This is a genomic window from Streptomyces sp. SID13726 (assembly GCF_010548375.1).
GTDB lineage: Bacteria > Actinomycetota > Actinomycetes > Streptomycetales > Streptomycetaceae > Streptomyces.
The window spans coordinates 1-57,671 of record NZ_JAAGLY010000018.1; the positions used below are offsets into that span (position 1 = coordinate 1).

A 57,671-nucleotide genomic window follows, 5' to 3' on the forward strand; every position below is an offset into this window, starting at 1 on the left:
CTGTGTGTTGGGTGGGTTGGCCCTGACGGGCCAACAGGAACAGAGGATGCGGGGCCTGGCGGCCCCGCTGTCTTGTGTCTGAAGGTGTCATGCCTGGCGGCATGACAGTGGGGTTCGGGGTGGGTTGGGGTTCCCTGCCCTGGCGGGCAGGGGTTGGGGGGTGGGTTGGGGTTCCCTGCCCTGGCGGGCAGGGGTTGGGTGGGTGTCGGCGCCTGCGGCGCCGTGATGTCGTAAGGGTTTGTTAGACAGTTATCCGGTTGCCCTCCCCCCTTGGTATGCCGGGGGCCTCGGCCCTGACGGGCCGGCAGAACCGTGTGAGGCGGGGCCTGGTGGCCCTGCGGCATGCCTGACGGCATGTTCTTGTGGTGCCCCGCTGTCGCGGGGCTCATCTTCGTTGGTTTTCGGGTGCGTTGTCAGACCCGGCGTGTATGTTCCCGGAGTTGTTGGCCCGTCTGGAATGGCCCCGAATACCACTGGTGGGGCGTAGAGGGGTGATGAGTTGTGCCTGTTAGTCAACATGTTGCTGCTCGGAGGATCATTACCGCTGCTCTGCGGGCTGGTGCGGCGTGGATCAACCGGGTTGAGGAGCCTCGTGCGTGGCGGGAGCTGTCGCGTATGCATGGGGTGCTTTTGTCGAGTCTGCCGGTGGGGGCCGGTCCTTCGACGCCTGCCGAGATGATCGACTTGCTGCCGGTGTGCCTGCGGGAGTGGGTGCCTTTGGCCTGGGACGAACTGCCTTCGGTGATGGGGGATTTGGTTGTCCTGACGGACAACGGTGAGCTGACGGAGGAGGCCTTCGAGGCGGGGATGAATTATCTGGAGGCCCTGTACGGGGACGACGGGTACTTCGATCTCGGTGGGACGTGGCTTCCGGCGTGGGTTCGGCAGACGGCTGAGCAGACGGAGCGGGCTGCTTTTCGGCATATCCGCTCCGGCGGGCAGGCCGGCTATGTGGCGGCGCGGACGATGCTGACCGAGGTGCCGTACGGCACGGAGCGGGCGTTGGTCGAGGAGTACTCGCGGCGCGGTGCGGCGCGGATGGACGTGTATCGGCCTGTTCCCTCGGACCGGGTGTGGGTGGGGGCGTCGTCGTGGTTGTGGCCGTGTCCGCAGTGCCGGTATCCGATGGTGCTGCGGGGTGGGCAGTTGCGGTGTGAGTATCCGCCGCATCAGAGCCGGTTCGGTCTGGTCGCGGGCAGCGGCAAGCGGGGTGGGCCGCCCGAATTGACGGGTGGGCGGGGGCGGTTGGTGACGGCTGCGGAGCCAGCGGAGGGCGTGTTGTGCCTGGACTGGGGGGTGTGGCGGTACATCACCTGTCCCGGGCTGAGTGAGGTAGGCCTGATGCAGTGGCTGGAGAAGCAGGAGGGGGTGCGGGTCGAGCGCTGGGAGAACCTGGATGAGTGGGATATCGGCGTCTACCTGGCGGACGGGCGTTCCTGGCGGGTGGACGTCAAGGACCACCAGGACGCGCAGACGATCATCGATCGGCCGCCTGCCGGGGAGACGGTGGTCGTCCCCAACTACCGGCGCAGCCAGGTGAATCAGCTGCAGTCCGGGCTCGACGCGCTGCGGACTGCTGACGGGCAGCGCTACAGCGTGTTCACGGTCAGCCGTTTCAAGGCGGCCGTGACGAAGCGGCTGAAGGGGGTGGGGGCATGACGTCGCCGAAGAACGCGAGGTACTCCGTCAGCGTGCCGCTGACGGTGCGGGCGGCGGTCCTGCTGGCCGCGCGGGTGTTCCCCAACCGGGCGCCGCAGGAGCAGGCGGCGTGGCGGCGTGTGGTGGATCTTGCTGATGCGCACTTCCTGGCCACGGGGCAGATGCATCTGTGGGACGGCTGGCCTGCGCTGGCTCTGCCCGATCAGGTGCGGATCACGCGGATGCTGCGGCAACGGCCGGCGGTGCTGGCCTCCCACACGGTGTTTGTCACGGAGACAGCGGCGGTCCTGGAGGGCGGTGAGGCGGTCGAGTTCGCCCCGGGCGACGGGGCGGAGCAGGTGCTGATCCTGCCCGCGGGCGACGCGGGAGCCCTCATCGATGCCTTGCTGGACGAGCTCGAGGACAACGCGGCCAAGGGGCAGTCTCAGCCCAAGCCTGCGCCGCCCGGCTCCTACGTCAGCGACCTGCGGATTCGGGATCCGCTCAGCCCGTCGGGCCGGGTGGTGGACGTCTTCTACGACCTCGACTACCAAGGGGCCCCTGCTCCCAGCGTGGTGCAGGAGCTGGGCGAGGCCGCGGTCGCGGACAAGGTGGAGATCCCCTTCGCCGACCTGGACGAGATCGCGGGCCGGCTCGATGCGCTGCGCGGGCAGGACTACCGGCGCAAGGCGGTCGCGGACATCAGGGAGCACGCCCGCGGCCGCGACGGCACCGGCGTGGGCGAGTGCCTGCGCGTGGAGGCCGGGCCGCTGCGGGTCTTCCACGCCCCCACCGGCATGGGCAAGAACGTCCTGAGTGAACTCGTCGCGGTGTGGTGCGCCCAGCAGGGCCGGGTGATCTCGCTGGTCGTTCCGCAGAGCGCGCAGGTCCTGGCCACGGTGTACCGGCTGGAGCAGGACCTGGCCGCCCTGGACATTTCCGCACAGGTCACGCCGGTCGTCTCCCCCGCCTCCATGATGGAGCTGGCCGAGCAGACAGCCGGCAACCCTCAGGACGACGCGGACTTCAGGACCTGGGTGTACCGGGAGATGTCCTACAGCTGCCCCCTGACCGGGCACGCCACCACCTCCTCCGAAGCGGTGGATGCCTGGACTCCGGGCCAGGAGCCGTGCGACCAGCTCAAGCCCAACGGGGCCAAAGCGGACAAGGTTTTGGCCTGCCCGTGGCGCGGCGGCTGCGGGAAGTTCCGCCACCACCGGGCCGCGGCGACGGCGGACATCCTCGTCACCAACCATGCGAACTTCCTCACCGGGCACATCCACGCGCCGGTAGCGGGCCGGCCCGCCCCGGGACGGCGCATGACCACCGAGCAGCTCCTGCTGCACCGCAGCCATCTGGTGATCATCGACGAGGCCGATGCACTGCAGGCGCAGGCCTTCGACCGGGCGGCCCGACAGGTACTGCTGGCCCAGGACGGTGCGGAGCACACCCCGGTACGCGATCTCGACAGCCAGTTCCGGCGCCACTGCCACCGGCTGCCGATGAGCCTCGAACAGCACCTGCGGCCGCTGATCAGCCACCTGATGTGGCTGGCCGAGTCCTACGTGTCCCACCTTGTCGGCGGTGTCATCCAGCCCGACCGGGAACGGCGCAACATGGTCGTCCCGCGGCGCTGGGACGCCATGTTCGCCTCCCGGATCTTCCACCTGGAGGCGGGTGAACGGCCCACCGCTCAGCAGATGCAGGCGGTCAACCAGCTCTACAAGCGGGAGGGGCCGCTGGAGTTCGCCGATGAGATCGAGGGGCTGGCCGAGCTGCGGGAGTTGCTGTCCTCGGTCACGGACCTGGCGGGCGGGCAGGACCGGCTCACCCACGCCACCTTGCAGCGCATCGCGGAAGCCTTCGCGGGGATCACCGGTGAGAGCGGCGACAAGCGGGTTTCCTCGCTGGCGCTGCTGGCGGCCCGGCGGGCGTATCTGGAGGAGATGGCCAGCATCCTGCACCGCATCGTCGGGGTCGCGGCGCCGCTGCAGGGGGCGGGGATCTCCGCCGGCAACAGCCTGGTGGACGCGCTGGCCTCGCACGTGCCGTGGCGGGCCGCTCCCTACGGCCCCTTGGGGCGTGCGCTGTTCGCGTTCTCCGAGACGTTCGACCCGGCCGACCGGCACCAGACGGCGCTGCGGCTGAAGTCCTATGTCGGGGATCCGCACACCCACCTGGCCTACCTGGGCGAGGTGACCGCGCTCGCCCATACCGGCACCCGCCGGGCGGTGATCGGGATGTCCGCAACGGCGTTCATGCCGTACGCGCCGCGTCATCACCTCCTGCCGGAGCCGGCCTGGTACGTGCCGGACGACGTCAACGGAAGCCTCACCGTCGAGCTGCAGGCCGGCCAGGACGACGGGGCGGGCATCGTGGTGTCCGGCACCGAGGGAGCGGGCCGGCACCGCGCCTACACGGCCATGGGGCGCAGCGTCGGCAAGGACCTTCCCGCGCAGCTCGACACGGTGGCCGCCGATCCGGCCACCGCACACCGCGCGTATGCGCTGCTCGCGCCGACCGCCTACAACGCCGGCCCGGCGCTCGCCCGCGGCATGATCGACGCAGGGGTCGCGGCATCCGAGATCTGCGTGGCAGTGCGGCCGCAGGAGATGGCCTCGCTGGAGCGGATGCCGCCCGGCTGGGTGCCCATCCCCAGCAACCGGCTCGAGCAGTTCCCCCACGCCGTGGGCCACGGCCGGTGCCGGTACCTGATCGCCCCCATGGCCCGGGTCGAGCGCGGCCTGAACATCGTCGACCGTGACGGGCGGTCCCTGCTGCATGTGGCGTGCCTGGTCAACCGGCCCGTGCCGGTGATGGAAGACCCCCCGGTGCTGCTGTCCCTGGTCAACTCCCTCGCCTACCGCCGGCGGCGGTACGGCCCGAATCCCGCCGGGGAGCTGGAGCGGCTGCGGATCGCGGCGGGCCAGATCTTCGACGACATCCGCAGCGGCCAGGGCTACTTCAAGACCTTGGGCAAGGACGTCAAACTCGCCGTCGTCGCGGAGATCCTGACCCGGCTGATCCAGCTGGGCGGCCGCACCCGCCGCGGCGGCGACCCGGGGCGGCTGCGGCTGCTGGACGCCGCCTTCACCCACACCGCCGCCGACTCCACCCTGCCCGCCCTCCTTGGGCAGCTGCGCGGGAAATGGCAGGACGAGGACCACATGCCGCTGATCGACGCCGTCTACCGCACCACGATGACCGACGCCCTGCTGGGGCTGGCGGAGCACTCCCCCACCGGATACGCGAACGAGATCGAGGATGAGGAGTTGGGCGAATGGTGAGTGACGACCGCAGCCGCCTGTTCACCCTGTCCTTCCCGCTGGACGACCGGCTGCTGGGCACCGTGCACGTCTATCCGCAGGACGAGGCGTTCGCGTCGGCCTGGCGGCGGCTGCCGAAGCCGCGGGGCAAGGACGCCGTGCAGCCGATCGCGTCCCTGCAGACGGCGGCGCGCGCCGTGACCGGGGAGCGGCTGGTGTTCACCAACCCTGACCGGCCTGCCAGGACCGGGCGGTGGGCCGGGCGGAGCGTGATCGTCACGCCCGGACCGCTGGACGAGGCCGTGGTGCGCACCCTGATGCGGGAGTGGGAGACGCGGCTGGAGGGGCATGACGGCCGTGACACCCTCGCCGCCCTGCTGCAGTTGTCCGACGACGGGCCCCAGCCGCTCAGTTCGCTGCTGCACCGCGACACCAAGGAGCGGATCACCGGTCCCCGCTGGGCGTTTCGGGTGGCCGGGTGGCGGCTGGCGAGCATGCTGGCCGCCCAGCCTCTCCCGCTCAACGAGACCCTGCCCGCGCTGCGGTTCCACCTCGACAGTGAGGGCGACCTGCTGGCGTGGCAGGCCCCGCTGGTCCACGAGCGGACGTGGATCGACGAGGAGAGCGGCAAGCGCCGGCGCATCGCCGGCTACGCCATGGAACGCATCCACATCGAGGTCGAGCCCGCCCCGGGCGGGAAGAGTCTCGTGGCGCATCTGTCGGCGCGGATCTCGCGCGTCGCCACCCACTACAAGGGCATCCGCAACGTCCTGCTGCGCCATCCCGTCAACCCGGACATCATCCTCAAGGCCCCGATCACCACCCGGTGGGAGAAGGGCCCGGACGGATTCATGCAGCCCAAGGACGTCTCCTACCGCGGGGCAACGGCACAGATCGTCGAGGCCTGCGGCGTCGGCCGGCTGCCCCAGCCGCCCCTGACGGGGCTGGACGAACTCGGGGAGGTGCGCGGGGTGCACCGCACGGGCAAGCACCCGATCGACAAGGGCGCCGGAGCAATGTTCCACGCCCGGCTCGAGGAACACGCCGCACACGTCCTCGGCCAGGAGCCCGTCGTCTACACCGGGACCCCCATCAAGATCACCAAGCCGGGCGGGAGCCTGCCGCCCTACGTGCCGGCTGGCAAGATGGCCGACGCCATGGCCGCCGCCCGCCTCGATACGGTGCGCACCGTCGTGCTGTATGAGTCGGCCGAGTGGCGCACGCGGGTGATGGGGCAGCTGGCCCGCGACTACGCGCGGCCCGAACTCGCCGAACTGCCCGACGAGCAGCCTGTGGTCCTGGCCCCCGGGTACGAGCTCGTGACGGTGCGGCTGCCGGAACTGGTGCGCCACGGCAGCCACGACCGTGGCCTGATCCTGAACACTCTGCCCTGGTTCAAGCCCGGTGCCGGGCGGTCGCTGGTCACCGCCCTGTGCGAGACGCGCTACTTGACCGAGCAGGAGAAGGAGACGGGGGTGACGGACGCCAAGCACGCCCTCAAAGGGCTTTTCGCCGAGCGCGGCATCCCCTCGCAGTTCATCACCATGGACTCCGATCCGGGCGATCCCTACCGGCTGAACACGCCCGAGAAGGTCGCGCGGTCCAAGGCCCGCAACGCGGGCCTGCCGGAGCCGGACGTCGCCTACAAGGACGACCACGCGGTGCAGATCGGCCTCGGCAGCCTGCACTCCGACTCCGGGATCATCGACAACCGGCTGGCCGCCACCGCCTTCCACCGCAACGCGCGGGATACCGCCCTTGACCGGGAGGCCGTCGCGGTGGGGCTGTGGACCCGCTCCCACCGCTTCACCGAGCGTCCAGGCCGCCCCCGTAAACCGGCCGTGCTGGCCATCACGCTGGTCGCCATGCGGATCCCGCTCGGCGAGGACGCCTACTGGCCCACCCTCATGTACAGCGACCGGGGCTGGCTCCCCCTGGCCCAGGCCCGGGCCCTGCACCATGCCGGGGCCATCGGCAAAAGAGGGCATCACCTGCGGGATGACCACGAGGGCCCGGACAACGTGCGCACCTATGTGGACGGGGCGCTGGCCGCGCTCAGGAACCAGTTTCCGATCATCGTGTTCGCCGAGGAGCGGGAGCGGATCTGGCCTGGGCTGTGCAACGACCGGCTCGGGGACGGCCATGTGCCCGGGCAGAGCCTCATCGCCCAAGGGTGGGATGTGGCGGTCGTGCGGGTCGGCAACGGGCAAGGCACGCCCCAGCCGTCCCGGCGCACCGGCGGCGTGGGCAAGCTGCCGGCCAACCCGCTACAGCCCGTCATGCCGGAGAAAATCCTCTACCGTCACGACCACGGGGACGTGGTGTCCTGGCTGTTTTCCGGACAGTCCCGCCAGCACGCCGGCGGCCAGCGCACCGGCACCCAGTACACACGCCGCACCCTGCCAGGCGGGCAACTCGCCCAGATGAGCGCCCCGTTCCACGCCATGACCCGCACCGAATACGTCATCGCCCATCCCGGCGGCTGGCGCGAGGAGCAGCTGGCAGGCCTTGCCGCACGGACCTCAGAGCAGGCCGCCATGTGGGACGGACGGACCAACCTGCCCGCACCCTTGCACCTCGCCAAGAGCGCTGATGAAAAACATCCCGGCTTCGTCGACCAGGAAGGGCTGAGCGAATAGATGCGGTGCCGGCGGGCGCGGTGGCTTCCAGAATCGGTGCCAGCGCAGCTGATGAGCCGTTGGCTGCTTCCGTGCCCCACCGGCCCTTGGCGGGACGGGCATTGTGCCGCTCCCGTCACGAGCCCAGCAGTCCGCCCAACTGGCGGTGTGTAGCTGGTTACTTGGAGTACGTCCGTTTCCAGCGTGCTCGGTGGCGGGCTTCTCCCTGTCCGTGTCCGTTGACTTCGGCCAGGGACCGCAACGGTGTCCCGTTGTTCCATAGCCCGAAGAAGTCACGGTGCAGGGTGAGGATGTGGTGCTTGACCGCGAACGCCTCGGCCTGGGGGCTGAAGCGTGTGGTGGCGACGAAGATGGCCACGTCCGCAGCGAAATGCACCTTGGCGCCCAGCAGATCGCGCACTTCGCGACTGGCGATCGTCCGGTGGGGTGCGTACCGCTTGCACTGGACCACCATGGTTCGGCCATCAGGCAGCTGGCCGAGCACGTCGGCTCCGTTGTCCCCGGCTCCGCCCACTCGGCGTACCTGCGTGCAGCCGTCACGGCGGCATAACTCGGCGACCACTTCCTCGAACTCGGTGCCGGACATCACGTCGATGGCAGCCAGCGTCCGCTGTCCTGCTGCGATTTCCTCCTGTCGTTTCCAGGCGGTATCCCTGCTTCGCAGCAGCCGGTCGGTGCGCCAGAGCCGCCACACCATCCAGCCGATTCCCGCAGTGGCAAGCAGGGCGCCGAGGTACAGCAACAGCATCGGCCGCAGCAGACCCAGCAGGACCAGCGCGGCAAGCGCTCCTGCTGCTGCTTTGTTCCGGACGGTGCGTCGTCTGCGCATCGCCCTACCCTTGCGTTTGGCCGCCATTTCTGCCCCCTCTTGCACCGGCCGGGATGGATTCCTCCCTGTTGTGCAGTGTGGGCGTGCCGCGCGGCTCCGCCAGGGCGCAGTCAGGCCATTGGCTTGAACCTCTCGGCCCTGCCCGGCTCCAGCCGTCAGCCCGTTTTCGATAAGATCGCCCTCGCCTGCTCACAGGCCGAGTTCAGCCAGGGCGGCTTGGCGCTGCGGGGTGAGGCTGGAACGGCGTCGTCGCAGGTTGCTCAGCCACTGTCCCAGGCGCACCTGTTGTCCTTCCACTTCCTCGATATGCCGCTGGGGGACATCGAGATGGCCTTCCCGCTCGCGGAACGTCCGGGCGGCGGCCAGCCCGCGCTGGAAGGCGCGCTCACGCGCCGGCAGGTGGTTCTCCATCGCCGGTTCGGCGGGCGCATCGGGCAGTTCGAGAAGTCCCAACTCCTTGAGCAGGCCTCTTTGTTCAGGCTGCAGGCGGTTCAAGCGCGCGCGCTGGGCTTCGAGCCAGGCCTGTGCCTGGGAGGCTGTGTCGTTGTCTGTCAGGCTCTGGCGAGCTGCGTGGTAGGACCGCTGCCAGGTGATCGGCCAGGGCGGGTTCCACCACCGGTCCAGGGCGGTGAGGGCGGTGGCGCGCTGGTCGGAGAGGGTCTCGGCGCGCTTGCGCTGGGTGGCCAGCCAGCGGCCGAGGGGGAAACCGTCGTGGACCTCGTCGACGGGGACGGCGAGGTGGTGGTGGCGGGCGGCGTAGGCGGCGGCGTGGGCCAGTGCACGGTCGAACGCCTGCTGGCGGGGGTCCCAGATGATGCCGAGGCGTTCGAGGGCCTGCACGCGTACGGCGTCGAGCGTGCTCTTGGTGTGCAGATGGCGTTGCCAGGTCAGCCAGCGTCCCAGGGGGTAGCCGGTGGGGTCTTCATAGGTCTGCGGGACGTCGAGGTGGTGGTGGGTGTGGCGGAAGCGGCGGGCTGCGGCGAGGCCGCGGCGCCATTCGGCGCTCTTGGGTGCCAGGACGCGTAGGGAGAGGGCGAGGGCGATTTCGTCGGCCTGGGTGGGGTGGTCGAAACGCAGCCAGGCTTCGGGGTCTTCGGGGGTGGTGGTGGGGCGGTGGGTGCGCGGGTCGGACAGGCGGGCGTCGAGGCGGTCGTCGTGGGCGCGCAGGGCCTGGATGGTGCGCCACAGCGGGGTGTAGGCGTCGGCGCCGAGGAGGTCGTCGGGGTCTTCGTCGGGGGTGAGGTAGACGGGGACGACGAGGGTGGCCTTTTTGCCGGCGCCGGGGTGCTGGCGCAGGGCGCGGCCGACGGCCTGGACGGTGTCGACGGGGCTGTTCTTGGGGTCGACGAAGACCACCGCGTCGATGTCGGGCACGTCGATGCCCTCCCCCAGCACGCGTGCGTTGGACAGAACAGCTGGCGTGTCGGGGGTGGTGTGGGAGGTGAATTCGAGCAGGAGGCGGCGGCGGGTCTGCGGGGTGTGGCTGCCGCTGACCCAGTCCGCCCACAGGTTCTGGGGGCGCAGGTGTTCGGGGAGGGCGGCGGCCGTCTCCGGCAGGGTGGTGGCGAAGGCGCGGGCATCGGCGACACGGTGGTGGAAGGTCAGGATGCGGCGCAGTTTGTGGTCGTGGATGGCGCGCAGGGCGGCGGCCTGGCGGCCGGCCAGGTGCAGGCCGTCGACACCCGCGCCGGCTCCGGTGGCGAGCCAGTCGCGCAGGTCTCCGTCGGTGACGACGGGGACGAGGATCTGGTAGTCGGCGAGCAGGCCGAGATCGATGGCGTCGGAGAGGTTGAGGTGGTAGGCGACGGGGCCGAAGAGGGTTTCGTCATCCATGGAGGCCGCTGCCTGCGCTCCGTCGCCCTCTGGGGCGTCGTCGGGATCCCAGATGCGGGGGGTGGCGGTCAGGTAGAGGCGGCGGGCGGCGGGCATCTGGTCGTCGTGGTGGACGGCGGCCCAGGCCTTGCCCAGGCGGCCCGCGGTGCGGTGGGCTTCGTCGACGACCACCAGGTCCCAGGTGGGCAGGCGGTGGTCGCGGTGGGCGGCGATGACGGCGGGCAGGGAGGCGTAGGTGGCGTAGACGGTGACCGGGTCGGGGCTGGACTGCCCGACCAGGGCGGCCAGTTCGGCGGGGTCGGTAGTGAGGGGGATGTCGCTGCCGAAGGGCTCGTGGTCGAGGGCCTGGCGTTGGGAGCACACGGCGACGGCGGTGCCCTTGCGGCCGGCCAGGCGCCAGGACCGGATCGTCTGGGACAGCAGGTCCAGGGTCGGCAGCAGCACCAGGATGCGTCCACGCGGGGCGATGCGGGCGGCGGTGCGGGCCGCGATCAGTGTCTTTCCGGTGCCGCAGGCCGCGATCACGCTCGCGCGGGGGTGCTGGGTGAGGGTGCGGACGGCTGCGCCGACGGCTTCCTTCTGATGGGGCCGCAGGACAAGGGGTGGGGTGGGCATGGTCTCCCGCCGTCGGTCAGGCGCGGATGCGGTGGCCGGTGAGGTGGTTGAGGACGTGCTGGTGGGCTTCCCAGCCGTCGGGGAATTTGGCGTCGACGCCGAGGTGGACGGGTTCGTTGGTGGGGTGGTCGTCCAGGAGGTGGTCGATGCCGGCGCGGGCGACGACGATGCAGGCATGCCGGTGGCGTGAGGTCAGTACGCACAGGCGGCCGGCTTCGAGGTGGAAACTTGAGGTGTCGCGGCGTCCGGACAGCGGGTGCAGCACGATGGTGACGGCGTACTCGCGTCCCTGGAGACGGTTGGCGGTGTCGACGTCGATCCCGTCCAGGCGGGGGTCGGCGCGCAGGAGTTGCTGGAGGTATCCGGCCTGGTCGCGGTGGGCGGTGCCGATGGCGATGTGCCTAGGTTCAAGACGCAGTCCGGCGGGGTGGTCTTCGCAGTAGGCGGTGGCCTCGCGGGCCAGCAGGCGCTGCGCGATGCCGATCGCTGCGTGGGCTGCCTGGGAGTCGATGCGGCCGGTGTGGCGGGCGGGCAGTTCGTGCAGGGCCCAGCCGGTGCGGGCGGCGAGCTCCACGGTCTGGTCGACGGCGCCGCCGCGCACACCCGCGACGGCGAAGGTGAGCCGGCGGGTGCCGGCGTCGGTGCCGGCGCGGAAGGGGGTGAGGTAGAAGGCGTCGGAGATCAGGGCGGCGGCGGAGGCGGGCAGGCGCCAGGAGACGGGCAGGCTCAGGACGGGCAGGTCGGGGTTCTTCTTCAGCAGCACCGCCACGGCGCTGGCCATCGGGTCGTGCGGCAGGCCCATCCAGCGCTCGGTGGGGATGGTGGAGAAGGGGTCGAGCTGGCCGGGGTCGCCGACGAAGAGAGACCGGTCGGAGAGGTGGGCGATCTTCAGAAGGGCGTCGGAGCGCATCTGGTAGGCCTCGTCCACGATGGCCCATTCCCGGTGCCAGCCCTGGACGGTGGCCCACTTGCTCGCGGTCGCCACCACCACGTCGGCGGACGCGGCGCGGGAGGCGTCGGTGGTGATGGTCAGGTTCGGTAGGACGTGCAGCCAGTCGTGCAGCCGGGCGGACACCCGGTAGGACTGGCCGCTCAGGCGGGCCACGTTCAGCTTGGGCGCGCGCCGGGCGAGGCGGGTGGCGAGGTCGTCGACCTGGGCGTTGGTCTGGGCGACGATCATGCAGGGGTGGCGCGGACGGACCAGGTTCTGGGCCGCGTCGACGACCAGGGTGGTCTTGCCGGCGCCCGGCGGCGAGTCGACCACGACACCTCGGTGAGAGGTGGCGGTCAGGGCGGCGAGGACGTGGTCGACGGCCTGGCGGGAGAGGTCGGCGGCGGATGTCTCGGTCATGCCGGCTGCTCCTGTCCGGCCACGGCGGCGTCGGGGCCTGCGTGGGTCCAGGGGATCTGGTCCCAGGCGGGGAACTGGGGCCGGGGGAAATGCTCGGGTGCGGTGGTGAGCAGCAGGGTGGTGCCGACAGCCGGGACCGAGCGGCGGTTGGGCTTGGCCACGGTGCCCGTGCGGGTGATGACTTCCAGGACGATGTCGGTGCCGTCGGGGGTGTAGGTGATGTCGCAGACGCTCATGTGGACTGCCGGATCGTGGGGGCCAGCGAGGCGGCGGTTGGCCTCCAGCCGGACCGGGTCGGTGGTGTGGATGGTGAACCGGGGCCGCAGCTTGTCTCGTTCTCTGGGGCCTTGCGCCTCGATGATGCGGTCGGGCTCGGTATGGGTGACCAGGCCGCTGAAGGCTTCGCCCGTGGTGCGCCGTTCCGCCATGACGAAGGAGTCTTCCAGCGCGCGGTGGGAGCCGAGGGCGGCAGCTGCGTGTTCCAGTTCGGCCAGGACGATGGCCGCGGCGACGGCGTTGTCCTGTTTGGGCTGGGGCGGGGCGCCGGCGTCGAGGCGGTCGCTGTGGTACGTGAATTGGCGGATGTCGGTGCCCCAGCGGGCCGTGGTGCTGGGGATGGGAGACATGCCGCGCAAGGTGGACACCGCCTGCCAGGCGAGATTCCAGGTGGGTGTCAGATAGTCGTCCACGGCTTGCCGAAGGCGTTCGACGTGCTGGTGCCGGCGCGCACCGCGGGCGGACTTGAGGCCGGCGAACAGGCTGGTGAGCCGGGCGGTCTCGAAGGAGGGGTCGATGGTGGGGCCGTCGGGCGGATGCGCGAGGGGGTTTTCGGCCGCCAGCGCCGCCTCAAGGCCGGTCTGGCCGGCGGGCGGGAAGATCCAGGCCATGAGGGGGGCCAGACGGGCATCTTCCAGCGGGCTCTGCCCGGTGGCCCAGTGTGTGCTCAGCAGGCGGGTGAGGTTCAGCAGGAGGGAGGAGGAGGCGTACTCGGCGTGTTCGGCGAAGAATGTGAGCCAGCGGCCGAGGTGGGCCACGCTGGTGGCGGGGTCGGTGCCGGCGGGGATGGGCCGGTAGCGCAGGCGGCGCCCGAGGATTTTCAGGTAGTCCACCGCGGCGGTACCGGTGACCACCAGCTGCGGGGCGTCAAGGTAGTCGCGGCGCTCGGGCCGGTCGTCCTTGGCCGGCCTGATGCGCGTGTCCTTCTGGAAGCCACGGATGTAGGCGTGCAGGTGCTCGGCGAGGGCGGCGAGGAACAGGTCGTCGCCGCCGGGGGGCGCCAGGAAGAGGTGCGGGTGGCGGGGGTCGCTGCCCGCCATGACGGCGAGAGGGCGGGCGGTCTCCCCCGGCCGGTTCAGCGGCAGGAACACCAGTGGCTGGTCGGCGACGTGCAGGTAGCGCAGGCGGCTGAGCGGCTGGGCGTACTGGGTCTCGGCGGCCCGTAGCTGCTGGAGGGTGGTCAGCAGGCTCATGCTGCGCCTCCGAACAGCTCGGTGCGGATGTGTTCGGCGTGCCGCAGGGCCGCGGCGAGGTCTTCCTGGTCGGGGGCCGCAGCAAGCTGGCCCTCGGCCAGGCCCAGGGCGGTGGTGATCGTCTCGACGCTCCCCAAGTCCTCGCGGGCGGAGCTGCCCAGGACGTCGACCAGCTGGCCTTCGCGTGCCTGGGCCCGGCAGAAGTAGGTCAGCTGGCAGTGGAGGCGGCAGGTGGAGCGGTAGCGGGCCTCGGTGGTGTTCACGGCCTTGGTCAGGTCGTCACGGTCCCGGGTGGCCGTGCGGGTGCGGGGATTCGTGCCGTCGTAGGCGAGGTCGAACGTGGTGCCGTCCGGGAGCTGGGCGAGGAGGTCCTCGACGCGCTCCAGGCGGTTCAGCTGGCGGCGCAGGGACTTGATGTGCTGGCGCGCGTCGATGGTGGAGGCCACGGGGCGGCGGGAGAAGTTGTGGGGGGTGATGAGCAGCAGGGTGGTGGACACGTGGCCGGGGCCGAGTCCGGCGTAGGTCAGGAGGTTTTGCAGGGCGATGATGTAGGCGGCGCCCTGCAGGACGGCGCCGGCGATTTTGTCGCCGGGTGCCTTGCCGTCGATCACGGCGAAGGATTTGATCTCCACGACGTGGAAGACGCCTTGGGACTGGAAGGCGACGAGGTCGGGTTCGAGGAAGACGGGATGGCCGGCGACAGTCAGCCTGAGCACCGGGTGGTCGAGCATCGTCCGTTTCCTGCCGTCGCCGCGGGCCGCCTCGAGGACGAGGCGGCGGGTGCGGTCGTGGCGCAGAGGCAGGGACTTGTCGTGGGTGCCCACGACGGACAGGTCGGTGTGGGCGGCTTCGGCCAGCGGCAGGTCGAGCACGTCGCGCAGCAGGCTCAGCAGTTCGGCGCCTCCCTCTTCCTTGACCTGGGCCTCGAACTGGGCGCCGCGGGTCATGGCGCGGGGGGACTTGGCGGGCGGCAGCGGGTGGCCGAGGTGGACGGCGAGGGCGTCCTTGTCGATGCCGGCGGCGTCCAGGAGCAGGCGACGCCGGCACCCGGGGTTGGCGGTCAGGGCGGCGAGGCTGCGCGCGTTGTGCGGTGTGGCGGGTACGGGGCCGCGCAGGGCGTCGAGTCTGGTGCTTAACGAGCTCACGGGGTTCCTTGCAGGGGCAACGGCAGTAAACGGGAGGATGGTCAGGTGACGGAGCGCAGGCGCCGGGCCGTCTCGGTGGGGGCGGCGCCGAACAGGCGGCCCGCCTCGTCGAGTTGCGTGCGGGCGCGCTCTGCCGCCTCGCGCCGGTCGGCGCTGTCGTCGTCGGCGTGGATGGCCAGTTCCTGCTGGGCAGCGTCGTGCAGCAGCTCCCGGTCGGGGACCGTGTCGGGGCCTTGGGGGTGGTCTGCGGCCAGGGCGTGGGGGATGTGGACGGCGTAGCGGTGCAGGAGCTGGCGTGTGCCGAGGGTCATCGTCTCGGGGTCGGGGGTGAGGCGTTCGACGGCTTCGACGAATTTCATCGCGCCGGTCAGGAAGTGGACGCGGGCGCTGAGTGGTCCCACGATGCGGTCTTCCAGCGGCCAGACGCTGATGGTGAACAGGGCCCTGGCGGGCGAGAGGTGATCCGAGGTCAGGGCGGGACACAGGTAGTAGGGGCGTGCCCCGGGCGCGGAGCGGTAGGAGCGTTCCTCGTCGCGGCGCAGGGTGGCCAGGCGGGTGGTGGGCAGCGATCCCGCGAAGAGGGCGTCGTGGACCTGACTGATCAGTTTGGGTGCCGCGGGCACGGTGAGCAGGGTGAGGATCTGGTGGACCTGCTCGCGTGCCGGCATCCGGGCGGCCCGCGGCGGGGTGCGCCCGGCGGCGGGTTCTTCCGCGCCGGGCGCTGCGTCGCCCTCTGCGTCGAAGAGGGCGTCGTAGGAGCGCTGGGCCCGGCGCAGTTCGGCGCGCAGGTGATCCAGCAGGGCCTGGTCGCGCTGCATTTGGGCTTGCCGCATGGCCTGCTGCAGCTGCTGCATGTGCTTTTCGAGGGCGTCCAGAGGCTCCTGCATGCGGAGCACCCTAGCAGGTTCCCAAGTTTCCCGAAGTTTCCCTGAGATATCCGTGTAGAGTGCCTGTCACTCTACCAACTGCCCTGATGACAGCGGGTGTTGGTTCCCCCTGCCTGGAGACGTCCAACCCTCATGAAGCTTCTGCACACCTCCGACTGGCATCTGGGAAAGAGGCTGCAACGCCGTTCCCGGGACAGCGAGTTCGACGCAGTCCTCGCCGAGATCACCGAGATCGCCCGTCGGTCCCAGCCCGATCTGATCGTGCACAGCGGGGATCTCTTCGACCGTTACAGCCTCTCCCCCGGTGACCTCATGCGGGCCATGACGTCCCTCAGTGCGTTACGGTCGGTCGCCCCCGTTGTGGTCGTCGGCGGCAACCACGACTCGCCGCACTGGTTCGACGTGCTCGACCATGTCTTCCAAAACACCGCCGAGCCCGGTGCGCACACGGTCACCTTCGTGCACACCGCGGCGGACGGCTCCGGCGGCGGCCGGGTCCTCGACTTCCCCACCCGCGACCAGAGCCAGCGCATCCGGCTGGCGGCTCTGCCCTTCATCCACCCCAACCGGTTCATGCATCTGTTCCCGGGACTCGGCACCACACACGGCGCGTACGCCCAGGGCCTGCGCGGCCTGCAGGAAGAACTCATCGCGCAGCTGCGGGAGGGGTATTCCCCGCAGCACGACGTCCTCGTCTTCGCCACCCACCTCTATCTCAGCGGTGCGCTGCTGTCCGGTAGCGAGCGCCACCTCGACGTCAACGACGCCTACGCCACCTCGCCGGGCGATCTGCCGCGCGTCGACTACTGCGCGCTCGGCCACATCCACAAGCCGCAGGCCCTCACCTCCAGCAGGGCCACCGCCCGCTACGCCGGCAGTCCCCTGCAATTCGACTTCGGCGAATGCGACGACGCCAAGAGCGTCGTCCTGGTCGAGGCCGACCCGCAGCGCCCCACCCGCATCGACCCCCAACAGCTCACGGCCGGGCGGCGCCTGAAGAAGTTCAAAGGCACGCTGGAAGAACTCGCCTCCAAAGCAGAGGAGTTCAGCAACACCTTCCTGGATGTGACCATCACCAGCCAGACCCTGATCCCGCAGCTCTCTCAGAAGGTCGCCACCGCGGTACCCGACGCCGACGTCGTCTACCTGACCGAAGACTGCGCCGAGACCCGAATCACCCCGCTGGACATCAGCAACCTGCCGGAAGAGGAACCGGAAATCACGGAATCCTTCCGCGCCTACCTCACCGAACACGGCACACCGGGCCGGGTCGCCGACGAAGTCCTGGCCGCCTTCGCCTCCCTGCTGCACCATCCCGACGGCGACGAGCCGCCGCCCTGCCCGGCCGAACTCGGGCTGCAGGAAGCCCTCGGACACCCCTGGACGCCCAGCAGCACCGGATCGGAGACAGCATGAGGCCGCTCAGCATCACCCTGTCCGGAGTCCGCAGCTACACCGACACCTGCGGGCCCCTGGAGTTCACCGACAAAAACCTGGTCGGCATCCTCGGCGACACCGGCGCGGGCAAGTCGACGCTGCTGGAGGTGATCCTCTACGCCCTCTACGGCAGGACGTCCTGGGGCGCGCACGGATCACAGCTGATCGCCGACGGCTGCGAGAAGATGTCGGTCGACTTCACCTTCGCTGTCGACGGGACGCCCTGGCGCGTCACCCGCATCTTTCACAAAAAGAGCAGCACCGCCCAGGTGAGCCTGAGCACCGAGGGCACGACGGTTAACGGCGCCACAAAGGTCAACGCGCGCATCGAGCAACTGCTGAACCTGGACTTCGGGAGCTTCCAGAGCGCCGTCGTGCTGCCCCAGGGCAAGTTCGACACCCTCCTCAACTCCAGCGGCACCGACCGCACCAAGCTGTTGAGGTCCCTGCTCGGCATCGACGAACTCCAGCGACTGCGCCAGCGCGCCGCCGACCAGCGGACGCGGCTGGACGACCTGCTGCTCAAGGCGGCCGAGGCCCGGGGCGATCTGCACAAGGATCCGGAAGGTGACGCCCACCGTCTGGGCATCCGTCAGGCCGAGATCGAAAAGACCGCAGCCGGCCTGTCCGGACACCTGGACACGCTGCGCCAGCTGCGGCACCAGGCCGACGGCCTGCAGCAGCACAGCACGGAGACCGCCCGCGCGGCGGCCGCCCTGGCCGAGCGCACCACCGCCGACGTCCACGCACCGCTCGCCGTGCTCGTCACGGACGACCGTCTCCTGCGGGAACAGCTGGAGGAAACCGAGCGCGCGCAGGAGGAAGCCACGCGGCGGCGTGACCGGCTGCAGACAACGCTGGACGCGGACCGCGACACCGGCCTGACCGTCGCCGCGCTGTCCGCGGCGGCGGAAGTGCTCGAGAGCGCCCCGGGGCTGCTGAACAGCCTCGGCGAGCAGCAGCAGGACGTGCGGCAGGACCTCGACCGCCTTGAGACGGACGAACAGTCCGTCAAACAGGACGAGGAACGCCTCGCGGAACAGGCGGCCGGGCTTGACGGGCTCAAGGAGAGTGCCGACAAGGCCCGGGCGCAGTCGGACGGGGCCGAGGCAGCGCTGGAACAACTGACGGGCGTCGTGCGTGTCCTGCTCGAGGAAGGCGCAGCCGTTGCCGAGCACATCACCGGGCAGGCCGCCGCCCGGGAGCGGCAGGAGGAACTCTCCGCCGCGGAAACCGACGCCGCAGCCGTCGCCGGGCAGCGGCGCGGCCTGCTGGAGCAGGCCTCCCAGGCGGTGGAGGACCTCCAGCGCGGTGACGCCGCCTACACCGCGGGAATGGGACTGGCCCCAGGTGATGCGTGCCCGGTCTGCACCCACACCCTCGATCCCGCCTACACCGCTCCCGAACCGCAGGATCCCAAGGCCATGCGGCAGGCCAAGAAGGCCAAGACGGTAGCCTCCAAGGCCTCCACCGAGGCCCTGGCCGCCCTGCAGGAGATCCAGGCCGACATCCGCAAGGCCGAACAGGACGAACAGGCGCACCGCGAGAAGGCCGAAGCCGCCCGCGCCCGCCTGGCCGACCAGCTCTCCCCCGTACAGCAGCAGGCCCGGAGCGTGGCGGCCCTGACCGGCCACACCGCCCCGGAATCCTTCGCCGCGCACCTGCTCGCCGCGGTCAACACCGCCGTAGAGGGGCTCCTCGCCCAGAAGCCGCCGAGCGCCGCCGAACGCCTGGCCCTGCTGGACACCCTGCTGCCGGACGCCCGGCTGCGCATCGAGGAGGCACAGCGCCTGGCCGCGGCCGCCGACGAGACCGCCCGGTCGGCCGCGGGCGAGGTCCAGGCCGAGCAGTCGGTGACCGCCGAGCGTCGCAAGGCCCTGGAAGCCGGCCGCACGAAGGTACAGCGGGCACAGCAGCGCCTCGATGAGGCACGCCGACAGTTCCTCGCCCGGCTGGCGGCGCTGCCGCGCCCGGTGCAGGTCAGTGTCACGGACGCGGATGCGCTGCCGTCCCTGGAAGCCATCGCCGCCTGCACATCGGCGGTGACCGCCCATCTCGGCCGCCTCGGCGAGGTCGAGCGCGACCACGCTCAGGCCCTCACGGACCTCCAGCAACTGGCCGAACAGAAGCAGGACCTGGCCGGCGAACACCTCCGACGCGTCGCCGAACCGCTACACCGGCAGCAGACCACGCTCGAACTGCGCGCCGACGCCGCCACCACAGCGATGCGGCTGCTCCAGGACAACGCGGCCAGCCTGCCGGACACCCCTGGCGCGTGGGACAACCCGCATGACGTCGCGGCCTACGCCACCACCCTCGACACGGCCTGCTCGGCGCTTCGCGAAGCCCTCGACGCCCTGCTCCGGGGCACCCAGGAAACCATCAACGCACTCGCGTCCAAGGCCACTTCCGCATTCCAGGCCCTCGCCCCCCTCACCCCTCAGGCGCCGGCACTTCCGGCAGCCGCCACGGATCTGCTGTTCGATCCCGATGCCATGACCCCCTTCCACCAATATGAGGGGGCTCTGCAGGCGGAGGCCGCGCAGACAGCAGCGGACCGCAACGAGGCGCTGTCCCAGATCCCCCACGCTCTCAAGCTCCAGGCAGCGATCACGGCCGGCAAGCAGGAGCGGTCCGCCTGGGCCGGACTGTACGAGCAGCTGAGCGACTCCCTTTTCCCCACTCATCTGACCGAGCAGCGGACCCGTTCCCTGTTCATTCTGGGAAGCCGGTTGCTCAGGGACCTGTCAGCAGGCCGGTTCGGCTTCAGTGACGACTTCGGCATCGCCGATCTCGACAACAACACCGCCCGCAGTCCCCGGACCCTCTCGGGCGGGGAGACCTTCCAGGCCTCGCTCGCCCTGTCGCTGGCCCTGGTCGAGCTGCACAGTCGCACCAACGCCCGGCTGGAGAGCCTCTTCCTCGACGAAGGGTTCGCCACCCTGGATGCCGGAGCACTCGACAGCGCCCTGTCCGTGCTGCGCACCCACGTCGGCAACGACAGGCTCCTGGCCGTGATCAGCCACCTCCGCCCCGTCGCGGAGAGCGTCAACGACGTCCTGTGGGTGGAGAAGGACGTATCGGGGTCCACCGCCCGCTGGCTCACCCCCCAAGAGCATCACGCCCTCGTACGCAGCGACTTCCACAACCTGGCAGACCTCACCTGACCCACCCGGGAAACAGAGGGCCGGTGTCCGCGCGAGCCATTTCAGGCGGACACCGGCCGCGCCTCCTCTTCCGGTTGCTGGGGGGAAACTCAGGAATGTTGTGGGGATTTGCGGGGCGGAGGAAGGGCGGGAGCAGCTCCCACAACGGTCACAAGCTGGCAGCCCAGGAACCGAGTAGCCCGGCGGCCGTCTACGCGCCGTCGTCGCCACCCACCACCGCGGTGGCCGTGATTGTTGGCGACAAGCCGACCCGAGCAGTGAGCATCGGGCGCGGATTCCGACGTTTCCGCAGGAACCAGTGCGCACGTAGTCGTGGAACCTACACCCGCCTTGGAACGGCTGACGGCCGCCGTGCTCCGCGAGATGCACACGAACGGGTCACCCTCCCCCACCGCTGTCTCCCCGAAGGCAGCATGGACAAGCTCTTCCCCTCCCCGAAAGCGCTCCCGCACTCCCCAACACCACGAACTAGTCGACCAGTTGATCGGCTACACCCACCGGAAGGGGCACGATCTGGTTCCAGAATCCGCGACTTTACTGACAATGAAGTCGCCGACCTACTGAAGCCAGTTGTCACTGACGCAGCCAGGCGTTTCGAGGCCATGCGCCTTCCCTGTCAGCGACTTCGAGGCGCCGGCTGCACGGATGATGACGGCATCGCGCGAGAGGTTGCCGACCTCATCCCAGCGATGCCGGGCCGGCGTCGGCGAGGGCGGCATCGACCAACGACTCTGCGATGGATCGCGCGCACGCGCCGGTGTGACGGCTGTTGAGAGCGGTGCCGCGGGCGGCCGCGCCGTCGAAGAGCAGGGCCAGTTGCTCACCGAGGGTTTCCGGGTCTGGCGCCCCGGCCTGCCGTGCGAGGTCCGTGAGGCGGCGGGCGAACTCCCTCTTGAACTCCGCGGCCAGCTGATGGGCGGAATGCCCGGGGTCCGGCACTTCGACGCTGACGTTCAGGAACGGGCATCCCCGGAACGGGGCGGCGGTTTCCGGCAGCTCCCAGTCGAAGACGGCGAGGAGCTGCTCACGCGGGCTCGGGGTCGGCCGGGTGGGTGACGGGGGGATGGGCAGGAAACTGTCCACCAGGGACTGCAGGTATGCCCCGACGAGCTCGTCCTTGCTGGGGAAGTGCGTGTAGAGGGTGCGTTTCGACACTTCGGCGACGGTCGACAGCTGGTCCATCCCGGTCGCATTGATCCCCTGTGCGGTGAACAGCTGGGTCGCCGCCTTGAGGATGCGCTCGCGGGCGCCACGTCCACGGCGCCGGCGTACGGGGTGAGATTCGGTCACATCCTTAAGGATACTGATCGTTTTACATAGTCCGCCGGGGCGGCTACGGTGGAGCCTTAAGTAGACTGACCTTCTTACTTAACCACATCCGGATCGCGGTGCACGCGGATGGGCGGTTCGTCGGCACCGCACCCGTTCAGTGCACGCCAGGCGCCCCGCTTCACGCCTTGCCGAGCCCGCCTCCGGACCGGCGCCTGACCCCGCCACAGCCCGCCCCCGCCATCGATGCGGAATCAGCACCAAGGAGACCTGATGCGGTACACGACCTTCGGACGACGGACCGGACTGCGTGTTTCCGAGTACGCGCTCGGCACGGGGAACTTCGGCACCGGCTGGGGCGCCGGTGCGGAGCCGGACGAGGCGCGCCGGATGTTCGACAGGTTCGCCGAGGCCGGCGGGACGTTTCTCGACACTGCGGACGCGTACCAGTTCGGCGAGTCGGAAGAACTGGTGGGCGAGTTCATAGCGGCCGACCGGGAGCACTTCGTCCTGGCCACCAAGTTCACCAACGGAGCCGGCCCGCAGCCCGGCATCTCCAGGACGGGCAACAGCCGCAAGAACATGGTCGCTTCGCTGGAGGCGAGCCTGAAGCGCCTCGGCACCGACTACATCGACCTGTTCTGGGTCCACTTCCCCGACGACCTCACCCCCATGGAGGAGATCCTGCGGGGACTGGACGACCTGGTCAGCTCCGGCAAGATCCTCCACGCCGCCCTGTCCAACTTCCCCGCCTGGCGCGTCTCCCGCGCCGCCACCCTCGCAGACCTGAAGAACTGGGCACCGGTGGCGGGCATCCAGATCGAGTACAGCCTCGTCGAGAGGACCCCCGACCGCGAGCTGCTGCCGATGGCCGAGAGTCTGGGGCTCGGCGCCGCCCTGTGGTCCCCGCTCGGCGGCGGACTGCTCACCGGCAAGTACCGGCGCAGCAACGAGGGGCGGCTGAGCGATTTCAAGACGCTCGTGCACACCGAGAGCACCGACCAGAAGACCGCCGTCGTCGATGCCGTCCTGGCCATCGCCGAGGAGAGCGGCGCGACGCCCGCCCAGGTCTCGGTCGCCTGGCTCCGTGAGCGTGCCGCCCAGGCGTCTACCTCATTCGTGCCGATCATCGGCCCGCGCAACCTCACCCAGCTCGACGACTACCTGGGCGCCCTGGACGTCCAGCTCGCCCCGAAGCAGTTCGCGCGCCTGTCCGACGTCAGCGCGATCCCCCTCGGGGTGCCCCACGAAGCGAGCGCCGGCGCCCGCAACGCCCTCCAGGGCGGCGACTCCTCCCGCGTCACCCAGCCCGCCGTGCCCGTGGCCTGAGCCGCGGCCCCCGTCACAGACTGCTCCATCGGCAGTCACCGCTGTCCCGGACCATACGTATGGTCCGGGACAGCGGTGATTGCCTGGCTTCGGTACCTCGCATGGTCAGGGGGTAGCGCTCTCGGCGGGTTCGCCGAGGTGGGCCAGTGCCCAGTCACGCAGCTCCTTCAGCGCCGGGCGGATCGCCACTCCGGTCTCCGTCAAGCGGTATTGCACACGCAGCGGCGGCCCTTCCCTCACCTCGCGTACGACGAGGCCTTCTGCCGCCAGGTGGGTCAGCCGGTCGGAGAGTATGCGGCCGCTGATACCGGGAACAGCACGGTGCAACTCGCTGAAGTGCGCCGGACCGGCGAGGAGGACGGTGATGAGCAGACCGTTCCAGCGTTTGCCCAGCAGGTCGAAGACGCGTGTCGTCATCGCGTCCACCCGGGGGCTCTCGCCGACCTCGCGTCGCTCGTACGAGCCGTCAGCTCTGTTCATGGGCTTCCCCTCGCCACGGTCTTCGCGTCAGGGGCAGCGCCGACGCTGATCAAAAATGCGGCATCGCGCTCGCCTCGGCCTCGGATGCGCTGACGCGCAGTGCGTGGACGTTCCGGCCACCGCCTGCCGGGGTGAGCTGAGCGGTTCATTCAGCCGCCGCCCCCGAGGTGTCGCCAGTCGCAGGTGATGGCGTGTCAGTACTCGGCCGTGACACCCGTATCCGTCCATCCCGTGCCGGAAAATCGCGGCGGGCAGCCGAAGAGGGGCCGGACAGTCGCGCAGGCGTCCGGGCCGGCCTGCGCGATGTCGGAACGGGACGCGCGACGAAGCTTTACCCTGTGTTGCTGCGCGGTGCGGTCCTCTCGCCGGGACACGTACTCATCCGCCGGCCGGCACCATCACACGCACCCCGGGATCTACGCCTGCGGTCCCGTCGGCGGGTTCCCGGCCCCCGGCGGTCAGCCGGCCATCCGGTTGAGTTTGCGGACGCTCTTGTCGAAGGCCCGGGCTGGGACGATGCGGCGCAGCACGCTCACGCGCGCGGCCATCGAGCCGGCGGGGTAGCTCAGCTTCGGCTTCGTGTCGGTCGCCGCCGCGACGATCACCTTGGCGATCGCGGCGGGATGGTCACCGCCCTTCATCTGCTCCTGCACCACCTCGTCGAAGACGGCCCGTTGCCGTGCGTAGACCGGCAGAGGACTGTCGGCCTGGATCATGTTCTCGTCGAACGGGGTGTTGATGGGGCCGGGCTGGACGCGCAGCACCCGGATGCCCTGCTCGCGAACCTCGTGGTCCAGGGACTCGGAGTAGCCCTCGACCGCGTGCTTGGTCGCGACATAGACGGCCATGAAGGGGTTGGGGACGAACCCTCCCACGGAGGAGACGTTGATGATCCGTCCACGTCCCTCGCCGCGCATGTACGGCAGGACGGCCTTGGTCATGCGCATGAGGCCGAAGACATTGACGTCGAAGAGGTACTGCGCCTGGGCGACGGAGATCTCCTCGGCGGCTCCGTTGGCGCCGACCCCGGCGTTGTTGACCAGGACGTCGATGCGTCCGAACCGCTCGATCACCTGCTGGACGAGGCTGCTGACCGAGTCGTCGCTGGTCACATCGAGGGGGAGGAACGTCACTCCGCGAGCGGTGTTCCCTGTCGCCTTCCGGCTCGTCCCGACCACGTCGAACCCGGCGTCGACGAGCGCGCGCGCTGTCTCCTTGCCGACACCCGAGGACGCGCCCGTCACGAGCGCCACCGGCCTGTTTGCTGCCATGACCAGCTCCCCAATCCTTTGAAATTACATTCATAATATAACAGCAGGTGCACCGGCCACGGACACCCTGCGCTCACACATGGCCGGGACCGGTCGGCGACCTCGGACGCTCCGACCCGTAGCACGCGACGATCACCAGTCCGCCAGGTGCTCGCACCGCAGGGCAGGGTCAGACAGCCTTGAGCTGCCCGCCGTCGATCAGGTAGTCCGCGCCCGCGACGCTGGCAGTGACGTCAGAGAGCAGGAAGGTGATGAGGGACGCCACTTCCTTCGGCTCGACCAGACGGCCGGTCGTGATACCGAGGGCTCCGGGCGCCTGCTCGACGAAGGTGGCGATGTCCATGCCGAAGGCCGCGGCGACCTGCCCGCCGAACTTCTCCGGGCTGTCGTAGATGGAACTGCGCACCAGGCCGGGTGAGACGGTGTTGACGCGCACGCCCTGGGGGCCGAACTCCTCGGACAGGGTCTTGCCGAGTGCGGTGAGCGCCGCCTTGGCGGTGGAGTAGGCGACGGGGCCGAGACCCGGCAGGTGCGCGACGACCGAGGAGACGTTGACGATCGCACCCTTGCGCTCGATGAGGCTGGGAAGCGCGGCCCGGCTGACCCGGACAGTACTGAGCAGGTTGATGTCGAGAAGGGACGCCCACTGCTCGTCGTCGGTGTCGAGGAACCCCTTGACGGCGAGGTCGTCGCCGCCTCCGACGTTGTTGACCAGCAGGTCGATGCCACCCAGCTCCGCGAGGGCCGTGTCGATCAGGGTGCGCGCACCCTCGGCGGTGCCGAGGTCGGCGCTCACCGTGACAGCCCCGGTCTCCTTCAGGTCACCGGTGATCGTGCGGGCGGCACCGAGGACGCGTACACCCTCGTCCACCAGTGCGCGGACAGTGGCCAGCCCGATACCGCGGCTGGCACCGGTCACGACAGCGGTCTTGTTCGCCAGGTCGAGATTCATGGCAATCCTTTTCTTGAACTGTAGGTACAAAATTTGGGCACAACACAGCACGCTCTCGCCAGCGCCTACGCGCTGGCGAGATCAGAGGAGGTCGATGGTTGCGTCGATCACCCTGAGGAGGCGATCCGGCCCCGACTCGACACGGGCCGCGAGTTTCATGCCGTTGATGGTGTTCAGCAGCAGGCCGGCCAGAGCTTTCGCGTCACGCCCGGGGTCGATCTCCCCGGCTCGCTGCCCCTCTTCGACCAGGGCACGGAAGGCGCCCTCCATGCGGTCGAACATGCCCTGCACCTCGGCCGTCACGGATTCGTCCGTGCGTCCGAACTCCATCGCGGCGTTCAGCACGAGACAGCCGCGGCGGTCGAGGTCGGCGAGGTCCGTCTGGGCGACGAAGTACAGCGCATCGCGCAGTCGCTCCTTGACCGGCCCGGAGCCCTCCAGCAGCTCCGCCAGGGCCGAGTTCTGCAGGTCCAGATAGCGGCGCAGCGCCAGATCGAACAACTGGCGCTTGCCCCCGAAGGTGTTGTAGAGACTGCCCTTGCCGATGCCCAGGGCGTCGACAAGGTACTGCGGCGTCGTGGCGGCATATCCCTGCCGCCAGAACACCTGCATCGCTTGTTCGACCGCCGTGTCGGGGTCGAACTGCTTGGGCCTTCCCATGGCACGACCATAGCACCATTTTGTACCTGCAAGTCAAATACTCGCTGTCGGCCAGGCAGGCGAGCTCTCGAGCGGCTACGGAGCCGGTTCGCCGGACAGGAGTGTGAGGGCTCCGAACCAGAGCACGCCCGGGTTGATGCGCTCGGGATGGAGTCTCGTCATCGCCTCGAAGAACTCCATCGATGTGTGGGAGTGCTCCAGCTGCCGGTCCACGTCGTCGAGGTAGCGCCGAGTGCGGCCAATGTCGGCAGGGTCGTCCGGACGGGTGGGGTCCTTGTGACTGGACACCACGAACTCCGCCCCCAGCGCCTCCACTTGGTCGAGAGCGCGTCGCCAGGCGTCGCGGCCTCCGCCCGCGGATTCCGCGAGCGAGAGGTGCACGCCGTTGTAGACGACGTCGCCGGCGACAGCCAGCTTCAGACTCGGTACCCAGAGCACAGTCGTGTCGTCGCTGTCACTGTGACCGACCTCGACCGGGATGAGCGTGTGCCCCTCCAGGCTCAGCCCCTCCTCGCCGACGACCTTCACGTCGACCGGGCCCGTGGAGATCCGGCCGGGGAACAGCGTGCCCCAGAACTCCTCACGGGACTCGGCGGTGGCGAGAGTGTCCATGTGCGCCTTTGTCCCGGCCGTCGCACGGACCACGGCGTCCGGGAAGCGTTCGAGGACGACGGGAGCGCCGAGCCAGTGGTCGCCGTGGCCGTGCGTGATGTAGATCTCCGTGACAGTCCGGCCGGTCTTCTCCGCCCAGGCGACCACCTCGCGGGCGGTGTCGGTGGTGAAGGGCGGATCGACGAGGACCGCGTCGTGCTCGCCGTAGATCAGGGTCGTCGCGGTGGGTGACCACACCATCGGCTCCCCGTCGGGAAGGTTCAGGGTGCCGCTGCTCTGCGAAATCGCCGGCGTCACGAACACTTCATACGCCAACCCGCTCATGTGTCCCTCCCTCATATCAGTACGACCCTGGGCCGTCAGAACATCGTGTTGTCGTTGGCGGAAGCCTCCGGGACGTCCTGCGACGCGTCCCAGTGCTCGACGACCCTCTCGTCCCGCACCCGGAAGAGGTCGATGACGGCCCGCCCGCGCTCCCCCGGCCCCTCGACGTAGTGGCTCTGGACGGCGACCAGATCGCCCTCGGCGATGACTCGCTTCGGCGCCACGCTCAGCTGCGGGAACCGCTCGAAGTACGCGGCGAGGCCGGTCTTCACACCCGCCGGCCCCTCGGGGATGTTCGGGCTGTGCTCGTGATAATCGGTGCCCAGGTACTCGTCGACGGCCGCCAGGTCCTTGCGAACCAGAAGCCGGTCCACGTAGTCGGTGACGAGCTTCTTGTTGCGCGCGGTGAACTGCCGCTGGCCGGGCGCGTCGGTCTGCGGGGCACTGAGGGTGGCGAACATGTCGTTGCCGTTGGCCGTGGTCGCCGGTGCCTCCTGGAGGATGTCCCAGTGCTCGGCGATCCTTCCGTCCTGGAAACGGAAGATGTCGAAGACGGCGAGCCCGGGGGTGCCGGGAACCAGGACACCGTGGGAGTGCAGGAGCACCAGGTCTCCTTCGGTGACGACCCGCTTCTCCTCGTACGTGGCGTCCGGGAACTGCTGCTGCCAGGCGGCGCCGAAGGCCTTCATGGCCTCGGGGCCGTCGGGGGCCAGCGGGTTGTGCTGGATGTAGTCCGGTCGCACGTTGCGGTCGATGACACCGTGGTTGTTGCCCTCGAACGCGGCCCGGAGAGTCTGGGCGGCGATCCGTCCCTTGTCGGTCCCGTCCACGGTCAGCACGATCTTGCCGGTCGTGCGGCCGGTCTCGCCGAGAGCGTGGGCCTTGGCGGCTTCGGCCAGCGGGAACGTCGCCTCGATGTGGGCGTGCAGGGCGCCGTCCTCGACGAGGTCGGCGATGGCCTTCATGCCCGCCTGGTCCGCCTCCACGAGGAGGGACTCGAAGCGGACGCCGCGTTCTGCGAACTTCGCCAACTCGTCGGGGCCGACAGGTACCGGCAGGATCGAGACGAGGGTGCCACCCGGGCGCAGAACAGCGAGGGAGCGCGCGCGGGCGTCGGCATCCAGCGAGACCGGGTCGAGGACGACGTCGACGTCCTTGACGGCCTCGGTGATGTCGACCGTGTGATAGTCGATGGCCTCGTCCACCCCGAGGGAACGCAGGAAGTCATGCTTGGCGGCGCTGGCCGTGCCGATGACATACGCGCCACGGGACTTGGCGATCTGGACGGCGAGATGGCCGACGCCCCCGGCTGCCGCGTGGATGAACACCCGCTGCCCGGGCTGGACGTCGGCGGTGTCCACGAGTGCCTGGTACGCGGTCAGGGCGGCCAACGGGATGGCGCCGGCCTGGATGTGGTCGATCCCGGCGGGCTTGTGGACGAAGGAACGGGCGGGAGCGGTCACGTACTCGGCATGGGCTCCGACCCCGTGCGGGTAGGGCAGCATGCCGAAGACCTCATCTCCCGGCTTGAAGGTGGTGACGCCGGTGCCGACAGCCTCGACGACTCCGGAGACGTCCCAGCCGAGGATGAGCGGCAGGCGGTCGATGGTCAGGGCCTGGGCTCGGTTCCACCAGTCGGTCGGGTTGACGCCCGCGGCACGGACGGCGATCAGGATTTCGCTCAACCCCGGCTCGGGCCGGGGCAGTTCGACCTCCTTGAGCACCTCGGGGGAACCGTGGGTCTCCTGTCGGATGGCACGCATGGTGGCAGTGTTGTTATTCGTCATGCGTTCAGCATCGCCACCCGGCGCCATGGACCGCCATGGCACGAATGCCAAGTTTTAACGGGATCACGCCATGCGGGTGGTCGCTGCGGCGTCGAACCCGGGTACCTCGGCCTGGAGTACTGGTGAACTACACGATCCCCTTCATGGCCGAGGGCGGCAGCGTCATCAACATGTCCCCGATGGTCGGCATGGCCGGTCAGCCGACGACGGCCGAGCGGTCCTGGTGGCCGCCCGGCCGGACCGGGTCAGATCGTGGTCTTGTCGCGGATCCACGCACCGATCTGCGCGATGGCGGCGTCGGCTTCCGGAACGCGGCCGGCGCCGAGCACGTAGGAGTGCTGGCCTCCGTGGACCACGACGGTCGCGGTGTCGATCCCGGCGTTGCTGACGCGGGCGGCGAACTCCTCGTCCTCGCCCGCGAGAACCTCGTACGTCCCCCAGGAGACGAGGGTCGGGGGCAGACCACTCAGGTCTGCCCGGTTCAAGTTGATCCTCGCATCCGTGAACTCGATGCCCGTGCCGCCGAGCCAGGACTCCCGGAAGAACTGCAGTATTTCCCTGCTGAGCATCTTGTCCGTCTCGGCGTTGGTCTCCATGGTCTTGCTGGCGATCTCAAGGTCGCACCAGGGAGAGATCGACACGATGGCGCCGGGCAGCGGCTGCTTCTTGTCGCGGAGGCGAAGCGCCAGAGCGACGGCGAGGAACCCGCCGATGGAGTGACCGATCGAGATGATGTTCCCGGCCGCATACCCTTCGGAGAGCAGCCAGTTGAAGGCCGACTCCATGTCGTCGAGTTGCGCCGGGTACTTGTGCTCCGGCGACCGCCGGAAGTCCAGGACCAGCACGGGAGCCCCTGCGGCCTTGGCGATATGACCGCCGACCTTTCGGTCGACGAACGCCGACGACAGAACGGAGCCGCCTGAGTGACCGTGCAGGAGGACGTAGTCGGTGTTGGCGCCGACCGGTTCGCACCAGATCCCCAGGACGCCGCCCGCGTCGACTTCCTTGTAGGTGACGCCTTCCGGCTCGCGGGCCTTGAGGTGGACCGACTCCACCCGAGTGCGCAGCGCATCCACTTCCGACTCGGGAACGGCCAGTTGGGCCATCCAGTCCGCGAACGCGATCGCTTCCGGGCTCAGTTCAACTGCGGCGTGATCAGACACAGGGCACCTCCATGGGGCCTTTGTCGGGCACACCCGGCCCGCATGGCCCTTCCCTTTCGGGAACGCGTCAGCAGCGAGGACCTCTTAAGGGGGGTGCAGCCGATTCGGACGTCACATACGTACGCTGAGTTCGTAAATCGTTGCGGCCGCAGCCGTGGCGGTCACGGCCTGCCGGCCGTCAGAACATCGTGTTGTTGTTGGCGGAGGTCTCCGGCACGTCCTGCACGACGTCCCAGTGCTCGACGATCCTCCCGCCCCTCACCCGGAAGAGATCCACGACCGCCTGGCCCCGCTCGCCGGGCACGTTGACGGTGTGGAGGTGGACGGCCACCAGATCACCCTCGGCGATCACCCGCTTGGGAGTGGCCACCAACTGCGGAAACTGTGCGAAGTAGGCACCCAGTCCGGCCTTCGCGCCCGCCACACCGTCGGGGATGTAGGGGTTGTGCTGGTGATACTCGGGGCCCACGTAGGTGTCGATGGCGGACAGATCCTTCTTCACCAGGTACTGCTCGACGAACGCGGTGACCAGCTTCTTGTTGTACTCGGTGAGCCGCGCGGGGCCCGGCGCCCCGGTCCGGGGCCGGCTGATCGTGGAGAACATGTCGTTGCCGTTGGCCGTGGTCGCCGGCACGTCCTGCACCACGTCCCAGTGCTCGGCGATCCTCCCGCCCCGGAAGCGGAAGATGTCGAACACGGCGATACCGCGCGTGCCGGGGGTCAGGACGACGTGGGAATGCACGAGCACCAGGTCACCCTCGGAGATGACCCGCCTGATGTCGAACCTGGCATGCGGGTACTGCCCTCGGAAGGCGGCCCCGAAGGCTTTGAGCGCCTCGGCGCCGTCGGGGGCCAGCGGGCTGTGCTGGATGTAGTCCGGCCGCACGAAACGGTCGACCACCGAGGTGTCGCCCCGCTCGAACACGCCCCTCATGACCTGGACCACGACAGCCTTCTGGTAGCCGAGGCGGGCACTTTCGCCGTACCCGGCGACGGGGGTCCCCGCCACTCGGCCGTGGCCGGGAGTCCGGGAGAGTGCGGAAGCTGTCGAGGGGACGGCGGCGGCACCGGTGAGAGCGACGGCCATGATCGCGGCGGCGAGGGTACGACGGCGGACGGACGTGGTGGTGTTCACAGGGCTCACTTCTTCGAACTCAGGGGAGTCGTAAGCATCTTGGCCAATGACCCGCATGGTGGCGGTGTTCGTCATGCGTTCAGCGTGGCTGCCGCCACCGTCCGGTACCATGGCATGAATGACAACTATCGACGGGATCCTGCCATGACAGCCGTCCACCGCGTCGTCGTCCTGGCCGTCGACGGTGTATATCCTTTCGAGCTGGGCATTCCCAGCCGGGTCTTCGGGGCCGCAGACGGCCGCTACGAGGTCCGCACCTGTACCGTCGACGGCCGCCCGGTCCGTACCAACTCCGACTTCTCGATCACCGTCGAGCACGGCCCGGAGGCACTGCGCACCGCCGACACCGTCGTCATCCCACCCTTCGTCACCACCGCCGTGACCCGGGAGGTGCCCCAGGCCGTGGTGGAGGCACTCGCCGCCACGGCTCCCGGCACCCGCCTCGTATCGATCTGCACCGGCGCCTTCGTGCTGGCCGCCGCGGGGCTCCTCGACGGCCGACCGGCCACCACCCACTGGGTGGTCACGGACCTTTTCCGCGAATGGTTCCCCAAAGTCGCACTGGACCCGGACGTCCTGTTCATCGACGACGGTGACGTACTCACCTCGGCCGGCGCCGCCTCCGGCCTCGACGTCTGCCTGCACATCATCCGCAAGGACCACGGCAGCGAAGTCGCCAACCAGGTGGCCCGCATGTGCATCGTCCCCCCATGGCGCGACGGAGGACAGGCGCAGTTCATCCAGCACCCGGTGCCCGAGACCACAGCCAGCGGAACGGCCACCGCCCGCCAGTGGGCGCTGGAGAACCTCTACGAGCCGATGACCTTGACGGACCTGGCAGAGCGCTCCCACATGAGCCTGCGCACCTTCGCCCGCCGCTTCACCGAAGAGGTGGGCATGAGCCCGGGGCGCTGGCTGATCCAGCAGCGCGTCGACCGGGCACGACACCTCCTGGAAACCACCGACCTGCCGGTGGACGAGATCGCGGGTCAAGTCGGCTTCGCAGGCGGCACATCGCTACGAGAACACCTGCATGCCGCCATCGGCGTCTCACCGCTCGCCTACCGGCGCACTTTCCGCGGCGCCCCGTCCCCCAACCCGCCGAGCACCACCGCGCATACCGCTCTGCGAACGCGGTAGCGAGCCGGCCCCGGCATCGGAGCCTTTCCGCGAACCGGGAACGAGCGCCACGATCACGTCCGGCATCTGAGGTGCTGTTCCCTTCTCGACGTCAGTCGACGCGTGGACAACAGACAGGGCAAACCCTGCCCATAGCTACGAGGCGGCCCGTTCAACACGAAGTGGGCCGACGATGCGCTCACCGCAACGATCGCGGACGCCGACAGCACTCCCACGAAGTCGTCGCACGCCTCGGCCTCACGGGCACCGTGCCCGAAGCGCTGCGACAGCAGGCAGCGGCCGGCGAACAGGACACCCTGGCCGCCAGGCCCTGCGCATCGAGTACGGCCCGCACGGCGGCCGGTGCCGAAAGTCCTTGCCGGCTTGCTTGCTTCACCCTGCAGTGCAGCAAGCGGGAGACTTCCCGGATCGCTGCGGGGGCGGTACCCGGTCCTGGGCGCCTTCTGCATCTCCGCCAAACCGCGGACGATGGAACGGCTCGGCGCGAACCGGGACTGAGGGTCAGCCTGGGCGACTGGGCACTGGAGGAACTCCTCAACTCACCGCAGGGGCCCTCTTGCTACCTTCACCCCCCTCCTTTAGTATTACGATCATCAGTTTAAGTTCGAGGGCCCGCAGCATGGACAACGGACTTGCCACAACAGCCTCCTGCCTCCCCTGTGACGTTCCTCGGCCTCGATGCACCCCTGGGACGTCATCCGCCTTTCCACCGACCCGCACGTGGCGCCAACTCCGTCGGCGCCTTCCGCCGACTCAGCAAGGCGGAGGCTCCTCCGCTTCTCGCCGCAGAAACAGCCGAAGGCCCCTTGGAACCATGTCGATCCGTGACACACCCAAACCCATCCGCGCGGACGCCGCACGCAACCGCGCCCGCCTGCTCGACGCCGCGCGCATCGCGTTCGCATCCGAGGCGCCGGTGTCCCTGAAGCAGATTGCGCGGGACACCGGTGTGGGGATAGGCACGCTGTACCGGCACTTCCCCACGCGAGAAGCACTGGTCGAAGCGATCTACCAGCAGGAGCTCGACCAGCTGTGCGCCGAGGCCGAGGCCCTCCTCCGCATCGAAGATCCAGCTCACGCACTGCGCAGCTGGATGGACCGCTTCGCCGACTACGCGAGTACAAGACAAGAGACGGCGGACGCGCTGCGCGCCGTTCTCGCATCCGACATCGTGACCGCGTCACCGGCACGCGCACAGCTTCGCGCCGCGGTGCAAGCCATCCTTGATGCCGGAACAGCCGCCGGGACGCTGCGCGACGATGTCCACGCCGAGGACATCGTCGTCACGCTCGTCGGCATGTTCACCACGACCTCATCGGCAGGCGGGCGCGGCCAGTTGGGCCGCATGCTTGACCTGCTGATGGATGCCGTCCGGTGTCCGGCTGCATGAGGGGTCCGAGCTGGAGCCGCCGAGGAGCCATCCGCCAACCGATCGAGCGGACCATCTCCAGCTCGGCCCCAGGTTTGCGGGCCGAAGCCAGCCTGGACCGGTCGCTGCTGCTCATGCCGGTCAACTGCCCCGTATCGATGAGGTGCAGGCGACGCGGGACAGCGCTTGGCGGCGTCCGCACGGCGGCCGGTCTCGCCAAACAGGGCGGCGGCTGGGTATCCGACGCGCGCCCCGGTTCGGCACAGGCGCGGACGAAGCCCCTCACGTCCGCAGAAGCCGGGCGTCAAAGTGCCGTATCTCGCGGCGCGTGCGAGCTCCTCTACGACGATGTCGGCGACGAGGCCGCCCTTGGACGCGAAATGAGAAATGAGCGCAGGAGCCTCTGCTGGCCAACCGGTATCCGACATCAGCGTGGATGCCGGAGCCGTCGGTCCTGTCCCGCCTGAACCGTCGACCGGGCATCTCGATGGTCCCTTCCCGTGCCGTCCGCCCGTGCCGCGCCGCAGAATCCCCCTCCGCAAAGTCATTGCCTTGCACCCGCCCCAGGCCTATGGTCTGCCGAATGTAATATTATGGCCGCCATTCAATTCGGCGCCGTCAGAGTCAGAGATGAGGCATGCCGTGAGTGACGTCCCCTTCCAGTCCGCCGTGCAGCAGTCACGCGCGCTGGCCGCGGGTGAGATCTCCAGCCGGGAACTCGTCGAGATCTATCTCGAGCGGATCGCCGTCCACAACCCCGCGTTGAACGCAGTGGTGACCCTGGATCCCGGGCGCGCCCGCCGCGAGGCGGGAAAGGCCGACGCCGCGCGGGCGGCGGGGCAGGACCTCGGTCCGCTGCACGGCGTGCCGATCACGGTCAAGGACAGCTACGAGACCGCAGGCATGCGCACCGTCTGCGGGCGCACGGACCTGAAGGACCACGTGCCCGACCAGGACGCCGAGGCGGTCAAGCGGCTGCGCGCGGCCGGTGCCGTGATCATGGGCAAGAGCAACATGCCTCCGGGCAACCAGGACGTCCAGGCCGACAACCCGGTGTTCGGTCCTTCATCGAACCCGTGGGACACCACCCGCACCTCGGGCGGATCCGCCGGGGGCGGCGCCGTCGCCACCGCGGCGGGCCTCACGGCATTCGATTTCGGCTCGGAAATCGGCGGGTCGACCAGGATTCCCTCCCACTTCAACGGCCTGTACGGCCACAAGTCGACCTGGCGCTCGATACCCCTCATCGGACACGTTCCCTACGGCCCGGGCGCTGGACGTTGGACGGAGGCCGACATGGCCTGCGGCGGCGCCCAGGTCCGCGACGCCCGTGATCTCGTCCCGATCCTGCGGGCGACGGTCGGGCCGGCCGACTACGACGGCGGTTTCAGCTACACGCTCGCACCGCCGCGCGCGACCAGGCTCGGCGACTTCCGGGTCGCCGTCTGGAGCGAGGATCCCTCGTGTCCGGTCGACCGCGACGTCACGGAAGCCATGGATGATGTGGTCGCCGTGCTGCGGACGGCCGGTGCAAAGATCACCGTCCAGCCCGCGAGCCTCCCCGTCGACATCGAGACGAATCACCGGAAGGCCTTTTCGCCTCTGCTCTTCGGCGCAGGCGACCGCACCGGCCTCGCTCCTGCCCCCAGTGCCGCGACGCTGGCCCGGTTCGTCCAGCATCCGCGCGGCGACGCCGGCCCCGCCCTGCGCGGAACCTTCCAGTCCCACTTCCACTGGTTGCAGGCCCATATGGTGCGCAACGAGCTCCGGCAGCGCTGGTTCGAGTTCTTCCAGGACTTCGACATCGTGCTCATGCCGGTCACCCCGACGGCCGCCCCCGCTCATCACGACAAGCCGATCGACTGGTTCGGGCGGCCCTTCGAAGTCGACGGGGTACGACGTCCCTACTGGGACCAGGTCAAGTGGAGCGCCGTCGCCAACGTCTCCGGAGGGCCGGCAACGACCATCCCGGTGCGCAGGGGCAGGAGCGGACTGCCCATCGGTCTGCAGGCCATGGGCCCGAGCGGGGGCGATCTCACCACCATCGAATTCGCCGCACTGCTCGGCCGGGAAGTAGACGGCTTCGTGCCGCCTCCGGACCTCGTCTAGCCCCAATGCTGGTGACTTAGGTTGTGGCTTGTGGGGTGATGGTCACGGTGTCGAGTGCGGGTGGTGTCCGGTTGCGATGCTCGGCCCGTTTGAGCGGCCAGTTCGACATCTTGCGTTTGATCACTCTGGGGCAGGTCCGATGACGGCGTGCGGGCAGCAGGCGTTCGGTGATCTCAGCCAGGGTGCGGGTCAGTGCCCCGGCGAGTCTGCCGGGGGGAAAACGCCGCCTGGGCCGGGACCTGGCGGCGCACGATCCGCAGGGACCGGGTGAAGGAGAGGCGGTCGGGATCAAGACCCCGGCCGGTGGCGGCCTGGTGCATCAGCTGCCGGATGGCGTGGTGCACCAGGAGGAAGCCGTAGATCTCCTGCTCCACGCCCCACGGGTATCTCGAACGCAGGATGAGCTTCGGACCGCGTTGGTGGGTCTTGATCTCGTCCAGCGTGGTCTCGATCTCCCACCGCTGGGCGTAGAGCGCGGCCAGTTCCTTCGCCGGTGCCTGCTCAGGATCGAGCAGGGTGGTCAGCAGCCGGTAGACGGTGGCGTCGCCGGTGCGGGCGAGGGTGTACTCGATCACGCGGACCGCCACAGGGCTGCGGCGGCTCTTGCGGTCCTTTTCGGCATGGACCGTGCTGAGGCAGGAGCCATCGGCCAGGACCTGCACCACGGGCAGAGCCGCGCTCTTACGCATCCGCCACAGCAGGTCCGCGCCCGTTGCCCGGGCGGCCTGCCACAACTCGAACCCGTAAAAGCCCCGGTCGGCCAGCAGCAGCATCCCCGCCCGCAGCTCGCCGAACAGCTGCCGGGACAGCACCGGCTCACTGACCGACAACGGGCCCACCGCCGCACCGAACACCGCGTGGGTCCCGCACTCGGCCAGCGCCACGAGCCTGGCCTGCGGGAACGCGCCCGTTCCCCGCCCCGAGCCCGGGCGGCCGAAGAAGCTGTCGTTCTCCGCCGTGTCCGCCAGGTCCAAGGTCGTGCCGTCCACCGCCACCAGGCGCCACCGCCGATACCAGGCACCCGCCGTCTCCGGCACCGCCACCGGACAGCACACCCGCGCGAACAACACCTTCAACGGCTCCACGCCCAGGCGCCGACGCGCCCGCCCGACCGCCGCAGTCGTCGGCACCCGCCAGGACCGCCGCCCGCCGCCGAGCCCGTCGCCCAACAGCCGCGCGACTTCTTCATACGGCTGCCCGAAGAACAGACACATCGCCAGCACGAAATACACGACCACCCGGGCCGGCAGCAGACGGCTGCGCAGCTCACCCCGCCCGGTCTCCGCGACCACCTCATCGATCAGTTGCGGCGGAAACGCCCGCGTCAGCACCCCGATCGCAATCCGGTCCGACAACCGCTCAGCCGCAGGCGCCCTGACCTGCCCCACCCTCGCCACACCACAACCAACGAGAACAGGACAGCTAAGTCACCAGCATTGCGTCTAGACCCGACCGCCCGCCCCGGGAACATCCGGGACGGAATCCTCGCGTTCGCCGCCGCGGCACCCCTGAGACCACCGTCACGCGGGAACAGCTCAAGAGCCGGAGAGTGCCGCGACCTGGCAGATCGCGCACGCCGCGCTGCCCACGGCAACCTGCATGGGCAGCGTGCCTGACCGGAAGAGATGTCCAGGTCGGTGGTGGACCTGGGGTGTTGTCGCTGATGGGGGCCGATCAGGTCTTGCCAGAAGCAGCATGGAACTCTCCACGCTGCGAGGGGATCGACATGCGAGTTGGGTCGCATGCTCAACCCGTTGACGGATGCCGTCCACGTCGGACGGCCCCGTGACGGCTGGGTGCAGGGCCCCTTGGCAGCTCGAGGACACGAGACCGATCCGAGTGCCACGGGACCCCGCCGCCATTCGCTACATGTTGATCATGTGGCCGGCGAGGCCGTGGAGCGCTTCCTTGACCGCTTCGCCGAGGGTGGGGTGGGCGTGGACGTTGCGGGCGAGTTCGTGGACCGTGAGGTCCCACTGCTGGGCCAGGGTCAGCTCGGGCAGCAGTTCGGTGACGTCCGGGCCGATGAGGTGGCCGCCCAGGAGCTCGCCGTACTTGGCGTCGCTGATCAGCTTCACGAAGCCGGTCGCGTCGCCCAGGCCGTGGGCCTTGGCGTTCGCGGTGAAGGGGAACTTGGCGATTTGGACGTCGTAGCCCTTCTCCCTCGCCTGCGCCTCGGTGTAGCCGAAGCTGGCGATCTGCGGCTGGCAGAACGTGGACCGCGGGATCATCACGTAGTCCAGTTCCATGGTCTCCGCGTCCGCGATGGTCTCGGCGGCGACCATGCCCATCGCCTCGGCGGCGTGGGCGAGCATCAGCTTCGCGGTGACGTCACCGATCGCATAGATGTGCGGAACCGAGGTTCGGCAGCGGCCGTCGACGTCGATCGCGCCGCGCTCGGTGACACGTACGCCGGTGTTCTCCAGGCCGTAGCCGGTGATGTTCGGGGCGAAGCCGATCGCCTGAAGGACCTTGTCGGCCTCCAGTACCTGCTGGGCGCCGTCCTTGCCGGTGACGGTGACCCGGACCTGCGGACCGGACTCGTCGATCGACTCGACGCGGGTCGAGGTAAGCACGTCGATGCCCAACTTCCGGTACTGCTTGGCCAGTTCGGCGGAGACCTCGGCGTCCTCCAGCGGGGCGATCCGGTCCAGGAACTCGACGATGGTGACCTTCACGCCGTAGTTGCGCAGGATGTAGGCGAACTCGACGCCGATCGCCCCGGCGCCCGCGATGACGATCGACTGGGGCAGGTCCTCGGCGAGGATCTGCTCCTCGAACGTCACCACACGCGATGTGCGGCGGGTGCCCGGCAGCAGTTTGGGAGTCGCGCCGGCGGCGATGATGCAGTGCTCGAAGCCGATGGTGCGGGTGTTGCCCTCGTAGTCGGCCACCTGGAGGGTGTGCGGGTCCAGGAACGTACCGCGACCGCTGATTTCCGTGATCTTGTTCTTCTTCATCAGGTAGTGGACGCCCTTGACCCGGCCGTCCGCGACCTTCCGGCTGCGGCTGAACGCCTCGCCGTAGTCGAAGGAGACCTCCCCGTCCACCTTGATGCCGAAGGTCTTCGCCTCGCGCGTGAAGATGTGCGCGAGCTCGGCGTTGCGCAGCAGGGCCTTGGTGGGGATACAGCCCACGTTCAGACAGACGCCGCCCCAGTACTTCTCCTCGACGACCGCGACGCGCTTGCCCAGTTGGGCGGCCCGGATGGCGGCAACGTACCCGCCGGGACCCGCACCGAGAACGACGACGTCGAAGCGCTCACCCTGCTCGTCCATGGACGGCTTCCTTTCCGCTGGGGCGGCCGATTCCCGCGAGGGGCCGACTCGCTCCCGATCGAACAACCTGGTCATCAATACGCCAGTGGCGGCATCCGCCACCGCACGCCGCGGGGGACTGGTGGAGGCGACCGTATGGTCCACCCTCTCGGCAGCCGTTTCCCGGGCGTCGGCTTCAGCGCCGCGGCGCGGTGATCTATGCCCGCTCAGTCATCGTCGCCGGCGGCCCGACGCGCCCCGTCGACTTCGTGTACTCCGGCCTCGGCGGCTCCGAGCCTGAGGGTCTCGAGGCCGAAGGCCGCGACCGGGCCGTGTGCACCGGGCTTGAGGACGGCATCCGGCTGTGCCGCGTGGACGGCGCCCCACGCCAGGAGGGATCCCGTCATCTCGTACGGATCGGGTCCGGTGAGTGCCGTCGTGGCCAACGGTCGGCCCTGGCCGTCGCGGGCGACGGCGATCACCAGGGAGCGGCCGTCGGGGTCCGGCTCGCGCTGGGATCCCGGGAGCCGCTCGGACCACCGCTCCAGGGCGGCCCGCACCTTCGCCGACCGCAGCAAGGGTGCCTGGAGCGTGGCGGCGATCTGCACCGGGCGCGTCCACCGTCCGAACCACCCGAGGCCCACCTCGACGCTCTCCAACTGGGGGAAGACCTCCGGCAGTCCGAGATGCTCCGTGCCCGGGACGGTCATGACCGCACGTTTCACACCGCCGTAGTGGAACGTACGCACCCGCTTGCCTACCCGCTCGTCGACCACACGGGCGGTGGCCCAGGGACGCGGGCTGCGGTAGGCGAACCCGTCCTCGGCCGCCGCAGCGACCAGCGTCTGACGCGTGCCTCCCGTGGTCAGGGCGTACGAGTCGCGCAGAGTGCTCCGATAGAGCAGCTCGTCCCCGCGTCCGGAACGGGTGATGAAGTATCCGCTCTCCACGTGGCGTGCCCGCTCGCCCGCCCGCGTCAGGGCGAGCGCGCCGGCCAGGTTGCCCGGCACGTAGTCGTAGCCGAACGCGGGCACGAGGGTCGCTCCCCGGACGGCCGCGACGGCGTCCAGTTCAAGGAGGACGCGGCGGGCGAAGGTCCCCTCCCCCGTCGAGTCCAAGTAGTGAGCCCCCGCCCGCGCTGCAGCCGTGACCGCGGCCATTCCGAGCCGCATGAACGGACCGATCGTGGAGACGACGACATCGCTGGGCTCCACGAGGCGCGTGAGGTCGGCCGTCGAGGTGACGTCGACCTCGGCCACCGGCAGGTCCGCTTCGAAGCGATCGGCCAGGGTCAGCATCCTGGTGCGGCTCCGCCCGGCCAAGGTCGGCTTCTCCCCTCGTGCGAGCAGTTCCCGGAGCACGCGCTGCCCGGTGTACCCCGTCGCGCCCAGCAACACGATCCTGCGCTTTTCCACGGCTCCGCCTGCCTTCCGGAGGGCACTGTCACAACCACCGCTACTGACCATGAGTCATTCACTGACTTCAGGTCATCGAATATACGATGGTGCGCATGCGAGGGCCAAACCGACGACAGATGTATGCGGAGCAGACCCGGGCGGACCTGGTGACGGCCGCGCGGAAGCTGTTCGTGGACGACGGGTTCGCCAACACGTCGGTCGAGGCCGTCACCGGGGCGGCGCGGGTGAGCAAGGGCACCTTCTACAGTCACTTTCCGGACAAGAAGGCGATGTTCGCCGAGCTCTACACGGAGCTGCTTGAGCAGGTCGGCGCCTTGGGCGACGCGACGTGCGAGGCGATCCGTGCGGCAAGGCCGGACCAGCCCGCCATGACCGCGGTCGCCGACCTCACGCACGCCTTCCTGCGGCGGACCATCGACGACCCCCTGCACCGGGAGCTGATGGTCCAGGCACCCTCGGTCCTGGGAGGGCAGTACCGGCACATCAACGACACCGTCGCCCAGCCGCCGATCGAGCGGCTACTGACCGTTCTGGCCGAGCGCGGTGAACTGCAACCGGATGTTCCCGTCGCCACTGTCGCCCGGCTGCTGCTGGCCGGCCTGTGCGAGGGCAACCAGATCATCGCCGCTGCGGCGGACCGGGAGGAAGCCCTGACCAGGACGTTCCATGCGATCAGCCTGCTGATGTCGGGCCTGGCAGCCGACGTCATCAGCGCCCGCGGTTGAGCTGAACCGGGGCCTGACGGATGACTCGGTGCATCGTCGTCCGCCTCAGCCGCCATGGCCTGTCGCTACCGTGCCGCCTCGCCGTCGATGTCGCGGACCAGGTCGACGGCCCGGCCCAGGGTGGCGGGCCGGGCGTCGAGGCTCTCGCCGGCGGGGTAGAAACGAACGGTGTCGACGCCGACGTCGCGCCACACGCGCAGCCGCTCGCGCACCATGTCCTCGGTTCCGATCAGCGTGGTCGCCAGCACCATCTCGTCGGTGATCAGCCCGGCCGCGCCGTCCCGGTCCCCGGCCTGCCAGCGGGTCCGGACCTCGGCCGCTACCTCGGCCCAGCCCTGGCGGCTGTAGGCGTTGTTGTAGAAGTTCGTGGTCGCGGAGCCCATACCGCCGAGGCTGAAGGCGAGCTCCTTCTTGCGTCTGGCCACCATCGTGCGCAGCGCGTCCTCGTCGTCCGCGAAGGCGACCTCGGCGCCCTGGCAGATGTCGAGGTCGGCGCGCGTACGACCGGCGTTGGCCAGGCCGCGGTCCAGGTGGTCGAAGTACGCCTCCTTGGCGCCTTCGGGTACGAAACTGGTGCCCAGCCAGCCGTCGGCGATCTCGCCGGTGAGGTGCAGCATCTTCGGCGAGAGGGTGGCCAGGTAGACGGGGATGTCATGCTCGGCTCGCATGGACAGGCGCATGGGCCTGCCCTCCCCGCCGGGCAGCGGGATCTGGAATTCACGGCCGGAGTGGGAGACCTTCTCCCCCGAGGCGGCCTGTCGAACGATCTCGACGGTCTCGCACATCCGGGACAGCGGCCGGTCGAACGGCACACCGTGCAGCCCTTCGATCACCTGCGGTCCTGAGGGGCCCAGCCCCAGGAGAAAGCGTCCCTGGGAGATCTGCGACAGCGTGATCGCGGCGCGGGCGATGGCCATCGGTGTGCGGGTGCCGAGCTGGATGATCCCCGATCCGAGCAGCATGCGTTCCGTCTTCGCTGCGAGATAGCCCAACGGTGAGGGTGCCTCGGAGCCCCACGCCTCCGCCACCCAGCAGATGTCCAGCCCGAGCCGCTCCGCCTCGGTGACGTAGTCGACCATCTCCCGCCAGTCGCCCCCGGAGGCCTCGATCGTGGTCGAGGTCCGCATCACAGACTCTCCTCGCCCGGGGTCCGGGCGCTCTCGGCCAGCTTCTTGACCTCTTCGACGGTGAAGGCCATGTTGGCCTCGAACTCCCGCATGCGCACGAAGACGATCTTCTGCTCCTTCTCCGGCATACGGTCGATGGCGAAGGAGAGACCCGAACGGCCCGGTCCCATCTGCATCCACTCCCGCAGCAGGGTGCCCCCGTCCTGCGGCTCCAGCGTGAACCGCCAGATCGCCGTCGGGTGCTGGGGATCCTCGACCGCCCAGGCGAGTCTCCTCGGCGGCTCGTACTCGACGATATGGGACGTGGTCGACCACTCCCCCAACGCCTCGTGCTTGCTCCGGCCGACGAACCGGGCTCCCAGAGCAGGGCCGCTCCCGCCGTCCAGCCATTCCACCGACTGCAGCTCGGAACTGATGCGCGGCATCAGCTCGATGTCGGACACCAGCGCCCACACCTGTGCCGGCGCCGCGGCGATCCAGGTGTGGACCTCGGCCGTCGGCTTGTCCGCGTAGCACGCGCCCGTCCACTCCATGACCCCGCAGCCTCCCTGTCCGCCAAGACACCCGCATGAGCGCCTGGCCAGTAAAGTTGCGTAGATAGATTCGCCTGTCAAGGGTGACGTGACTGACACAGCGCTGCCGAATCAGCCCGCGAATCGCTCCCGCACGTCCGGTCGTTCGGCCAGATGCGGTGGGTAGCCGGGCCCCATCCGGGGGTGAGTGTTGTCCGCGGTCATGGGCTCGCCGCAGGCGGCGCACACCACCTCGGCATGGGTCTCCTGCCCGCACGCCTCGTGGCTCATCGTCACCGGCGGGCCCGCCTCACCGGACAGCCAGCGGTCCCCCCACCGGTTCATCGCGAGCAGCACACCGTAGAAGTCACGCCCCTTCTCGGTGAGCACGTAGTCATGGCGAACCGGCTCCGTCTGGTACGGCCGCTTCTCCAGCAGCCCCTCGTCCACCAGCCGGCGCAGCCGGTCCGTCAGCGTGTTGCGGGCGATCCCGAGCGACTCCTGGAACGCGTCGAACCGCCGGATGCCGTAGAACGCCTCACGCAGCACCAACGGCGTCCACCAGTCACCGAGCAGGTCCATGGTCCGCGCGATCGAGCAGGGCCACTGCGCAAAGGATGTCCGCCTCATGGAGGCCAGCATAGGTTCGTCCAGTCGTGAGACCCAGCAGGTAACCGAGCAGTGGCCAGGTGTGTGGTCTCTTGTGTTCCATCCATAACGAAGTTATGTTGCCGCCATGAAACGTGACTTGCTGGGCAAGAAGCTGATCGTCACCGGAGCGGCACGTGGCATCGGTGAGAAGGTGGCCCGTCTGGCCGCTGCTCGAGGGGCCCGGGTGACGGTGATAGGCCTCGAAGCCGATCGGCTGCGCGCTCTCGCCGCCGAGCTGGGTCCCGCCGCTGCCTGGCGTGAGGCCGATGTGCGCGACGGGGCTGCTCTACGGTCGGCGATCGACGAGGCCGCTGACGTCATGGGCGGCATCGACCTCGTCGTCGCCAACGCCGGCGTCGTGGCCTACGGGACGGTGCGGCAGACGGACGAGGCGTCGTTCGAGCGGGTCCTGGACATCAACCTCAACGGCGTGTTCCGCACTCTGAAGTACGCGACGCCCCATCTGGAGCGCAGCCGGGGCCACGTGCTGGTCGTGGCGTCCGCGCTGTCGTTCATGCCGCTGGCCGCGATGGCCTCCTACGGCGCGAGCAAGGCGGGGGCCGAATTGCTGGCCCTGACCTACCGTCAGGAGGTGGCACACCTCGGGATCACGGTCGGCGTGGTACACCCCTCCTGGATCAACACGGACCTCGTCCGGGGCGCCGAGGCGGACCTCCCCTCGTTCCAGGGCCTGCGCGCGCGACTGCCCTACCCGGGCAACGTCACCACCAGCGCCGACCGGGCGGCCGCCGCGATCGTCGACGGGCTCGTGCGCCGCCGCAGCCGCGTGTACGTCCCGCGCGCGGTCGTCGTGGCCAACTGGGCCAAGGCGGCGCTGAATTCACCGCTGGCCTGGCCCTGGGCAAGGCGCTTCGCCGCCCGGGCGGTTCCCTCTCTCGAACGGGAGGTCGCAGCCCTGGGGAGGCACGACCAGCTCACGCCGGGCACCGATACCCGTGCCGCGGAGACCAGGTCGTCCTAGCCGCACCCGGGACAGCGCCGGACCGCGCGGTTTCTCAGCGGCCTTGGACGATCGAGTCGTACAGGCGCACGCCGGCCTCGTGGGAGGCCTCGGCACGTTCCCGCTTGTCACCCAGTCCGACGCAGAAGTTCACGCCCATCGGCAGGAGCACCTGCACCACGGCGTCGTCGAACTCGACGAAGTGCTCAGCCAGTTCAAGGGTGATGTAACCGTGGACCATGCTCCACAACTGCGCCGCCATGACCCCGGGTTCCTCCTGCTCGACCCTGCCGGAGTGCACGAGCCGCGCACAGGCCGCAGCGACATGAGCGTGGGCCTCTCGAAAGGCCGGCGAATGCCCGCTCAGACGAAGGTGCGCATCCGTCAGCGGCCGGTATGTAGCTCGGGTGGACAACCCGAACATCAGGTCGTAGAGGTGAGGGTTCTCGCGTGCCAGCCGACGGCAGGTCAAGGCCATGGCGAAGAGATCCGCGACCGGATCCTCCGTCACCGGTACCTGGGCGAACGCTCTGCCGAGTTCCTTGAACCCGTGGTCGGCAACAGCGCCCATGAGTTCGGGGATCCCTCCGAAGTGGCTGTAGACCACCATGGTCGACAGTCCGCTCGCCGAGGCCACGGAGCGCGCCTTGACGGCTGACGGACCCTGCTCCGCGAGCAGGCCGATGGCCGCCCGCACAAGCCGTTCCGGTGCGTCATCGACTCTCGCCCGCCCTGCCATGTCCCGCACGCCTCCGCCGTTGACACAAACGAAATAACTTGGTTATGTGATTCTTCACGGCAATAGTACACACCGCACGTGACATGCCGTCCCGGATCCACGCGTCCGCCCCCGGACCTGTCATCACGTGCTGGTCCAGTCTCCTGCCGCCCGGTGCGGACACAGCATCCGCGGCTGTCCCCCATGCACTTTCCCACCCTCATGAACTCAGCACGGGAGCAGAATTCATGCCGTACAAAGACAAGGGCCGTCTGACGATCGAGGATCGCGGTGCCGTCCTGATCGTCCGCGTCGACGGCGGCCCGCACCAGGAGTTCGGCCTCGACATCGCCCGTCAGCTGGACAAACTGGTGACCCGGGTCGACCGCGATCCGAAGATCCGTGCCGTCGTGTTCACCGGGGCCCATCCCGAGCGGTTCGTCAGCCATGCCGCGGTCCGGTGGCTGCAGGAAGAGGGCGCCGCGAGCCCCACGGTCGGCCGGCGCGGTGCCGCGGCCGTCGTACGCATGGCGAAGCACGTGGACCGGTCCCGTCTCCTGGGGCCTGTGATGCGCAGGACCCCGATGCGCGGGGCCCTGCAGCTGGAACGTCTGCACACGACCTTCCTCAGGATGAACGCCAGCGGCGTCCTGTTCGTCGGCGCCCTGAACGGTTCGGCTCTCGGTCTCGGTGCCGAGTTCGCCTGGGCGTGCGATCTGCGGGTCATGGCCGACGGGGACTTCTTCATCGGCCAGCCGGAGATCCTCCTCGGGATCATCCCGGGCGGCGGCGGCACCCAGCGGCTGACCCGCCTCATCGGTACGCACCGGTCCCTGGCCGCGATCCTCGAGGGCAAGCCGTTCACACCCGCGGAGGCTCTTGCCAACGGGGCGGTCGACCAGGTCGTTCCGCAGGACAAGGTGCTCGCGCAGGCGGTGGAACTCGCGGAACGCTTCGGCAAGCGGTCGAAGGGGTCGGTCGCGGCCGCCAAGAGGTCGGTGTACTTCGGCGGTTCGATGTCACTGGAGGACGGCCTGCACGTCGAACGCGCCGAGTTCTTCACCCGGGTCATGTCGAAGGAAGGGCAGCAACTGATGCTCGACTACATGGAGACGACGGACACCACCGGCGAGCTCCCGCTCTACCGGCCGGACACCTACGCGCAGGCGCTCGCCTCGGGCAGTGTGCCCGGGCACCGCTCGACGAACGGACGGTGAGCCGACGATGACCACCGGGCACTCCTTCACCCGTCACGACATCACGTTCCCCTCCGATGACAGCAGATGTGCGGGGTGGCTCTACCGCCCCACAGGCGTCTCCTCCCCGCCCGTCGTCGTGCTCGGGCACGGCCTGGGCGCTACCCGTGAGATGCGGCTGGACGCTTTCGCCGAGCGTTTCGCGCAGGCCGGCATCGCCGCCGTGGCGTTCACGTACCGGCACTTCGGCGACAGCGGCGGCCACCCGCGTCAACTCCTGTCGATCAAGCGGCAGCTCGCCGACTGGGATGCCGCCCTCGCCTACGTCAAGGCCCGCCCTGACGTCGACCGCACACGCGTCGCGGTGTGGGGCAGCTCCTTCGGTGGCGGCCACGCCATCACCGTCGCCTCGCGCCATCCCGAACTGCGCGCGGCCGTGGCCCAGTGCCCGTTCACCGACGGTCTCGCCTCCGCGCTCGCGCTCGGCCCGGGCGCTTCCCTCAGGATGACGCCCGTGCTCGCCCGGGATCTGGCGGCGAGACTGCGCGGCAAGGCGCCCGTGATGGTTCCCATCGCCGCCGCTCCCGGTTCACCGGCCCTCATGAACGCCTCGGACGCGCTGCCCGGGTACCAGGCGCTGCAGCCGGCCGGGACGACGTTCCGTAACGAGGTGGCGGCACGGGTGATTCCGACGATCGCCGGCTACCGGCCCGGGCGCGCGGCGAGGAAGGTCGCCATGCCGATTCTCTTCTGCGTCAGCGACACCGACTCGGTCACGCCCCCTGCCCAGACGCTCCGGTACGCGGCCACCGCGCCCCGGGGGGAGATCAAGCGGTACGACGCCGGCCACTTCGACTTCTACACCGGCGAGACCTTCGAGGAGCTGGTGCGCGACCAGATCGAGTTCCTCGTCCGCCAACTGCACCCGGCGCCCGCCGTGTCGACTCCGTAACCGGATTGCATCACACCGAGACAGGTACGCCTCGCCATGAATTTCGCTTCTCTGCCCGACCGCCGCGCCGAGCTCGACCCCCAGGGGGCCGCGGTCTCCGACGGGCAGCAGTCCCTCACCAATACGCAGTTGCTGAGCCGGGTCCGCATGGCGGCGCGTCAGCTCCAGGACCTCGGAATCGGCCCCGGTGACGTCGTGGCCCTCAAGCTAACCAACCGCGTCGAGTTCGTAGTCCTGCTGTTCGCCGCCTGGCGGCTCGGCGCCACCATCACACCGGTCAACCCGAGCATGACCGACGTCGAAGATGCCCGGCAGCTCCAGGACTCCGGTGCGCGCCTGCTGGTGGTCGAGGACGGTTCGTCCGCAGTGGCGCACGGCGTTGCCGTACTCTCCGTCGGCGCACTGTACGAAGGAACGGTGGAGCCGGATCAGGCACCGCTTCTGGACCCGGCCACGCTGGCTCTGCTCATCTACACCAGCGGTACGACCGGCGTGCCCAAGGGGGTGATGCTCGACCACGCCAACATCGACGCCATGGTGGAGATGGGGCGCCAGGCGTTGGAGGTCGGACCGGCCGACCGGTGCCTGCTGATCCTGCCGCTCTTCCACGTCAACGGCATCGTGGTCAGCGTGCTGATGCCGCTGCTCGTGGGCGCGAGCGTCGTCATCGCGGGCCGGTTCGATCCCCGCACCTTCTTCGACCTCGTCGAACAGGAGCGTCCCAGCTTCTTCAGCGCGGTGCCGACGATCTACAGCATGCTCGCGGCGCTCCCCGACGATGTCCGCCCCGACACCTCGTCCTTGCGCTTCGGAGTCTGCGGCGCGGCACCCGCCTCGGCCGATCTGCTGACCCGGTTCGAGGCCCGGTACGGGTTTCCGCTCGTCGAGGGGTACGGGCTGTCCGAAGGAACTTGCGGCTCCACCATCAATCCTGTGGCGGGCCCTCGACGGGCTGGAACCGTGGGGGTTGCCTTCCCCGGCCAGGAGATCCGGATCGTCGACGCCGACGGTGTCGAGGTGGCGCAGGGCGGTGACGGTGAGGTCGTCGTCCGGGGGGCCAATGTCATGCGTGGCTATCTGGGCCGTCCGGACGAAACGGCCAAGGTCATCGTCGACGGCTGGTTGCACACGGGCGACGTGGGCCGTCTCGACGCCGACGGCTATCTGACCCTGGTGGGGCGCTCGAAGGACATGATCATCCGGGGTGGGGAGAACATCTACCCCAAGGAGATCGAGGACGTGCTGACAGGCGACCCGTCGGTGCTCGAAGCCGCCGTGATCGGCGTGCCCGACGAGAAGTGGGGAGAGGTGGTGGTCGCCTACGTCCAGCCTCGGCCGGGTTCGGCTGTCGATCCCGGGGCGCTGAAGGCCCTCTGCACGTGCAGCCTCACCGGCTACAAGCGTCCGACCGCGTTCTTCGTGGTGGAAGCCATCCCGAAGAACGCGGTCGGAAAGATCGACAAAACCTCGCTGCGTGCCGGCCACACCGCCTTCTCGGCCCGGTCCTGATCAACGTGGGTGACTCGGCCCCCGGCTGAAGCCGGGGGCTGCTCGCTGTGCCGGAGTGGCATGCGACGGACCAGACCGGCCCGTCGCAAGGAGATGTGTGCGGGCATCCCCCCGTCTCCCGCCGAGGGGGTGTACGTCTGCGGGGTGGACGGCGACGACCCTCACCGCCGCCGCCCAGCCCAGTCGGTGTGCCCGTTCCCGGTTCAGAGATGGCCGAGGAGCCGCATCAGAGACCGCTGAGGAAGCCGAGGAGCTCCCTGTTGACTGCCTCGGGCTGCTCCTGCTGGATCCAGTGCCCGCAGTTGGCCAGGATGACCGATCCCCGCAGGTCCTGGACCTTCTCCCCGATCCGGGCGATCGCCTCCTGGCTCCAGATCGTCGCCACGTCGCGGTCTCCTCCTATGAAGAGCGCGGGCACGGTCACCGGCTTGCCCTGGTGCTCCCCGAGGACCTCCCAGTTCAGATCCATCGTCCGGTAGTAGCTCAGCGGGCCGGTCAGTCCACTGTGCTCCATCTCGGCCACGAGGAAGTCCACCTCCTCCTGGACGAGCCAGTCGGGCAGCTTGTCCGGCAGTTCCAGCCTGGCACCGAACTTCTCCGTCCGGGGCACGCACATGGCGCCCCGCACGAACTCCCGGAGGAATTCTGGCGGAAGCGACGTGAGGTCGACGCCGGCGAGCTCAGGGGGCAGGGGACGGTCCGCGGACAGGCTGTAGAGGCCGCTGATGACCCACGACCGCACGTCCTGCTCGATCTCCTGCTCCGCGACGTTGCCAGGCAGCGCGAAGTACTCCTGGTAGAACAGCATGTCGGGGCCCGCCAGCTCGCGGAAGACCTCACTCGGGCGACGCTCTCCGAACGGGTTGCCCGGCAGCGCCGCCTGGCCTCGCCCGCCGAACGGCACACTCAGTCCTACGACCCCGCGGAACACGTCGGGCCGGGTCCACGCCGAAGCCCACGCCACCGGGGATCCGTAGTCGTGGCCGATGATCACGGCGCTCGACTCGCCGAGCGCCTCGACCACTCCGACGCAGTCGGCGACCGACTCGGTGATGCGGTAGGCCGCTATGTCGGAGGGCTTGGACGAGCGCCCGTAGCCCCGCATGTCCATCGCCACGGCGCGGTAACCGGCGGCGGACAGCGCATCCATCTGGTGCCGCCACGAGTACCAGGACTCGGGGAATCCGTGGACCAGCAGGACGATGGGGCCGGACGTACCGGCGATCCGCAGGTGAATGCGCTGTCCGTTGACCCGGACGGTGCGCTCTTCCCAGTCAGAGAGGGGCATTGGCGGCCTCCGTGCTGCTCTTGTGTGATTGAACGTTTCTCCGGGGCGGCACGGTCCCGTCGTGCCGCCCCGGTTGAAGGGCGGTGCGGGCATCGGTTCACGTCACCTCGATACCCGCACCGCCGGTCCCGGTTACGCGTCGGTGAACTTGGCCGTCCCACCGGTGAGGTACTTGATGGGGGCCAGGCCCTGCGCCCGTGCGCAGTCCGCGGTCAGCTTCTGGACGGTGACGGCGTCGAGGACCGAGTGGAACTGGCCGTCGTCGGTGAAGCCGACGTTGGCGCCGTACACGATGAAGAGCACGACCGTGGGCTCGGTGGTGGTCTCCGGCACGGCGAAGGTGTGGACCGAAGAGGCGGGCTCGTAGAGGTACGACCCGGCGGTCTGCGGCTGGTCCGCGTACTCCTTGTAGATCCACTCCCCGCTCAGGGTGTAACCGTGCACGGGGCCGGTGTGGAGGTGGATGGGCAGCTCCACGCCGGGCGCGAAGGTTCCGAGGATGACCCACACCCCGATCTCGGGGTCAAGGAACAGGGGCTGGAAGTCGATGCCGGGGCCCAGGGAGTCCTTCAGGACGGGGATCTCGTTCACGTTGACCGTGAGCAGCTCGGTCTGCGGGAGCGAGACGACAGGGACCTTGTTGGCGGTCAGTTCTGCGGTCATGGCGGGTGCCTGCTTTCTCATGGTTGTCGCGGCCCGCCGAGGCGGGTCCCGCAGGCGGGAGGGCGGGGTCCCCGAAGTGGGGCCCGCCGTCAGCCGTGGGCGGGAAGGCGGCTCGGATGCGGATCAGCTCACGGAAGGACGATGATCTTGGCGTCCTTCTCCGGGTCGGACAGCCTCGCGAAAGCCTCGGGCACGTCGTCGAGTGCGACGCGACTGGTGATGAAGGCCTCGACCTGCAGCTCCCCGGAGGCGATGTGTCCCAGGGCCTGGGCGAACTCCTCGGGCGTGTAGGAGATACAGAAGGCCAGGTCGATCTCCTTCATGATCGCGAAGGTCGGGTAGAAGGTGTCCTGCACCATGCACAGGCCCGCGACGACGACCTTCGAGCAGGGCGCGGCTCCGGCCAGGATCTGCTGGATGATGCCGGGGACACCGACGCACTCGAAGATGACGGACGGACGCAGGCCCGCTCCTGGGAACATCGGGGTCTGGCGGCCCCACCGAGTCGGGTCGGAGGAGGCGGCGACCTCCTGCCACGACTCGTAGGGCGACGTCTCGCGCGGGTCGACCACGACGTCGGCGCCGAGGGCAACGGCCATCGCCCTGCGCGACGGCGAGAAGTCGGACGCCACGATCGGGCCGATGCCCCGCATCTTCAGGACCGCGATCACCGCGAGCCCGATGGGGCCGCAGCCGATCACGAGCGGCACGTCGTCGGCTCCCAGGCCGCCGCGGTTGACGGCGTGCAGAGCGACCGCGAGCGGTTCCGCGAGGGTGGCGATGTCGTCGGGCACGTGGTCGGGCACCGGAACGAGCAGGTCCTCCGACAGGAGCATGTACTCGGCGTACGCACCCGGGGTTCCGGGGCCCCCGAAGCCGAGGGTGACGGGTTCCGGCCGCAGCAGGAACGGTACCGAGACGACGCGGCTGCCGGGGGCGAGCGTCTCGCGGCAGCCGGGACCGTACTCGACGATCTCGGCGCAGAATTCGTGGCCGAGGACGACCGGTTCGTCCAGCTTGAACAGCTCTACTCCCGCTGCCTCCTTGGCGCTGTCCAACAGCTGGGCGCCATGGGTGACGCAGTGCAGGTCACTGCCGCAGATCCCCGCCGCAAGGACCTTGACGAGGGCCTCCCCGGGGCCGGGCTGCGGGAGCGGCGCCTCGACCACCTCGAGCCCGCTGTTGATCATGACGACTGCCTTCATCGACATGAGATGCTCCTCGCGCCGGCGTCGCAGCGACCGCTGGCGACGAGGGTTTGTCCTGCATGAACGTGGTTTTGCATGGCTCTGTCTGCTTCCTCGAAGACGGAGATCGTCACGCTGGCGAGGTGACGCCGATGAGGATGCTGGCACCGAGTGAAGCTCTGAAACTTGTCTTGATGCGACTAATAGTTGACACTTGGTGACTGTGACCAGCCTGATCCGTGGTCTCGCGCTCCTCAATGTCGCGGAGCTGGTATCCAGTCTCGGCGGCAACCCCGACGCGCTCATGCGCGCGCACGGCGTCGACCCTGGAGCCGCAGGCGACTACGACACGTTTCTTCCGTACCCCTCGGTGGCCGCCGTGATCGGGGACGCGGCCCAGGAGCTCGACTGCCCCGATTTCGGGATGCGCCTGGCCCGCAGGCAGGGCATCCGGATGCTGGGCCCCGTCGCGGTCATCATCCGCAACGCGGAAACGGTGGAGGCTGCGATCGACGGGGTCTCCCGGTGCCTGCACCACCTCGCACCCCCCGACTCCACAGAGCTGATCCGTGAGCCGGACGCGGCAATTTTCACGTTCTCGACCAACCTTCGACGGCTCGCTCATCGCGACCAGATGGTCGAGAAGGGCCTCGGCATCGCGATGGACGCCTTCCGGTTGATGCTCGGGGAGAGCTTCGTTCCGCTCCGGGTCACACTGCAGCACCGCCGCATAGCGCCCATGGCGAGCTATCGCGAGATGTTCGGGTGTCCCGTCGAGTTCGAGCAGGAGATGAACTCCATCCACCTGCCTCCGCACTCGTTGCACCAGTCGATCCGCGGTCGGGACGCGGCCGCACTGGCCCTGGCCGAGAACTACCTCGCCGGCATACGGCCCGACCTGGCGGTCGCCGATCACGTGCGCGGCATGACCCAGCGGCTTCTGGTCGTCAACCATGCCGACCTGGTCGCGATCGCGAGGGCGATGTCCCTGCACCCGCGGGTGCTCCAGCGCAGGCTGGCCGAGTCGGGCACGTCCTTCGAAGAGATCCTCGACGACGTGCGGCGCGACATGGCATGGGACCTCTCCGCCACCGGCATGCAGATCTCCCGGATCGCGACCATGCTCGGCTACTCCGAGACCAGCAGCTACACGCGAGCCTGTCGGCGGTGGTACGGCGAAACACCCAGACAACTGCGCGCACGCCGGCAGAGCACGCCAGAGTCCGCGCCTACCCGGCAGTCTTGAATCCTCGGTGCAGGAGGGCCGACTCCGCACTCGGGTCAATCGCCGTGACCCTGCTGAGCATCGACGGCAAAGGCGCGTTCAAGCAGGCCCTCCGGCCCTCCGGATCGGTGACGCCGTCACCTCCGCGCCCCATGACACCGGCCTCGACGTGATCGTGCCGGGCCCACCGATCGCCCTGCTGTGGATTGCGGAGACGATCAGTTCGAGCTGTGCCTCACCACATCGGGCGCCGCTGCCCCCTCCGTAGACTTCCATCATGGAACGGAAGAGCTTTCAGGACATGAGCTGCCCGGTCGCGCTGGCGCTGGAACGGGTCGGCGAGTGGTGGAGCATCCTCATCCTGCGCGACGCGACCCATGGCATCACCCGGTTCGACGGGTTCCAGAAGAGCCTGGGCATCTCACCGAACTCTCTGACCCGCCGGCTCGGCGCGCTCGTCGAGGCCGGCCTGCTCGAGCGCCGCCGCTACAGCGAGCACCCTCCGCGGGACGAGTACGTCCTGACCGAGGCCGGCCAGGCATTCCGCCCGGTTCTCATCGCCCTGTACGCCTTCGGCATCGACCACTTCCCCCCGGCGGCGCCGAATGTGCGCGTGGTGGACAAGGTGTCAGGCACGGACATCGATCCACTGCTGATCGACCGTACGACTGGCCACCCCGCGGACGAGGAGCACACCACGTTCCTGCCGGGACCGTCCGCGGACAACCGGCTCCGAGCCGTGCTGGAGCGGAGGAACCAGCAGGTCTCGTGAGCCCACGGTGACGACCATCACCACAACCAGTCACTTGCATGATGGTAGTGACTCTCCTAGTGTGAGCCCCTCAGCCCGCAAACGAGCGTGAGCACGTGGGCGGCTGGCTCGGATCAGATGGCCGAGCACCGCTCCACCGGCCGCCGCCGAGGCGGGGGCAGTCACACGACGAGGTGTGCCATGAGCGCTTCAGCAGGCGGCCGAGCCGTCCAACAACACCGCGCAGCGATCACGTCGAGCCGCCGAAGTGATCGATTACCGCTCGACCCGAGTGAACAGCTCACCCCCACCGAGCAGTTGTTTCCAGCGGGCACCGGAAGAGCCGTCACCACGGATGCCCGGGTCCAGCCCTGGTCGGCTCTCGGCGATCAGTACCACGCGCTGACTCGGAACCACTCGGGCAGCGTTTGTCTGCGCCCCTCCCGAGCTCGCCGAACAACGCGCCGATCCCGATCGAGCACGCGGTCGACCGTGAGACACCTCGCTCCCCCGCAGTGACCGACAAGACCGATACCGGTGCTGCTGCGGGGCCGGACCGCTGGGCGATCAGCTGATCGGCGGACAACCGTTGGACACCTCCGGCGAGAACACCGTCTGGCTGTCGCTGTCCCTCACCCATACCTGACGGACGAGCCCGTCGGCACCCGCCCGGGACCACCGGTCGTGGAGTTACCCCGTGCTCTGCTGACGTTGCGGGTCCCCCGTGGACAGTCCTGTTCTTAAGCGAACCCCCTTGCATGGGGCTTCCGCGACACCAAGCCCGAACTACAGCACCCCCTGAGGGCCATCAGCCGACCGGAGAGACCGTGCCTGCCGTACTCGTCCATGGCGTCCCGGACACCTACCACGTGTGGGACGACGTCCTTGACCACCTGACGCGAACCGATGTCCTCACACTCGCACTGCCCGGCTTCGGATGCCCGGTGCCTGAAGGCTTCTCCTCCACCAAGGAGGAGTACGTCGACTGGATCACTGCCCGGCTGGAGGGACTCGGCAGCACGGTCGACCTCGTGGGCCATGACTGGGGCTGCGCCCTCACCGCCCGCGTCGCCTCGCTGCGTCCCGACCTGGTGAGGACCTGGGCCGACGGCGATGCCTCGGTCAGTGGTGCGGTCGAGTGGCACGACCTCGGGAAGATCTGGCAGACCCCCGAAGTCGGAGAGCAGTGGATGGCCGAGTTCGACGCGTCGGAGTTGAGCAAGCTGCTGCAGGCAAGCGGCGTGCCCGCCCATCGCGCCGGCCAGACCGCGAGCCGACTGGACGCCACGATGAAGGAGAGCATCCTTCGCCTCTACCGCTCTGCTGCCCACGTCGGGGCGGAGTGGGAGATCGGTCTGGCGAACCTCACGAGCCCCTCCCTCGTGTTCTGGGGCATCGCCGACCAGTTCGAGCCGGTGGAACGCGCCGACATTCTCGCAAAGAGCGTCAGGGCCACGAACGTTGTCCGGCTGGACAGCGGTCACTGGGGACCGGTCCAACGCCCGCGAGAACTCGCCGACGCACTGACACAGCACTGGGAAAGCGTCCGGGCCTAGCCATCGCCTACGGAGCGAGAGTGCCCGCCACCCACATGACCGGCGCGAACTGTGCCGCCCTCCCGCCTCTGCGAACTCCTGCCGCCATAGGAAGAGAGAGCCAATGTCCCGACTCGACAAAGTGACCGTCCTGGGCTCGGGTGTGCTCGGCGGACAGATCGCCTGGCACAGCGCGTTCAAGGGCAAGACCGTCACCGTGTACGACATCGCACCGGACGCCATTGAGCGCTGCCGGGCCGCGCACGACCAGTACGCCGGCGTCTACCTGTCGGACGTCGGCGCCGACGACGCGGACATCGCAGCCACGAGGCAGCGCCTGACCTACAGCACCGACCTGGCCGGCGCGGTCGCACAGGCGAACCTGGTGATCGAGGCGGTGCCGGAGATCCCGGAGGTCAAGACGGCCGTCTACAAGGAGGTGGCCGAGTTCCTGCCCCCTGACACCCTCGTCGCGACGAACTCCTCGACCTTCCTCCCCAGGGACTTCGCCTCGGCGACCGGCCGTCCGGAGAAGTTCTGCGCTCTCCACTTCTCCACCTCGCTCTGGGCGATGAACTTCACCGAGATCATGGCTCATCCCGGTACGACGCCGGAGACGCTCACCGAGGTGACGGAATTCGCCGTCGAGATCGGCATGATCCCGATCCCCGTCCGCAAGGAACAGAACGGCTACGTCGTCAACACATGGCTGGTTCCCTTCCTCAACGCCGCGCAGACCCTCGTGACGAACGGGATCGCCGCTCCCGAGGACGTGGACCGCACGTTCCTGTTCACCGGCGCCAGGTTCGGGCCGCTGGGAATGATGGACATGATCGGCATGAAGACGGTGCACGACGTCCTCTCCCACTGGGGCGGGGAGACCGGCGATGCGCAGATGAGCGCCAACGCCGACTACATCAAGAACAACTTCCTCGACCGCGGGCGGCTCGGACTGCAGACCGGCAAGGGCTACTACGACTATCCCGATCCGGCCTACCAGCGTCCCGGCTTCCTCGACGTCCCCCATATCTCGGTCGTTGCGGACCTCGTGTCCTCGATGTCGCCCATCGGAAGGAACATCTGACATGAGCAGAACCCCTGCGGCGAGCCCCGCACTCACGCACGTCGACGTGATGATCGTCGGCGCCGGTCTCACCGGCATCGACCTGGGCTACCACGTGAAGACCAAGCAGCCGGACAAGACCTTCGCGATCATCGACGGCCGCGACGCGATCGGCGGAACCTGGGACCTGTTCCGCTACCCCGGCCTGCGGTCGGACGCCGACATGCAGGCCTTCGGCTTCGGATTCAAGCCGTGGACCAAGGACAACTCGATCGCCGACGCCCACGAAATCCTCGACTACCTGAACGAGGCGATCGCGGAGAACGACCTCGCCCGGCACATCCACCTCGGGCACAAGGTGCTCGGCGCCGACTTCTCCTCCGCCGAGGCGCGTTGGACCGTCTCCGTCGAGCGCACGAGTGACGGCAAGCGGTTCGACGTCACCTGCGGCGTGCTGCTCTCCGCCGCCGGGTACTACGACTATGCCGGCGGGTACACCCCGCATTTCGAGGGGCGCGAGGACTTCCATGGTCCGATCGTCCACCCGCAGCAGTGGCCGGAGGACCTGGACTACACGGGCAAGAAGGTCGTCGTCATCGGCAGCGGAGCCACGGCTGTGACGCTGCTTCCCGCGATGGCCGACAAGGCCGGCCACGTCACGATGCTCCAGCGCTCACCGTCGTACGTGCTGCCCGCGCCGCGCCGCGACCCGATCGCCAACGCCTTGCTCCGGCTGCTGCCCGAGACCCTCGGGTGGCGGACCGCCCAGCGGTTCAGCATCAACCGCCAGAAGCTCATCTACGGCTTCAGCCGACGCTTCCCGACGCTGACGCGCCGTCTGATCCGGAAGGTCAACGCGGGCGCCCTTCCCGAGGGCTACGCGGTCGACACCCACTTCAACCCGAAGTACCAGCCGTGGGACCAACGGTTGTGTGTGGTCCCCGACTCGGACATGTTCAAGGCCATCTCCAGCGGTGCGGCGTCGGTGGTCACCGATCGCATCGTGCGGTTCACCGAGCGGGGCATCCTGCTCGAGTCGGGCAGCGAGCTCGAGGCC

At 69.1% G+C, this 57,671-nt stretch carries 44 protein-coding genes and 1 pseudogene (1 of these 45 running past the window's edge); 19 read left to right on the top strand and 26 right to left on the bottom strand.

The features are described from left to right. Positions 1-501: 501 nt before the first annotated feature. Genes G3I78_RS53295 through G3I78_RS34495 form a run of 3 tightly spaced genes read left to right on the top strand, consistent with a single transcriptional unit; the run spans position 502 to position 7,543 of the window. Positions 502-1,659 carry a hypothetical protein gene (locus tag G3I78_RS53295; protein ID WP_164432000.1) on the top strand — a complete coding sequence of 386 codons (1,158 nt, stop codon included), beginning with the start codon at positions 502-504 and terminating at the stop codon, positions 1,657-1,659. Further along, positions 1,656-4,925, top strand: coding sequence for a hypothetical protein (locus G3I78_RS34490; protein ID WP_164432002.1), 3,270 nt, complete (start codon positions 1,656-1,658; stop codon positions 4,923-4,925). Before G3I78_RS53295 ends, G3I78_RS34490 begins: the two co-directional genes overlap by 4 nt. Next, complete coding sequence (locus G3I78_RS34495) at positions 4,919-7,543, top strand: RNaseH domain-containing protein (RefSeq protein WP_164432004.1); 2,625 nt, start codon at positions 4,919-4,921, stop codon at positions 7,541-7,543. Before G3I78_RS34490 ends, G3I78_RS34495 begins: the two co-directional genes overlap by 7 nt. Positions 7,544-7,700: 157 nt before the next feature. Here G3I78_RS34495 and G3I78_RS51325 read toward each other — a convergent pair whose 3' ends face one another. The 6 genes from G3I78_RS51325 to G3I78_RS34525 form a co-directional block, all read right to left on the bottom strand. Next, entirely contained in the window at positions 7,701-8,399 is a 699-nt protein-coding gene (locus tag G3I78_RS51325) for a restriction endonuclease (protein ID WP_239158234.1), read from the bottom strand. Positions 8,400-8,561: 162 nt separating this feature from the next. Beyond that, positions 8,562-10,820 (bottom strand): DEAD/DEAH box helicase, encoded by a 2,259-nt coding sequence (locus G3I78_RS34505; protein WP_164432006.1) that lies wholly within the window; start codon positions 10,818-10,820, stop codon positions 8,562-8,564. 16 nt (positions 10,821-10,836) lie between these two features. Further along, positions 10,837-12,171, bottom strand: coding sequence for an AAA domain-containing protein (locus G3I78_RS34510; protein WP_164432008.1), 1,335 nt, complete (start codon positions 12,169-12,171; stop codon positions 10,837-10,839). After that, positions 12,168-13,640, bottom strand: a complete 1,473-nt coding sequence (locus G3I78_RS34515) for a hypothetical protein (RefSeq protein WP_164432010.1) — start codon at positions 13,638-13,640, stop codon at positions 12,168-12,170. Before G3I78_RS34515 ends, G3I78_RS34510 begins: the two co-directional genes overlap by 4 nt. After that, complete coding sequence (locus tag G3I78_RS34520) at positions 13,637-14,785, bottom strand: hypothetical protein (protein ID WP_164432012.1); 1,149 nt, start codon at positions 14,783-14,785, stop codon at positions 13,637-13,639. Before G3I78_RS34520 ends, G3I78_RS34515 begins: the two co-directional genes overlap by 4 nt. Before the next feature lie 41 nt (positions 14,786-14,826). After that, a complete protein-coding gene (locus G3I78_RS34525) occupies positions 14,827-15,672 on the bottom strand; it encodes a hypothetical protein (RefSeq protein WP_164432014.1) in 846 nt (281 codons plus the stop codon). 132 nt (positions 15,673-15,804) lie between these two features. Between G3I78_RS34525 and G3I78_RS34530 the strand changes: the two genes are divergently transcribed. Together G3I78_RS34530 and G3I78_RS34535 are read left to right on the top strand one after the other, a co-directional pair. Next, positions 15,805-17,088 carry an exonuclease SbcCD subunit D gene (locus G3I78_RS34530; protein ID WP_164432016.1) on the top strand — a complete coding sequence of 428 codons (1,284 nt, stop codon included), beginning with the start codon at positions 15,805-15,807 and terminating at the stop codon, positions 17,086-17,088. Next, positions 17,085-20,276, top strand: a complete 3,192-nt coding sequence (locus G3I78_RS34535) for an SMC family ATPase (protein ID WP_164432019.1) — start codon at positions 17,085-17,087, stop codon at positions 20,274-20,276. Before G3I78_RS34530 ends, G3I78_RS34535 begins: the two co-directional genes overlap by 4 nt. Before the next feature lie 678 nt (positions 20,277-20,954). On the opposite strand, the gene G3I78_RS34540 is transcribed toward G3I78_RS34535, so the two are convergent. Beyond that, positions 20,955-21,566, bottom strand: coding sequence for a TetR/AcrR family transcriptional regulator (locus tag G3I78_RS34540; RefSeq protein ID WP_164432021.1), 612 nt, complete (start codon positions 21,564-21,566; stop codon positions 20,955-20,957). Positions 21,567-21,818: 252 nt separating this feature from the next. Here G3I78_RS34540 and G3I78_RS34545 point away from each other — a divergent pair, with 252 nt between their 5' ends. Then, positions 21,819-22,874, top strand: coding sequence for an aldo/keto reductase (locus tag G3I78_RS34545; protein ID WP_164432023.1), 1,056 nt, complete (start codon positions 21,819-21,821; stop codon positions 22,872-22,874). Positions 22,875-22,979: 105 nt separating this feature from the next. Here the strand turns inward: G3I78_RS34545 and G3I78_RS34550 are convergent, their stop codons facing one another. From G3I78_RS34550 to G3I78_RS34585, 9 genes and pseudogenes are all read right to left on the bottom strand, one after another. After that, on the bottom strand, positions 22,980-23,354 hold the full coding sequence (locus tag G3I78_RS34550; RefSeq protein WP_164432025.1) for a helix-turn-helix domain-containing protein: 375 nt from the start codon (positions 23,352-23,354) through the stop codon (positions 22,980-22,982). Positions 23,355-23,812: 458 nt separating this feature from the next. Continuing rightward, entirely contained in the window at positions 23,813-24,625 is an 813-nt protein-coding gene (locus G3I78_RS34555; RefSeq protein WP_164432027.1) for an oxidoreductase, read from the bottom strand. 169 nt (positions 24,626-24,794) lie between these two features. Continuing rightward, positions 24,795-25,577: an SDR family oxidoreductase gene (locus tag G3I78_RS34560; RefSeq protein WP_164432029.1), complete on the bottom strand. Its 783-nt coding sequence runs from the start codon at positions 25,575-25,577 to the stop codon at positions 24,795-24,797. Between the two features lie 81 nt (positions 25,578-25,658). After that, the gene (locus tag G3I78_RS34565) at positions 25,659-26,237 is read right to left on the bottom strand and encodes a TetR/AcrR family transcriptional regulator (protein WP_164432031.1); all 579 of its coding nucleotides are present in this window, start codon (positions 26,235-26,237) and stop codon (positions 25,659-25,661) included. Between the two features lie 75 nt (positions 26,238-26,312). Beyond that, positions 26,313-27,173, bottom strand: a complete 861-nt coding sequence (locus tag G3I78_RS34570) for an MBL fold metallo-hydrolase (RefSeq protein WP_164432033.1) — start codon at positions 27,171-27,173, stop codon at positions 26,313-26,315. A gap of 35 nt (positions 27,174-27,208) precedes the next feature. After that, a complete protein-coding gene (locus G3I78_RS52315; RefSeq protein WP_343243938.1) occupies positions 27,209-28,012 on the bottom strand; it encodes a nuclear transport factor 2 family protein in 804 nt (267 codons plus the stop codon). Next, positions 27,998-28,936: pseudogene (locus G3I78_RS51330) on the bottom strand (NADP-dependent oxidoreductase); the annotation flags it as partial. The gene G3I78_RS52315 and the pseudogene G3I78_RS51330, both read right to left, overlap by 15 nt. Positions 28,937-29,205: 269 nt before the next feature. Beyond that, a complete protein-coding gene (locus G3I78_RS34580) occupies positions 29,206-30,123 on the bottom strand; it encodes an alpha/beta hydrolase (protein WP_343243931.1) in 918 nt (305 codons plus the stop codon). A gap of 178 nt (positions 30,124-30,301) precedes the next feature. After that, complete coding sequence (locus G3I78_RS34585) at positions 30,302-31,258, bottom strand: nuclear transport factor 2 family protein (protein ID WP_343243932.1); 957 nt, start codon at positions 31,256-31,258, stop codon at positions 30,302-30,304. A gap of 144 nt (positions 31,259-31,402) precedes the next feature. Here G3I78_RS34585 and G3I78_RS34590 point away from each other — a divergent pair, with 144 nt between their 5' ends. From G3I78_RS34590 to G3I78_RS34600, 3 genes are all read left to right on the top strand, one after another. Further along, positions 31,403-32,398: a helix-turn-helix domain-containing protein gene (locus tag G3I78_RS34590; RefSeq protein ID WP_164432036.1), complete on the top strand. Its 996-nt coding sequence runs from the start codon at positions 31,403-31,405 to the stop codon at positions 32,396-32,398. 814 nt (positions 32,399-33,212) lie between these two features. After that, entirely contained in the window at positions 33,213-33,788 is a 576-nt protein-coding gene (locus tag G3I78_RS34595; RefSeq protein ID WP_164432038.1) for a TetR/AcrR family transcriptional regulator, read from the top strand. A gap of 531 nt (positions 33,789-34,319) precedes the next feature. Continuing rightward, the gene (locus tag G3I78_RS34600; RefSeq protein WP_203615918.1) at positions 34,320-35,876 is read left to right on the top strand and encodes an amidase; all 1,557 of its coding nucleotides are present in this window, start codon (positions 34,320-34,322) and stop codon (positions 35,874-35,876) included. Positions 35,877-36,049: 173 nt separating this feature from the next. On the opposite strand, the gene G3I78_RS34605 is transcribed toward G3I78_RS34600, so the two are convergent. From G3I78_RS34605 to G3I78_RS34615, 3 genes are all read right to left on the bottom strand, one after another. Beyond that, on the bottom strand, positions 36,050-37,273 hold the full coding sequence (locus G3I78_RS34605; protein ID WP_164432047.1) for an IS4 family transposase: 1,224 nt from the start codon (positions 37,271-37,273) through the stop codon (positions 36,050-36,052). Positions 37,274-37,741: 468 nt separating this feature from the next. Further along, positions 37,742-39,154: a dihydrolipoyl dehydrogenase gene (gene lpdA / locus G3I78_RS34610; RefSeq protein WP_164432050.1), complete on the bottom strand. Its 1,413-nt coding sequence runs from the start codon at positions 39,152-39,154 to the stop codon at positions 37,742-37,744. A 206-nt stretch (positions 39,155-39,360) separates the two neighbouring features. Beyond that, positions 39,361-40,548 carry a saccharopine dehydrogenase NADP-binding domain-containing protein gene (locus tag G3I78_RS34615; RefSeq protein ID WP_343243933.1) on the bottom strand — a complete coding sequence of 396 codons (1,188 nt, stop codon included), beginning with the start codon at positions 40,546-40,548 and terminating at the stop codon, positions 39,361-39,363. Between the two features lie 95 nt (positions 40,549-40,643). On the opposite strand from G3I78_RS34615, the gene G3I78_RS34620 reads away from it, so the two are divergent. Further along, positions 40,644-41,276, top strand: coding sequence for a TetR/AcrR family transcriptional regulator (locus G3I78_RS34620; protein ID WP_164432054.1), 633 nt, complete (start codon positions 40,644-40,646; stop codon positions 41,274-41,276). 65 nt (positions 41,277-41,341) lie between these two features. Here the strand turns inward: G3I78_RS34620 and G3I78_RS34625 are convergent, their stop codons facing one another. The 3 genes from G3I78_RS34625 to G3I78_RS34635 form a co-directional block, all read right to left on the bottom strand. Further along, on the bottom strand, positions 41,342-42,403 hold the full coding sequence (locus G3I78_RS34625; protein WP_164432056.1) for an LLM class flavin-dependent oxidoreductase: 1,062 nt from the start codon (positions 42,401-42,403) through the stop codon (positions 41,342-41,344). Further along, positions 42,403-42,936, bottom strand: a complete 534-nt coding sequence (locus G3I78_RS34630; RefSeq protein ID WP_164432058.1) for an SRPBCC family protein — start codon at positions 42,934-42,936, stop codon at positions 42,403-42,405. The genes G3I78_RS34625 and G3I78_RS34630 overlap by 1 nt, the downstream gene beginning before the upstream one ends. A 111-nt stretch (positions 42,937-43,047) precedes the next feature. Continuing rightward, positions 43,048-43,545, bottom strand: coding sequence for a helix-turn-helix domain-containing protein (locus tag G3I78_RS34635; protein WP_164432060.1), 498 nt, complete (start codon positions 43,543-43,545; stop codon positions 43,048-43,050). A gap of 106 nt (positions 43,546-43,651) precedes the next feature. Here G3I78_RS34635 and G3I78_RS34640 point away from each other — a divergent pair, with 106 nt between their 5' ends. Beyond that, positions 43,652-44,548 (top strand): short-chain dehydrogenase/reductase, encoded by an 897-nt coding sequence (locus G3I78_RS34640; protein ID WP_164432062.1) that lies wholly within the window; start codon positions 43,652-43,654, stop codon positions 44,546-44,548. Positions 44,549-44,582: 34 nt separating this feature from the next. Here the strand turns inward: G3I78_RS34640 and G3I78_RS34645 are convergent, their stop codons facing one another. Further along, positions 44,583-45,266 carry a TetR/AcrR family transcriptional regulator gene (locus G3I78_RS34645; RefSeq protein ID WP_164432064.1) on the bottom strand — a complete coding sequence of 228 codons (684 nt, stop codon included), beginning with the start codon at positions 45,264-45,266 and terminating at the stop codon, positions 44,583-44,585. Positions 45,267-45,493: 227 nt separating this feature from the next. On the opposite strand from G3I78_RS34645, the gene G3I78_RS52975 reads away from it, so the two are divergent. The 3 genes from G3I78_RS52975 to G3I78_RS34660 are packed head-to-tail and all read left to right on the top strand — an operon-like array spanning position 45,494 to position 48,902. Continuing rightward, a complete protein-coding gene (locus tag G3I78_RS52975; RefSeq protein WP_164432066.1) occupies positions 45,494-46,462 on the top strand; it encodes an enoyl-CoA hydratase/isomerase family protein in 969 nt (322 codons plus the stop codon). A 7-nt stretch (positions 46,463-46,469) separates the two neighbouring features. After that, on the top strand, positions 46,470-47,393 hold the full coding sequence (locus tag G3I78_RS34655) for an alpha/beta fold hydrolase (protein WP_164432068.1): 924 nt from the start codon (positions 46,470-46,472) through the stop codon (positions 47,391-47,393). A 36-nt stretch (positions 47,394-47,429) separates the two neighbouring features. After that, positions 47,430-48,902 carry an AMP-binding protein gene (locus tag G3I78_RS34660; protein ID WP_164432070.1) on the top strand — a complete coding sequence of 491 codons (1,473 nt, stop codon included), beginning with the start codon at positions 47,430-47,432 and terminating at the stop codon, positions 48,900-48,902. Between the two features lie 226 nt (positions 48,903-49,128). Here the strand turns inward: G3I78_RS34660 and G3I78_RS34665 are convergent, their stop codons facing one another. The 3 genes from G3I78_RS34665 to G3I78_RS34675 form a co-directional block, all read right to left on the bottom strand. Beyond that, the gene (locus G3I78_RS34665) at positions 49,129-50,190 is read right to left on the bottom strand and encodes an alpha/beta hydrolase (protein ID WP_164432072.1); all 1,062 of its coding nucleotides are present in this window, start codon (positions 50,188-50,190) and stop codon (positions 49,129-49,131) included. 132 nt (positions 50,191-50,322) lie between these two features. After that, on the bottom strand, positions 50,323-50,853 hold the full coding sequence (locus G3I78_RS34670) for a 2,4'-dihydroxyacetophenone dioxygenase family protein (RefSeq protein ID WP_203615920.1): 531 nt from the start codon (positions 50,851-50,853) through the stop codon (positions 50,323-50,325). Between the two features lie 128 nt (positions 50,854-50,981). Continuing rightward, the gene (locus tag G3I78_RS34675; protein ID WP_203615921.1) at positions 50,982-52,064 is read right to left on the bottom strand and encodes a zinc-binding dehydrogenase; all 1,083 of its coding nucleotides are present in this window, start codon (positions 52,062-52,064) and stop codon (positions 50,982-50,984) included. Between the two features lie 199 nt (positions 52,065-52,263). Here G3I78_RS34675 and G3I78_RS34680 point away from each other — a divergent pair, with 199 nt between their 5' ends. From G3I78_RS34680 to G3I78_RS34700, 5 genes are all read left to right on the top strand, one after another. Further along, entirely contained in the window at positions 52,264-53,286 is a 1,023-nt protein-coding gene (locus G3I78_RS34680; RefSeq protein ID WP_164432076.1) for an AraC family transcriptional regulator, read from the top strand. Positions 53,287-53,542: 256 nt separating this feature from the next. After that, positions 53,543-54,037, top strand: a complete 495-nt coding sequence (locus G3I78_RS34685; RefSeq protein ID WP_164432078.1) for a helix-turn-helix domain-containing protein — start codon at positions 53,543-53,545, stop codon at positions 54,035-54,037. Between the two features lie 806 nt (positions 54,038-54,843). Continuing rightward, positions 54,844-55,572 carry an alpha/beta hydrolase gene (locus G3I78_RS34690; protein ID WP_343243934.1) on the top strand — a complete coding sequence of 243 codons (729 nt, stop codon included), beginning with the start codon at positions 54,844-54,846 and terminating at the stop codon, positions 55,570-55,572. 103 nt (positions 55,573-55,675) lie between these two features. Next, the gene (locus G3I78_RS34695; RefSeq protein WP_164432082.1) at positions 55,676-56,635 is read left to right on the top strand and encodes a 3-hydroxyacyl-CoA dehydrogenase; all 960 of its coding nucleotides are present in this window, start codon (positions 55,676-55,678) and stop codon (positions 56,633-56,635) included. A 1-nt stretch (position 56,636) separates the two neighbouring features. After that, positions 56,637-57,671 carry the 5' portion of an NAD(P)/FAD-dependent oxidoreductase gene (locus G3I78_RS34700; RefSeq protein ID WP_164432084.1) on the top strand. The gene runs 480 nt beyond the window's last position, so 1,035 of the gene's 1,515 nt are visible here — the first part of the coding sequence; it begins with the start codon at positions 56,637-56,639; the stop codon falls past the right edge of the window.

Coding starts and splice junctions, on each gene's coding strand:
- G3I78_RS34570 (WP_164432033.1), bottom strand. CDS start 27,173: ATGAGCGGGTTGGCGTATGAAGTGTTCGTGACGCCGGCGATTTCGCAG.
- G3I78_RS34530 (WP_164432016.1), top strand. CDS start 15,805: ATGAAGCTTCTGCACACCTCCGACTGGCATCTGGGAAAGAGGCTGCAA.
- G3I78_RS34675 (WP_203615921.1), bottom strand. CDS start 52,064: ATGTCGATGAAGGCAGTCGTCATGATCAACAGCGGGCTCGAGGTGGTC.
- G3I78_RS34545 (WP_164432023.1), top strand. CDS start 21,819: ATGCGGTACACGACCTTCGGACGACGGACCGGACTGCGTGTTTCCGAG.
- G3I78_RS34560 (WP_164432029.1), bottom strand. CDS start 25,577: ATGAATCTCGACCTGGCGAACAAGACCGCTGTCGTGACCGGTGCCAGC.
- G3I78_RS34490 (WP_164432002.1), top strand. CDS start 1,656: ATGACGTCGCCGAAGAACGCGAGGTACTCCGTCAGCGTGCCGCTGACG.
- G3I78_RS34655 (WP_164432068.1), top strand. CDS start 46,470: ATGACCACCGGGCACTCCTTCACCCGTCACGACATCACGTTCCCCTCC.
- G3I78_RS34640 (WP_164432062.1), top strand. CDS start 43,652: ATGAAACGTGACTTGCTGGGCAAGAAGCTGATCGTCACCGGAGCGGCA.
- G3I78_RS34595 (WP_164432038.1), top strand. CDS start 33,213: ATGTCGATCCGTGACACACCCAAACCCATCCGCGCGGACGCCGCACGC.
- G3I78_RS34635 (WP_164432060.1), bottom strand. CDS start 43,545: ATGAGGCGGACATCCTTTGCGCAGTGGCCCTGCTCGATCGCGCGGACC.
- G3I78_RS34630 (WP_164432058.1), bottom strand. CDS start 42,936: ATGGAGTGGACGGGCGCGTGCTACGCGGACAAGCCGACGGCCGAGGTC.
- G3I78_RS34550 (WP_164432025.1), bottom strand. CDS start 23,354: ATGAACAGAGCTGACGGCTCGTACGAGCGACGCGAGGTCGGCGAGAGC.
- G3I78_RS34695 (WP_164432082.1), top strand. CDS start 55,676: ATGTCCCGACTCGACAAAGTGACCGTCCTGGGCTCGGGTGTGCTCGGC.
- G3I78_RS34565 (WP_164432031.1), bottom strand. CDS start 26,237: ATGGGAAGGCCCAAGCAGTTCGACCCCGACACGGCGGTCGAACAAGCG.
- G3I78_RS51325 (WP_239158234.1), bottom strand. CDS start 8,399: ATGGCGGCCAAACGCAAGGGTAGGGCGATGCGCAGACGACGCACCGTC.
- G3I78_RS34555 (WP_164432027.1), bottom strand. CDS start 24,625: ATGGCAGCAAACAGGCCGGTGGCGCTCGTGACGGGCGCGTCCTCGGGT.
- G3I78_RS34625 (WP_164432056.1), bottom strand. CDS start 42,403: ATGCGGACCTCGACCACGATCGAGGCCTCCGGGGGCGACTGGCGGGAG.
- G3I78_RS52975 (WP_164432066.1), top strand. CDS start 45,494: ATGCCGTACAAAGACAAGGGCCGTCTGACGATCGAGGATCGCGGTGCC.
- G3I78_RS34620 (WP_164432054.1), top strand. CDS start 40,644: ATGCGAGGGCCAAACCGACGACAGATGTATGCGGAGCAGACCCGGGCG.
- G3I78_RS34515 (WP_164432010.1), bottom strand. CDS start 13,640: ATGAGCCTGCTGACCACCCTCCAGCAGCTACGGGCCGCCGAGACCCAG.
- G3I78_RS34510 (WP_164432008.1), bottom strand. CDS start 12,171: ATGACCGAGACATCCGCCGCCGACCTCTCCCGCCAGGCCGTCGACCAC.
- G3I78_RS34670 (WP_203615920.1), bottom strand. CDS start 50,853: ATGACCGCAGAACTGACCGCCAACAAGGTCCCTGTCGTCTCGCTCCCG.
- G3I78_RS34505 (WP_164432006.1), bottom strand. CDS start 10,820: ATGCCCACCCCACCCCTTGTCCTGCGGCCCCATCAGAAGGAAGCCGTC.
- G3I78_RS34645 (WP_164432064.1), bottom strand. CDS start 45,266: ATGGCAGGGCGGGCGAGAGTCGATGACGCACCGGAACGGCTTGTGCGG.
- G3I78_RS34590 (WP_164432036.1), top strand. CDS start 31,403: ATGACAGCCGTCCACCGCGTCGTCGTCCTGGCCGTCGACGGTGTATAT.
- G3I78_RS34535 (WP_164432019.1), top strand. CDS start 17,085: ATGAGGCCGCTCAGCATCACCCTGTCCGGAGTCCGCAGCTACACCGAC.
- G3I78_RS34685 (WP_164432078.1), top strand. CDS start 53,543: ATGGAACGGAAGAGCTTTCAGGACATGAGCTGCCCGGTCGCGCTGGCG.
- G3I78_RS34525 (WP_164432014.1), bottom strand. CDS start 15,672: ATGCAGGAGCCTCTGGACGCCCTCGAAAAGCACATGCAGCAGCTGCAG.
- G3I78_RS34495 (WP_164432004.1), top strand. CDS start 4,919: ATGGTGAGTGACGACCGCAGCCGCCTGTTCACCCTGTCCTTCCCGCTG.
- lpdA (WP_164432050.1), bottom strand. CDS start 39,154: ATGGACGAGCAGGGTGAGCGCTTCGACGTCGTCGTTCTCGGTGCGGGT.
- G3I78_RS34665 (WP_164432072.1), bottom strand. CDS start 50,190: ATGCCCCTCTCTGACTGGGAAGAGCGCACCGTCCGGGTCAACGGACAG.
- G3I78_RS34660 (WP_164432070.1), top strand. CDS start 47,430: ATGAATTTCGCTTCTCTGCCCGACCGCCGCGCCGAGCTCGACCCCCAG.